The organism is Fictibacillus enclensis, from assembly GCF_001457035.1.
In the GTDB taxonomy this organism is placed as follows: Bacteria; Bacillota; Bacilli; order Bacillales; family Fictibacillaceae; genus Fictibacillus_C; species Fictibacillus_C enclensis.
In genome coordinates, this window is record NZ_KQ758617.1 from 680,512 (window position 1) to 737,421 (window position 56,910).

General features: G+C 45.0%; 60 protein-coding genes and 1 other annotated feature (2 of these 61 cut by a window edge). Of the genes, 40 read left to right on the forward strand and 20 right to left on the reverse strand.

Annotated features, from left to right (window positions below; all coding sequences use genetic code 11):
* Nucleotides 1-694, forward strand: partial view of a CheR family methyltransferase gene (locus tag AS030_RS03620; protein ID WP_061968492.1) — the 3' portion only. It extends 161 nt beyond the left edge of the window; only the last 694 of its 855 coding nucleotides appear in the window; its start codon lies beyond the left edge, outside the window; the stop codon is at nt 692-694.
* A gap of 39 nt (nt 695-733) precedes the next feature.
* Here AS030_RS03620 and AS030_RS03625 read toward each other — a convergent pair whose 3' ends face one another.
* Nucleotides 734-1,894: a SpoIIE family protein phosphatase gene (locus AS030_RS03625; RefSeq protein ID WP_061968494.1), complete on the reverse strand. Its 1,161-nt coding sequence runs from the start codon at nt 1,892-1,894 to the stop codon at nt 734-736.
* A gap of 193 nt (nt 1,895-2,087) precedes the next feature.
* Here AS030_RS03625 and AS030_RS03630 point away from each other — a divergent pair, with 193 nt between their 5' ends.
* Nucleotides 2,088-2,543: an OsmC family protein gene (locus tag AS030_RS03630; RefSeq protein WP_061968496.1), complete on the forward strand. Its 456-nt coding sequence runs from the start codon at nt 2,088-2,090 to the stop codon at nt 2,541-2,543.
* Nucleotides 2,544-2,573: 30 nt separating this feature from the next.
* On the opposite strand, the gene AS030_RS03635 is transcribed toward AS030_RS03630, so the two are convergent.
* Complete coding sequence (locus AS030_RS03635; protein WP_061968499.1) at nt 2,574-3,110, reverse strand: GNAT family N-acetyltransferase; 537 nt, start codon at nt 3,108-3,110, stop codon at nt 2,574-2,576.
* A 166-nt stretch (nt 3,111-3,276) separates the two neighbouring features.
* Here AS030_RS03635 and AS030_RS03640 point away from each other — a divergent pair, with 166 nt between their 5' ends.
* The 10 genes from AS030_RS03640 to AS030_RS03685 all read left to right on the forward strand — a co-directional run bounded on the left by AS030_RS03640 (nt 3,277) and on the right by AS030_RS03685 (nt 17,996).
* The gene (locus tag AS030_RS03640; protein WP_061968501.1) at nt 3,277-3,804 is read left to right on the forward strand and encodes a DinB family protein; all 528 of its coding nucleotides are present in this window, start codon (nt 3,277-3,279) and stop codon (nt 3,802-3,804) included.
* A gap of 88 nt (nt 3,805-3,892) precedes the next feature.
* Nucleotides 3,893-6,064: a type IA DNA topoisomerase gene (locus AS030_RS03645; protein WP_061968503.1), complete on the forward strand. Its 2,172-nt coding sequence runs from the start codon at nt 3,893-3,895 to the stop codon at nt 6,062-6,064.
* A 63-nt stretch (nt 6,065-6,127) separates the two neighbouring features.
* Nucleotides 6,128-6,805, forward strand: coding sequence for a ribose-5-phosphate isomerase RpiA (gene rpiA, locus AS030_RS03650; RefSeq protein WP_061968505.1), 678 nt, complete (start codon nt 6,128-6,130; stop codon nt 6,803-6,805).
* 60 nt (nt 6,806-6,865) lie between these two features.
* Nucleotides 6,866-7,090: a binding site (T-box leader), on the forward strand.
* Nucleotides 7,091-7,416: 326 nt separating this feature from the next.
* Nucleotides 7,417-9,336, forward strand: coding sequence for a threonine--tRNA ligase (gene thrS / locus AS030_RS03655; RefSeq protein WP_061968508.1), 1,920 nt, complete (start codon nt 7,417-7,419; stop codon nt 9,334-9,336).
* Between the two features lie 314 nt (nt 9,337-9,650).
* Complete coding sequence (locus AS030_RS03660; protein WP_061968510.1) at nt 9,651-11,003, forward strand: aspartate aminotransferase family protein; 1,353 nt, start codon at nt 9,651-9,653, stop codon at nt 11,001-11,003.
* 7 nt (nt 11,004-11,010) lie between these two features.
* Nucleotides 11,011-12,522: a pyridoxal phosphate-dependent decarboxylase family protein gene (locus AS030_RS03665; protein WP_141687015.1), complete on the forward strand. Its 1,512-nt coding sequence runs from the start codon at nt 11,011-11,013 to the stop codon at nt 12,520-12,522.
* Nucleotides 12,516-14,279, forward strand: a complete 1,764-nt coding sequence (locus AS030_RS03670; RefSeq protein WP_061968516.1) for an IucA/IucC family protein — start codon at nt 12,516-12,518, stop codon at nt 14,277-14,279. The genes AS030_RS03665 and AS030_RS03670 overlap by 7 nt, the downstream gene beginning before the upstream one ends.
* Nucleotides 14,269-14,862: a GNAT family N-acetyltransferase gene (locus tag AS030_RS03675; protein ID WP_061968520.1), complete on the forward strand. Its 594-nt coding sequence runs from the start codon at nt 14,269-14,271 to the stop codon at nt 14,860-14,862. Before AS030_RS03670 ends, AS030_RS03675 begins: the two co-directional genes overlap by 11 nt.
* A complete protein-coding gene (locus tag AS030_RS03680; protein ID WP_061968522.1) occupies nt 14,831-16,207 on the forward strand; it encodes a lysine N(6)-hydroxylase/L-ornithine N(5)-oxygenase family protein in 1,377 nt (458 codons plus the stop codon). The genes AS030_RS03675 and AS030_RS03680 overlap by 32 nt, the downstream gene beginning before the upstream one ends.
* Nucleotides 16,194-17,996 (forward strand): IucA/IucC family protein, encoded by a 1,803-nt coding sequence (locus tag AS030_RS03685; protein ID WP_061968525.1) that lies wholly within the window; start codon nt 16,194-16,196, stop codon nt 17,994-17,996. The genes AS030_RS03680 and AS030_RS03685 overlap by 14 nt, the downstream gene beginning before the upstream one ends.
* A 45-nt stretch (nt 17,997-18,041) precedes the next feature.
* On the opposite strand, the gene AS030_RS24195 is transcribed toward AS030_RS03685, so the two are convergent.
* Nucleotides 18,042-18,176 (reverse strand): AGE family epimerase/isomerase, encoded by a 135-nt coding sequence (locus AS030_RS24195; protein ID WP_141687016.1) that lies wholly within the window; start codon nt 18,174-18,176, stop codon nt 18,042-18,044.
* 224 nt (nt 18,177-18,400) lie between these two features.
* Between AS030_RS24195 and AS030_RS03690 the strand changes: the two genes are divergently transcribed.
* From AS030_RS03690 to AS030_RS03710, 5 genes are read left to right on the forward strand one after another with little or no spacing between them, the layout of a single operon-like run.
* Nucleotides 18,401-19,159 (forward strand): hypothetical protein, encoded by a 759-nt coding sequence (locus AS030_RS03690; protein WP_061968528.1) that lies wholly within the window; start codon nt 18,401-18,403, stop codon nt 19,157-19,159.
* A gap of 3 nt (nt 19,160-19,162) precedes the next feature.
* On the forward strand, nt 19,163-19,549 hold the full coding sequence (locus AS030_RS03695) for a GntR family transcriptional regulator (protein ID WP_061968530.1): 387 nt from the start codon (nt 19,163-19,165) through the stop codon (nt 19,547-19,549).
* Nucleotides 19,542-20,249, forward strand: a complete 708-nt coding sequence (locus AS030_RS03700; RefSeq protein WP_061971505.1) for an ABC transporter ATP-binding protein — start codon at nt 19,542-19,544, stop codon at nt 20,247-20,249. Before AS030_RS03695 ends, AS030_RS03700 begins: the two co-directional genes overlap by 8 nt.
* Nucleotides 20,246-21,172, forward strand: a complete 927-nt coding sequence (locus tag AS030_RS03705; RefSeq protein WP_061968533.1) for an ABC transporter ATP-binding protein — start codon at nt 20,246-20,248, stop codon at nt 21,170-21,172. The genes AS030_RS03700 and AS030_RS03705 overlap by 4 nt, the downstream gene beginning before the upstream one ends.
* A gap of 28 nt (nt 21,173-21,200) precedes the next feature.
* Nucleotides 21,201-22,106: an ABC transporter permease gene (locus tag AS030_RS03710; RefSeq protein ID WP_061971507.1), complete on the forward strand. Its 906-nt coding sequence runs from the start codon at nt 21,201-21,203 to the stop codon at nt 22,104-22,106.
* A gap of 44 nt (nt 22,107-22,150) precedes the next feature.
* On the opposite strand, the gene AS030_RS23425 is transcribed toward AS030_RS03710, so the two are convergent.
* The 3 genes from AS030_RS23425 to AS030_RS03720 are packed head-to-tail and all read right to left on the reverse strand — an operon-like array spanning nt 22,151 to nt 23,686.
* Nucleotides 22,151-22,306: a hypothetical protein gene (locus AS030_RS23425; protein ID WP_156412552.1), complete on the reverse strand. Its 156-nt coding sequence runs from the start codon at nt 22,304-22,306 to the stop codon at nt 22,151-22,153.
* 52 nt (nt 22,307-22,358) lie between these two features.
* Complete coding sequence (locus tag AS030_RS03715) at nt 22,359-23,390, reverse strand: glycosyltransferase family 2 protein (RefSeq protein ID WP_061968535.1); 1,032 nt, start codon at nt 23,388-23,390, stop codon at nt 22,359-22,361.
* Nucleotides 23,391-23,422: 32 nt separating this feature from the next.
* Entirely contained in the window at nt 23,423-23,686 is a 264-nt protein-coding gene (locus tag AS030_RS03720; RefSeq protein ID WP_061968537.1) for a hypothetical protein, read from the reverse strand.
* Between the two features lie 153 nt (nt 23,687-23,839).
* On the opposite strand from AS030_RS03720, the gene AS030_RS03725 reads away from it, so the two are divergent.
* Together AS030_RS03725 and AS030_RS03730 are read left to right on the forward strand one after the other, a co-directional pair.
* Nucleotides 23,840-24,466 carry a LysE family transporter gene (locus tag AS030_RS03725; RefSeq protein ID WP_061968539.1) on the forward strand — a complete coding sequence of 209 codons (627 nt, stop codon included), beginning with the start codon at nt 23,840-23,842 and terminating at the stop codon, nt 24,464-24,466.
* A gap of 100 nt (nt 24,467-24,566) precedes the next feature.
* Nucleotides 24,567-24,860 carry a DUF5658 family protein gene (locus AS030_RS03730; protein WP_061968541.1) on the forward strand — a complete coding sequence of 98 codons (294 nt, stop codon included), beginning with the start codon at nt 24,567-24,569 and terminating at the stop codon, nt 24,858-24,860.
* A gap of 94 nt (nt 24,861-24,954) precedes the next feature.
* On the opposite strand, the gene AS030_RS03735 is transcribed toward AS030_RS03730, so the two are convergent.
* The gene (locus AS030_RS03735) at nt 24,955-26,223 is read right to left on the reverse strand and encodes a DHH family phosphoesterase (RefSeq protein WP_061968544.1); all 1,269 of its coding nucleotides are present in this window, start codon (nt 26,221-26,223) and stop codon (nt 24,955-24,957) included.
* Nucleotides 26,224-26,361: 138 nt separating this feature from the next.
* On the opposite strand from AS030_RS03735, the gene AS030_RS03740 reads away from it, so the two are divergent.
* From AS030_RS03740 to AS030_RS23430, 3 genes are all read left to right on the forward strand, one after another.
* Complete coding sequence (locus tag AS030_RS03740; RefSeq protein ID WP_061968546.1) at nt 26,362-27,201, forward strand: DUF4037 domain-containing protein; 840 nt, start codon at nt 26,362-26,364, stop codon at nt 27,199-27,201.
* A 239-nt stretch (nt 27,202-27,440) separates the two neighbouring features.
* Nucleotides 27,441-28,415: a S8 family peptidase gene (locus AS030_RS03745; RefSeq protein WP_061968548.1), complete on the forward strand. Its 975-nt coding sequence runs from the start codon at nt 27,441-27,443 to the stop codon at nt 28,413-28,415.
* Nucleotides 28,416-28,448: 33 nt separating this feature from the next.
* On the forward strand, nt 28,449-28,586 hold the full coding sequence (locus AS030_RS23430; protein WP_156412553.1) for a hypothetical protein: 138 nt from the start codon (nt 28,449-28,451) through the stop codon (nt 28,584-28,586).
* A gap of 45 nt (nt 28,587-28,631) precedes the next feature.
* Here AS030_RS23430 and AS030_RS03750 read toward each other — a convergent pair whose 3' ends face one another.
* The gene (locus AS030_RS03750) at nt 28,632-29,846 is read right to left on the reverse strand and encodes an Ig-like domain-containing protein (RefSeq protein ID WP_061968550.1); all 1,215 of its coding nucleotides are present in this window, start codon (nt 29,844-29,846) and stop codon (nt 28,632-28,634) included.
* A 214-nt stretch (nt 29,847-30,060) separates the two neighbouring features.
* Between AS030_RS03750 and AS030_RS03755 the strand changes: the two genes are divergently transcribed.
* The 7 genes from AS030_RS03755 to AS030_RS03785 all read left to right on the forward strand — a co-directional run bounded on the left by AS030_RS03755 (nt 30,061) and on the right by AS030_RS03785 (nt 37,733).
* A complete protein-coding gene (locus AS030_RS03755) occupies nt 30,061-30,618 on the forward strand; it encodes a cysteine hydrolase family protein (RefSeq protein WP_061968553.1) in 558 nt (185 codons plus the stop codon).
* A gap of 154 nt (nt 30,619-30,772) precedes the next feature.
* On the forward strand, nt 30,773-31,465 hold the full coding sequence (locus AS030_RS03760; RefSeq protein ID WP_061968555.1) for a response regulator transcription factor: 693 nt from the start codon (nt 30,773-30,775) through the stop codon (nt 31,463-31,465).
* Entirely contained in the window at nt 31,443-33,677 is a 2,235-nt protein-coding gene (locus AS030_RS03765) for a sensor histidine kinase (RefSeq protein WP_061968558.1), read from the forward strand. The genes AS030_RS03760 and AS030_RS03765 overlap by 23 nt, the downstream gene beginning before the upstream one ends.
* Before the next feature lie 125 nt (nt 33,678-33,802).
* On the forward strand, nt 33,803-34,744 hold the full coding sequence (locus AS030_RS03770; protein ID WP_061968560.1) for a magnesium transporter CorA family protein: 942 nt from the start codon (nt 33,803-33,805) through the stop codon (nt 34,742-34,744).
* 224 nt (nt 34,745-34,968) lie between these two features.
* Nucleotides 34,969-35,934 (forward strand): type I pantothenate kinase, encoded by a 966-nt coding sequence (coaA, locus tag AS030_RS03775; RefSeq protein ID WP_074440454.1) that lies wholly within the window; start codon nt 34,969-34,971, stop codon nt 35,932-35,934.
* Nucleotides 35,935-36,191: 257 nt separating this feature from the next.
* Entirely contained in the window at nt 36,192-36,833 is a 642-nt protein-coding gene (locus AS030_RS03780; RefSeq protein WP_240482200.1) for a methanogen output domain 1-containing protein, read from the forward strand.
* 114 nt (nt 36,834-36,947) lie between these two features.
* On the forward strand, nt 36,948-37,733 hold the full coding sequence (locus tag AS030_RS03785) for an alpha/beta fold hydrolase (RefSeq protein WP_061968566.1): 786 nt from the start codon (nt 36,948-36,950) through the stop codon (nt 37,731-37,733).
* Between the two features lie 43 nt (nt 37,734-37,776).
* Here the strand turns inward: AS030_RS03785 and cspD are convergent, their stop codons facing one another.
* Entirely contained in the window at nt 37,777-37,974 is a 198-nt protein-coding gene (cspD, locus tag AS030_RS03790; RefSeq protein ID WP_053354963.1) for a cold-shock protein CspD, read from the reverse strand.
* A 223-nt stretch (nt 37,975-38,197) separates the two neighbouring features.
* Here cspD and AS030_RS23915 point away from each other — a divergent pair, with 223 nt between their 5' ends.
* On the forward strand, nt 38,198-38,566 hold the full coding sequence (locus AS030_RS23915; protein ID WP_061968568.1) for a LapA family protein: 369 nt from the start codon (nt 38,198-38,200) through the stop codon (nt 38,564-38,566).
* Nucleotides 38,567-38,618: 52 nt separating this feature from the next.
* Here AS030_RS23915 and AS030_RS03800 read toward each other — a convergent pair whose 3' ends face one another.
* The 3 genes from AS030_RS03800 to AS030_RS03810 form a co-directional block, all read right to left on the reverse strand.
* Nucleotides 38,619-39,596: an aldo/keto reductase gene (locus AS030_RS03800; RefSeq protein WP_061968571.1), complete on the reverse strand. Its 978-nt coding sequence runs from the start codon at nt 39,594-39,596 to the stop codon at nt 38,619-38,621.
* A gap of 378 nt (nt 39,597-39,974) precedes the next feature.
* Nucleotides 39,975-40,328, reverse strand: a complete 354-nt coding sequence (locus AS030_RS03805) for a DUF2512 family protein (RefSeq protein ID WP_061968574.1) — start codon at nt 40,326-40,328, stop codon at nt 39,975-39,977.
* A gap of 60 nt (nt 40,329-40,388) precedes the next feature.
* Nucleotides 40,389-40,598, reverse strand: a complete 210-nt coding sequence (locus AS030_RS03810) for a hypothetical protein (RefSeq protein WP_061968577.1) — start codon at nt 40,596-40,598, stop codon at nt 40,389-40,391.
* A gap of 156 nt (nt 40,599-40,754) precedes the next feature.
* Between AS030_RS03810 and AS030_RS03815 the strand changes: the two genes are divergently transcribed.
* Nucleotides 40,755-40,997, forward strand: coding sequence for a hypothetical protein (locus AS030_RS03815; RefSeq protein ID WP_061968580.1), 243 nt, complete (start codon nt 40,755-40,757; stop codon nt 40,995-40,997).
* 47 nt (nt 40,998-41,044) lie between these two features.
* Here the strand turns inward: AS030_RS03815 and ade are convergent, their stop codons facing one another.
* From ade to AS030_RS03855, 8 genes are all read right to left on the reverse strand, one after another.
* Entirely contained in the window at nt 41,045-42,784 is a 1,740-nt protein-coding gene (gene ade, locus AS030_RS03820; RefSeq protein WP_061968583.1) for an adenine deaminase, read from the reverse strand.
* Between the two features lie 67 nt (nt 42,785-42,851).
* Entirely contained in the window at nt 42,852-44,201 is a 1,350-nt protein-coding gene (locus tag AS030_RS03825; RefSeq protein WP_061968585.1) for an NCS2 family permease, read from the reverse strand.
* Between the two features lie 184 nt (nt 44,202-44,385).
* Nucleotides 44,386-44,703 (reverse strand): XdhC family protein, encoded by a 318-nt coding sequence (locus AS030_RS03830; RefSeq protein WP_240482201.1) that lies wholly within the window; start codon nt 44,701-44,703, stop codon nt 44,386-44,388.
* A complete protein-coding gene (locus tag AS030_RS03835) occupies nt 44,685-45,509 on the reverse strand; it encodes an XdhC family protein (RefSeq protein WP_061968588.1) in 825 nt (274 codons plus the stop codon). Before AS030_RS03835 ends, AS030_RS03830 begins: the two co-directional genes overlap by 19 nt.
* A complete protein-coding gene (locus AS030_RS03840) occupies nt 45,506-47,800 on the reverse strand; it encodes a xanthine dehydrogenase family protein molybdopterin-binding subunit (protein WP_061968590.1) in 2,295 nt (764 codons plus the stop codon). Before AS030_RS03840 ends, AS030_RS03835 begins: the two co-directional genes overlap by 4 nt.
* Nucleotides 47,781-48,674, reverse strand: a complete 894-nt coding sequence (locus AS030_RS03845) for an FAD binding domain-containing protein (RefSeq protein WP_061968593.1) — start codon at nt 48,672-48,674, stop codon at nt 47,781-47,783. Before AS030_RS03845 ends, AS030_RS03840 begins: the two co-directional genes overlap by 20 nt.
* On the reverse strand, nt 48,674-49,273 hold the full coding sequence (locus AS030_RS03850; protein ID WP_061968597.1) for a nucleotidyltransferase family protein: 600 nt from the start codon (nt 49,271-49,273) through the stop codon (nt 48,674-48,676). Before AS030_RS03850 ends, AS030_RS03845 begins: the two co-directional genes overlap by 1 nt.
* 3 nt (nt 49,274-49,276) lie before the next feature.
* Entirely contained in the window at nt 49,277-49,759 is a 483-nt protein-coding gene (locus AS030_RS03855; protein ID WP_061968599.1) for a (2Fe-2S)-binding protein, read from the reverse strand.
* Nucleotides 49,760-49,935: 176 nt separating this feature from the next.
* On the opposite strand from AS030_RS03855, the gene AS030_RS03860 reads away from it, so the two are divergent.
* The 9 genes from AS030_RS03860 to AS030_RS03900 all read left to right on the forward strand — a co-directional run.
* A complete protein-coding gene (locus tag AS030_RS03860) occupies nt 49,936-51,258 on the forward strand; it encodes a nucleobase:cation symporter-2 family protein (RefSeq protein ID WP_061968602.1) in 1,323 nt (440 codons plus the stop codon).
* 92 nt (nt 51,259-51,350) lie between these two features.
* Nucleotides 51,351-52,823, forward strand: coding sequence for an allantoinase AllB (gene allB / locus AS030_RS03865; RefSeq protein WP_061968605.1), 1,473 nt, complete (start codon nt 51,351-51,353; stop codon nt 52,821-52,823).
* A 14-nt stretch (nt 52,824-52,837) separates the two neighbouring features.
* On the forward strand, nt 52,838-53,428 hold the full coding sequence (locus AS030_RS03870) for a cysteine hydrolase family protein (protein WP_061968606.1): 591 nt from the start codon (nt 52,838-52,840) through the stop codon (nt 53,426-53,428).
* A gap of 6 nt (nt 53,429-53,434) precedes the next feature.
* On the forward strand, nt 53,435-54,004 hold the full coding sequence (locus AS030_RS03875; RefSeq protein ID WP_061968608.1) for a UbiX family flavin prenyltransferase: 570 nt from the start codon (nt 53,435-53,437) through the stop codon (nt 54,002-54,004).
* Nucleotides 54,001-55,341 (forward strand): UbiD family decarboxylase, encoded by a 1,341-nt coding sequence (locus tag AS030_RS03880; RefSeq protein ID WP_061968610.1) that lies wholly within the window; start codon nt 54,001-54,003, stop codon nt 55,339-55,341. The genes AS030_RS03875 and AS030_RS03880 overlap by 4 nt, the downstream gene beginning before the upstream one ends.
* 18 nt (nt 55,342-55,359) lie before the next feature.
* Entirely contained in the window at nt 55,360-55,623 is a 264-nt protein-coding gene (locus AS030_RS03885; RefSeq protein WP_276203838.1) for a BMC domain-containing protein, read from the forward strand.
* A gap of 15 nt (nt 55,624-55,638) precedes the next feature.
* On the forward strand, nt 55,639-56,505 hold the full coding sequence (locus tag AS030_RS03890) for a hypothetical protein (protein ID WP_061968613.1): 867 nt from the start codon (nt 55,639-55,641) through the stop codon (nt 56,503-56,505).
* A gap of 12 nt (nt 56,506-56,517) precedes the next feature.
* Nucleotides 56,518-56,835, forward strand: coding sequence for a BMC domain-containing protein (locus tag AS030_RS03895; RefSeq protein ID WP_082635690.1), 318 nt, complete (start codon nt 56,518-56,520; stop codon nt 56,833-56,835).
* A gap of 66 nt (nt 56,836-56,901) precedes the next feature.
* Nucleotides 56,902-56,910: the beginning of a BMC domain-containing protein gene (locus tag AS030_RS03900; RefSeq protein ID WP_061968615.1), read on the forward strand. The gene runs 270 nt beyond the window's last position; only the first 9 of its 279 coding nucleotides appear in the window; it begins with the start codon at nt 56,902-56,904; its stop codon lies beyond the right edge, outside the window.

Here is a 56,910-nt window from a genome sequence, read left to right on the forward strand (position 1 = left end):
ACTGGAACGTATTGGCACTATTACGGCCCTTCAGGAAAAAATGATTCATGAAAAAGGATTTTTGGAAAAGATCCTCAATGATTTTTCTATTAATGTAACCGAAATGTTTCGTGACCCTACATTCTTTCGTTCATTTCGCCAAAAGGTGGTTCCTGAGCTGAGGAAGCTGGAGAGCATACGCATTTGGCATGCAGGATGTGCAACCGGTGAGGAAGTCTATTCCATGGCGATCCTGCTCGAAGAAGAAGGGCTTGCGGATAAAACAACAATTTATGCCACTGATATGAATGAAAATGTACTGCAAAAAGCAAAACAGGGAACCTTTTCTTTGGTGAAAATGCAGACCTACACGAAAAATTACATGCAAGCTGGCGGAACAGAGGCGTTTTCGGAATACTACACAGCTGATGACCACTTTGCTTATTTCCGTCCTTCTCTTTTGAAGAACATCAGTTTTGCGCAGCACAACCTGGTAACGGACTCCTCATTCAATGAATTTCATGTGATCATTTGCCGGAACGTGTTGATTTATTTTACAAGCGAACTTCAAAACCAGGTTCAAAATTTATTTTATGAAAGCTTATGCCCTGGCGGTTTCCTTGGTCTGGGTGACAAGGAATCACTTCGTTTTTCAGAAAAGACGCCACATTACATGGAGTTCGACTGCACAGAAAAAATATATCTAAAACGATAAAAGACGGGCCGATGGCCCGTCTTTTTCTGTTTCTATTTTTTATAAAATGGAAGTCACTTTGCTTGCCTGCGCCTGAATCATCAGAATGCACATATCGTCTTGCTGATTACCAAGTTCTTCTTCCGGGATCACCATGTGGATCGGAGACGTAATCGTTTGATTCCACTTTTGTGAAGCGATGTACTGCAGCTTTTCGAGCAGCAGGTTTTCATCTTTATTCGCTTCTACCACTCCGTCTGTAAAAAGAAGGAGCTGGATGTCGTTCTCAAATTGAATGGTAGATTTTGTCACCTGCATCTGGTCAAAAAAACCAACAGCACAGCTGCCTCTTTCTAGCATGCAAAGTTCGGAATCATCGACTAACACATAGCCTGGAGGGTGGCCGGCATTGACATATTCCACTGTCTTGCTTTCTGTGTCGATCACCAGATAAATGGAAGTAAAATAATAATTGTAAAAGTTTTTTTGATTATAAAGAAGCGCCATATACCGGTTCAGCTCTTTGATCACGAGTTCAGGATCTTCAAGCATCTTGATCGCATCCCTCATGACAGAAGAGATGTACATGCAGACGAGAGAAGAGGACAAGCCATGGCCCATCATATCCAACAGAATCACGCCGTATCGATGGTCATTGAAACGGTGCCAGTAGTACATATCACCAGCCAGCTTAAAAGAAGGCAGATGGGATACATTGATTTGAATATTTTCCTGAAGAAGAGGGGGATTCAAGAGGCTCCGCTGCACTTGCATCGCCAAGTCCAGTTCATCCCTGATTTTTTTCTCCTGCTCCATGTGCCAGTCTTTTTCATACTTTAAGCGGAGGGCGACACGAATACGGGCGAGAAGCTCAACCTTATTAATCGGTTTTGTTATGTAATCCATACCCCCAACATCCAACGCCTCAGCCAGTTTATTGGCGTCCTCCAAAGCAGTAATAAAGATGATGGGGATATCTTTTAACCGCTCAGCTTCCTGGATGCGCCGGCAAGCCTCGATCCCGTCAGTTTCCGGCATCATGATATCGAGAAGAATCAAATCAACGTCGGGCTTTGGAGCCTGGGGTTTGTCAATTTGAAGATAATCAAACAGCTGGCCGGCCGATGAGAGAGACACCGTATTTTCATAGCCGGCACCTTTCAATATTTTATCAATCACAAATAGATTCACAGAATTATCATCTACCATAAGAATGGTCATGGACGGTTTTCTCCTTCAAATTAATCTTATCTATTCAACAAAATGCAATAAACATCCCGTCATATTCTATTATTATACTAAAAATGTGAAAGAAGGGTATCATTTACCCTTTTAGCATGCAAAAACCATGAGATATCGATGATCACCTGATAAAATGATATTATCGGTATGCATGTAAGGAGGAGGAACTATAGTGGCACAGCATTCGTTTCACTTAAAAGCAAACTGGCCCGGTCTCCGCGATGATGTAGGCGAGATCGAGGCCGGAAATTTAAAAACAAAGATATCCATCCCGCCGGAAATGGAGGGTCCCGGTGTAGGAACCAATCCGGATGAAATGCTCCTTGGAGCTGCGGCAACCTGTTATATTATTACGCTCGCTGCCATGATGGAGCGCAGCCAGCTTGAAAAAGAAAGTTTGACCATGGAATCAGAAGGAATTGTTGAGGTGACCAAAGGAGTTATTACCTATAAAAAAATTATTCACCGCCCTCTTATTGTGTTAAAGGAAGATGCCTCACAAAAGGACAAGGGGCTGGCGCAACGTCTTGCCGAAAAAGCAGAAACATCCTGCATGATCACGAGGGCCATCCAGGGTAACGTGGAAGTCAGCCTGGAAGCAAAGGTAATCACAGGGCAAAATCAATAAACCAGCACAATTGTGCTGGTTTTAATTTGTTTACATACCAGCCCATTCGTGTTTCAGGATACTGTAAAGAAGTGAATCCCGCCAGCCGTTCTTCATTTTTAAATCTTCTCGCATCGTCCCCTCTTTTGTCATTCCGAGCTTTTCCAAAACGCGGATGGAGCCGGAGTTTTCGGGGTGGCATGTTGCGTAGATCCGGTGAAGGTCAAGAACGGTATATCCTAAATGAAGAAGAAGGGCACCTGCTTCTGTGGCGTACCCGCTGCTCCAAAAATCAGGGTGGATGATATAGCCGATTTCCCCGATCTTATTTCCGAAATCTCGTATGTTCAGCTCTGCTACACCGATTAATTTTTCCTTTTCCTCTTCAATGACCGCGAATGCGAACCGTGACCTTGGGCTCTTTTTGGTATCCCTGATCGCCTGGCTTACAAACTTTAATGTATCTTCTTCTGAATTAGGCCCCCAAGGCTGATAGCGGCAGGAGATGTCGAGGCCTGCATAGGAATGGATAGATCTCCAGTCTGTCTGCCTTAATTCACGCAAGCGAATTCTTTGTTGAATGGCCATGATTGGTGGTCCTCCAATATAAGAAATGGTTTACTTAATAGAATAGTTCTTCACAGAAAGATGGTTTCCTGTTTCATTGAAGTATATGACCCAGTAGAGCAGGAAGATCTTTACTCTTATCGAATCCATTATGGGTATCTATTAAACGAAAAAGGGTGATGGAAAAATGGAAAATTATTCTTTGAAAATCATGGATTATCATCACTGGGCCAACCAGAAATGGTTTGAACACTTAAAAAAGCTTCCTGAAGGCATACTGACTCAAAAAATCACCAGTGTATTTCCAAGTCTGATGGATACACTTGTTCATATGCTAAAAACGGATTTTATCTGGCTATTGACCATTTCAGGCAAGGAATATGAAGAAACCATAGGAATGTTAAATGAATTCAATGAAAAATTGAAGGGCATCTCCCTGACCGAACTGGAAAAACAGTTTGACGCGATTACCGGAAAATATGTAACCTTTCTGAACGGAATTGAAGATCCGCAACAGACCATTACCATTGCTCATCCGAAATTTGGTGAGGCCAAGGCACCGCTGCAGGACCTAATTGGCCATGTGGTTAATCATGGCACCTATCACCGCGGCAATCTGACGGCCATGCTCAGACAGATGGGTGAGGCAGGGGCTCCAACCGATTATATTTTTTATTTGTATGAAGAACAGGCATTATTCGCTCCGAAACATTGAAGCATTTGAACATTTCTATTCTTTAGGCTAGAGTGCTATAATAAAAAGGAGTACAGACGTTCGAAGTTCTCGTTTCTAGGAGTGAAACATGAAGTTAATTATTGCTGAAAAACCATCACAGGCCCAGGCACTTGCAGGGCCTTTTTCTAAAGTGAAAAAACAAAAAGGCTTTTATGAGATTCCTCCTCAGGATCCCTTTCCTGACGGAGCTTATTTAACCTGGTGTGTGGGGCATCTTCTGGAACTGGTACCGCCCAAGGAGTATAAACCTGAGTGGGAAAAGTGGAAGCTTGACACATTGCCGATGATGCCCGAGCGGTTCCGCTACAAAGTATCTCCCTCCAAATGGGATCAGTTTCAAATCATTAAAAAGCTCGCATTTGATCCAAAAGTAACCGGTATTATTGGAGCGACGGATGCAGGGCGGGAAGGGGAGCTCATTTACAAGTCGCTTCTGATGAACATGAATTGCAAAAAGCCGGTGATGCGTCTTTGGATATCCTCCTTGACCAAGAAAGCGGTCCTTGAAGGATTCCGTCATTTGAAAAGCGGGCAGGAAACGCTGCCTGTCTTTTTTGAGGCGTATTCCAGGGCATGTGCTGACTGGCTCGTGGGATTAAACACAACAAGAGCCTACACGCTGCTCATGCAGAAAAAAGGAATAAGAGAAACCTTTCCAACCGGTAGAGTCATGACTCCTACTGTTGCTTTGGTAGTGAAACGTGAAGCCGAAATTGAAAACTTTAAACCAGAGCCTTTCTTTGAAGTCATTGGGGAATTTGATGTGAACGGAAATCAGTACAGTGGAAAATGGCAGGAAAAGGAAAACATCCGTCTCAAGACAAAAGAGGAGGCGGAGGTGATCGCCGAACGAACCAAAGATCAGCGATGTGCGGTTGCCGATGTTAGAAAGGACCGAAAAGAATATCATCCGCCCATGCTGTATAACCTTTCTGCTCTGCAGGCAAAAGCCAATCAAATCTACAAATACTCGCCTGAAAAAACGCTGAATATTACAAGTGAGCTGTACTTAAAAAAGATAGTCAGTTATCCGCGGTCAGACAGCCCGTATATTACGGAGGAAGAAGCAAAAACGTTGCCAGGTATTTTACAAAAGCTTGCCCAACAAGAAAACTATAATCATTTGCTGCCCGCCCCCAAACGTTCGCTGATGGGAAACCCGCGCTTTGTGAATGCCGCAAAGGTTTCTGACCACTATGCCATTATTCCCACGGAAAATGTGGCAAGCCCTGAAAAACTAAGCAGGGATGAGCGGAATATCTATGACCTTATTGTGAGAAGCGTAATCGCTGCCCATTATGATAAAGCCGTTATGGATATCACTACAATCGTAACGAAAGTCAATAACCACGATGAATTTGTATCCAAGGGAAAAGTGATTATACAGGAGGGCTGGCGCAAGGTCCTGTTTGAAAAGAACACTAAAAAAGCAGACAACAAAGACGATGAAGAAAACACTGTATTACCTGATGTTCAATCAGGGGAAACGGGTACAGTGGAACAGGTAAGCATTCGGGAAGGAAAGACGCAGGCCCCGAAACGGTATACCCTGGGAAGCCTGGTCACATTAATGAAAACAGCAGGAAAAACGATTGAAGATGAAGAGCTGAGCAAGGTGCTGAATCAGGTCCAGGGGCTGGGAACGGAAGCCACGAGAAGCAGTATCATCAAAAAAATTGAAGAACTGGACTATATCCGTGTTCAGAAAAATCAAGTGTATGCGACAGAAAAAGCGAAAGCATTAATCACGGCGATCGGTGATGATTCCATTTTAACCTCGGCGGAGACAACAGCTCTCTGGGAGCAGCGCCTGCACGAAATTGGTAAAGGCAGAGCGGACGCAAAGCAGTTTATCGATATGACCAAGAGAATGACAGAGAAAGTGATTCAGGATGCTATTGCAGCGTCTGGAAGCTGGAAAGTGGAACCCTTGCCCGTATCCAAGACGGCGAAAGCGGAAAATGAGCGTCTCGGAACGTGTCCGTTTTGCGGAAAAGATATCATCCATATTGCCATTAAACGCAATGACTTTTACGGCTGCAGCGGCTATAAGGAAGGATGTAAATTCACAATTTCGGGCAGAATTGCCAAAAAGAAGCTGTCACCCGCACAGGTGAAGAGGCTTCTGGAAAAGGGTGAAACGACTAAGCTCAAGGGGTTCAAAAGCAAGCAGGGCAAACCATTTGCTGCTGCTCTTGCCCTGAACAAAGAAACCGGAAAAATTGAGTTTAAAATGTAAGTCGAAGCGTGTATCCTAGAGTCAGAAGGGCAGACGAAACCAAACCCCAAAGGAGACAGGGCCATGAATCAAAAACAACTGGCAGGCGAAAAAGCAGCCGATTACATCGAAGACGGGATGACGGTCGGACTTGGCACAGGCTCCACCGTGTTTTATACCATACAAAAGGTTGGAGAGGCCGTGAAAAACGGTCTTCGGATAAAAGGTGTATCAACGTCAGCTTCTACGACCAAGCTGGCTCAATCTCTTGGTATTCCGCTGGTTTCCATTGATGACGTGGATAAGATCGACCTGACCATTGATGGTGCGGATGAAGTGGATCCCAAGCTTAATGGCATTAAAGGAGGAGGCGGGGCACTTTTGTTTGAAAAAGTGGTCGCTAATGCCTCGGCAAAAGTGATTTGGGTGGTGGACCCCGCCAAGAAAGTACAAACATTGGGAAAATTTCCTCTTCCTGTAGAAGTGATTCCGTTTGGAGCACAGCGATTATTTCGATATTTTGAAAAACAGGGTCTTTCGCCAGTGATCCGGGACAAAGAAAATGCTCCTTATGTGACAGACAGCGGCCATTATATTATTGATCTTCATTTGGAGGAGATTCGTGAACCCGAGCAGCTGGCAACATGGCTAGACAGCCTTACGGGTGTAGTAGAGCACGGCCTGTTTTTGAATGGTGCCGATCTCATCGTGGTCGGTGAGGCTGAAGGTCCCGAAATTATCGAAAAAAATAGGAACTCTTAAAAAATTTCTTGTATCCCTTTGGAATATGCTGTATATTGTATTTTAATAAAACTGATCGGTTAAAAAGCATTGAAAGGAACATGAGCCATTCTGTACGGTTGCACAGAGAGGAAGGGTGCTGAGAACTTCCCAACGCTGCGGAACGGCTTACCATCCTTGAGCTGTATGGGTGAACACAGTAGCTCATACCGCAGACGCTGCGTTAAAGCTAAGGAGCCATCAAATAGCCATGCTGTTTGATGGGAATCTGGGTGGAACCACGGGTAAAACGCACTCGTCCCTTTTGTTTGGGATGAGTGCGTTTTTTCTTTTTCTCATCTCCTAAATTAAAAATAGTGTTGAACAGGACAATATCCATTGCCAACCGGTCATACAGAGAAGGAAGGAGAGCTGAGAACTTCCTGACAAAGGGGCACGGATTACCGCCTGGGAGCTGAATGGGTGAACTGGATTGATTAGCTTATTCCGCAGATGCTGCGTTAAAGCAAATGGAGCCGCCATTGATCGTAATGGCGGGAACCAGGGTGGAACCACGGGTAAAAGCACGCTCGTCCCTAGATGAGGGATGGGTGTGCTTTTTGTTATTTAAAAACAGAATGGAGAGATGAAAAATGAAAGCAAACGAAATCAGCCTTCAGTTCCCCGACGGTTCCCGGCACAGCTATCCGCAAGGTGTATCTGTTCATGAAATTACGGCTTCCATCAGCCCAGAATTAAGCAAAAAAGCAGTTGCCGGCAAGGTAAATGGACGGCTTTCAGATCTCAGCACACCTCTTGAAAAAGATGCAAACATCGAAATTATTAGTCTGCAATCCCCTGAAGGCGAAGAGGTTTTAAGGCATAGCGCAGCCCACGTTCTTGCACAGGCGGTTCAACGGATTTACGGAGAGGTGAAGTTTGGGGTCGGGCCTGCCATTGAAAATGGGTTTTATTATGATTTTGATCTGCCAGTTTCCATCTCCAATGAAGATCTTTCCGCCATAGAAGCCGAAATGAAGAAAATCATTGCCGAAAATTTACGGATTGAGCGGTTAACGGCAACAAGAGAGGAAGCCGCCTGCTACTGGCAGGATAAGGACGATGAGCTCAAGCTTGAATTGCTGCGTGATATTCCTGATGGAGAGCTGATCACTTTTTATAAACAAGGCGAATTCCGGGATTTGTGCCGGGGGCCTCATCTACCTTCAACAGGGCGGATTAAGGCATTCAAATTAACTTCGGTTTCTGGTGCCTACTGGAGGGGAGATTCCAATAATCGGATGCTGCAGCGGATTTATGGTGTGGCGTTTTCTTCTAAAAAGAAGCTGGATGAGCATCTGCAGTTCTTGGAGGAATCTGCCAAACGAAATCACCGGAAGCTTGGTAAAGAACTGGAGTTGTTTATGTTTTCCGATGAAGCTCCAGGAATGCCGTTTTTCTTGCCGAAAGGACAGGTGATTCGAAAGGAACTCGAAGGGTTTTTACGGAAATTCCAGGATATGGGCGGGTTTGAAGAAGTCAGGACTCCGCTGATGATGAATCAGAGGCTGTGGGAGAAGTCGGGCCACTGGGGGCATTACAAGGATAATATGTATTTCACAAATGTGGATGACGCAAGTTTTGCATTAAAACCAATGAATTGTCCCGGACATATGCTCATTTACAAAAATAAGCGGCGCTCCTACCGAGACCTGCCGCTCAGGCTGGCAGAGTTTGGACAGGTGCACCGCCATGAATACAGCGGTGCGTTGAATGGGCTCTTGAGAGTCAGGACGTTTTGCCAGGATGACGCTCATATTTTTGTAACACCTGAGCAAATAGAAGAGGAACTAACATCTGTTTTACGAGTTGTCAATGAGGTCTACAGCACATTTGGCTTTTCTTTCGATGTCGAGCTTTCCACACGGCCGGAGGATTTTATGGGAGATGAAACGCTCTGGAATCAAGCTGAAAGCGCTCTGGCAACTGTATTGCAAAAGGCAGGTTTCTCTTACCGGATCAATGAAGGAGACGGAGCATTTTACGGCCCAAAAATTGATTTTCATATCCGAGATGCCATAAAGAGAAGCCATCAATGTGCAACAGTCCAACTTGATTTTCAAATGCCGGAAAAGTTCGACCTTCATTATATGGATGAGCATAATGAAAAGCGGCGTCCGGTAGTCATTCACCGTGCCGTTCTTGGCTCCATTGACCGCTTTTTGGGCATACTGATCGAACATTATGCCGGGGCTTTCCCGGTTTGGCTTTCTCCGGTGCAGGTTAAAATTATCCCGGTGTCGCTTGATGCGCATTCGGAAAATGCAAAGGAACTCCTGCAACAATTAAGAGGTGCGGGAATCAGAGCAGAAGCAGATCTCAGAGAGGAGAAACTGGGGTATAAAATCCGTGAGGCGCAAATCCTGAAAACTCCGTATACACTCGTAATCGGTGATGAAGAACTCAAAAACAAAGGAGTCAGCGTAAGAAGGTACAGCGAAAGGACATCTGTGTTTATGAAACCGGAGGCTTTTCTAAAAAAACTCAAGGTAGAAATTGAGAATAAAAAATGATGGAAAAGAGAGAATTTCTCATGCAAATGAGAAGTCTCTCTTTTTTTATTCACAGCTATTAGTACAAAAGCACTATTATTTATCCTTCGACAAGTGAAGAAAAGTGTTTCAGAACGGTTGCCCTCAAAAAGGGCTGAATCCATGGCATGTAAGGATTTTAGGCATACTCGGCAACAAGATAGCCGTATTCTTGGCAGATGAAAGTTAAGTGATAATGGTTCTCAAGTATGATTGACGATGAGAATGATTTTCATTTAGAGTAGAGGCTGTAAATGTTAATGAAAATCATTATCAATTAAAGGAGTTTGATATAGATGGTTACTCAACAATTAACAAAGAATGAGTTTCTTCTAAAACAGCAGGCGGGCAGAGAATCCAATGCCCGGTCGTATCCGCGCAGAATTCCTATTGCGATCGAAGAAGCAGAGGGCATTTTTGTAAAAGACGTGAACGGAAAAACCTATTATGACTGTTTGGCCGGCGCGGGAACTCTGGCGCTCGGACATAACCACCCTGTGGTAATCGAGGCTATACAACAAGTGATCAAGGACAAGCGCCCTCTGCATACGCTTGACCTTACCACTCCGGTCAAGGAAGAGTTTGTCACCGAGCTGTTTGACAGCCTTCCGAAGGAATTTGCCCAAAAAGCCAAGATCCAATTTTGCGGGCCGACGGGTGGAGATGCCATTGAGGCAGCCATTAAATTAACAAAAACGGCAACAGGACGGCAGAGCATTCTATCCTTCCAGGGCGGGTATCACGGGTCCACTCATGGCACGATGGCACTCAGTGGCAACCTTGGGCCAAAGGAGAAAATAAGAGGCCTTATGCCGGATGTTCACTTTTTGCCATATCCATACACCTACCGGGATCCGTTCGGTATTGGTGGAGATGAGTCACATCGCATCAGCTCGCAATACATCGAGAATCTGCTCGATGATCCGGAAAGCGGAATCCTTGCACCAGCAGCCATGATCCTTGAAGTGGTTCAGGGGGAGGGCGGCAGTATTCCAGCACCAATTGAATGGCTTCAGGAGATGAGAAGAATCACCAAAGAACGGGGCATACCTCTCATCATTGATGAAGTGCAGACAGGAATCGGAAGAACAGGGGAATTCTTTGCCTTTGAACACGCCGGAATTGTACCGGATGTACTCGTTCTGTCAAAAGCCATCGGAGGGAGTTTGCCACTATCCGTTGTGGTTTATGATAAGGCACTCGACCAATGGTCACCGGGAGCTCACATTGGTACGTTCAGAGGGAATCAAATGGCGATGGCAGCAGGCACAGCCACCCTTAACTTCATCAAAAAGCAGAACTTGTCCGGGCATGCGAAAAGGATGGGAGAGCTTCTTAGTGAAAGGCTTGAGCAAATTCAGTTATCTTATCGGCAAATCGGCGATGTGAGAGGGAGAGGATTGATGATTGGCGCGGAAATCGTCAACCCGGAAGGAAAGAAAGGGAAAAACGGAAGTCTTCCTGCTGCTCCATCGCTCGCCAGTGCGATCCAGCGTGAATGCTTTCATCGCGGGCTGATCCTTGAAGTCGGCGGACGCCATGGCAGTGTGGTTCGTTTTCTGCCGCCGCTTATTATTACAGAAGAGCAAGTCCTGGATGTAGCCTGGATTTTTGAACAGGCCATACAGGCAGCTGTAAATGGAGAGTAATTCACAGATGACTACAGTTGTTAATCTAAAAACGAAATTTGATGACTTGTTTATCAAGGAGGGGATGAGCGGCCATGATGCCTACCTTCAGGCGATCGATCAGACAAAGAAGGTAGTTGCGGATGTGTTGGTTCAAGCGAGAGGGCCCTTTTCCGGAGAAACGCCACAGATGATTCAACGTGCGGTTAAAGAAATGAAACTGGCTACAGAAAAAGGCCAGCCGCTTGAAGTGGTATTGGAGGATGTGGCGACATTGCTTCTTCACAGCATCCAGGTGAATCATAAAGCATGCATCGGGCATCTTCACTGTCCTCCGCTCGTTCCTGCCCTTGCGGCTGAAATGGTGATCAGTGCGGCCAACCAATCTCTGGATTCATGGGATCAAAGCTCAAGCGCCACCTATCTTGAACAAGAGTTGATTGACTGGCTTTGCAACCGCCTTGGATTGGGAGAAAACGCGGATGGAACGTTTACGAGCGGAGGAACACAATCGAACTATATGGGCCTTCTGCTCGCAAGGGATGCATTTTGCGAAAAGCAATGGAACTGGAATGTACAGAAGAAGGGCTTGCCCCCTGAAGCTCGCCGGTTACGAATTCTATGCTCGGAAGCCGCTCATTTTACGGTGGAAAAATCCGCTTCACAGCTGGGCCTTGGTGAAGACGCAGTGATACTGGTGAGCACCGACCGCCATCAACGAATGTCTCTCACAGATCTGAAAGAGAAACTTCGAATCTTGAAAGCTGAAAATCTGCTGCCTTATGCACTGGTCGGGACGTGCGGGACTACCGATTTTGGAAGTATAGATCCACTTCTTCACATGGCAAAAGCAGCGAAGGAAAACGGCTTATGGTTTCATGTGGATGCAGCCTACGGAGGAGCTCTCATGCTAAGCCATAATGATCATCACCGGCTTCGGGGAATAGAACAAGCCGATTCGATCACCGCCGATTTTCATAAACTCTTTTTTCAGCCGATCAGCTGCGGTGCTTTTTTGTTAAAGGAACGGAAGCAATTTAAACATATCAGCTACCATGCCGATTATTTGAATCCTGAACAGGACGACGAGGAAGGATTGCTCCACCTTGTCAATAAGTCGGTCCAGACGACCAGAAGATTTGATGCCTTAAAACTGTTTATGTCCCTCCGGGCGGTGGGATTGGATCGTTTTGGAGAGATGATCGACCATACCATTGAATTAGCAAGGAAAACAGCACAGCTTATGAAGGAAAGCAGATTCTTTACGGTTATAAATGCCGAACCTGAAATTAACGCGGTTGTTTTTCGCTATGAACCTTCGTTTCTTAAAAACAACTTTGATGCATTAAACAAACAGATTCATAGCGAGCTTCTTCAAGGCGGAAAAGCCTTGTTGGCGAAAACCATGCATGAGGGAGAGCTGTATCTTAAATTTACATTGCTTAATCCACGAGTAACCATGGAAGACATGAAGAAATTGATCGCCGACATTGCTGAATTGGGCGAAACCATACATAGAAGGGAAGGGAAATCATCGTGAACAGCAAGCAGCTTGCAGAGCAGGCGACCATACAAAGCTTTCTGAACTGTTACTTGCGTGAGACGGGAGATTCGAATGAAAAGAAAGCGGGCATGATCTGGATCAGCACGTTGGAGAACCAAAACATTGAGGTCTTGATTCCAGTAAAGTATTGGTCTCCGACAGGAAGGCACCTGTTTTCGTTTCCCATCATGTATCAAAGCAAAGGAGGAGGGAAACCTGTTCCGGCTGATTACCTCAGTCTGGTTTCACTGCTCGCTAAAGAGCTCTTGCTGAGGCAAGGCAGAGAAGATGCGGGAGACGAGCTTGTTCTTCGCGTCATACTGAGCTGCAAGAATATGAAGGAGACGATTCAACAGAGATTTGCTGATGCTGGGAAGTTAACAGAAGAGGAGTTTATGTTTATTGAAGCGGAACAATCCCTTCTTCTGGGCCATCTGCTTCATCCTACACCCAAAAGCAAACAAGGGATGCTTCCCGGGGAGGAAATGATCTACTCACCAGAATTTAAGGGAGAATTTCCGCTGTATTACTTTAAGATCCATCGTTCTCTCGTTCTTCAAGATTCCACGTTGAGCCATTCTGCGGTGGAACTTGTAAGGCGCATGCTTCTGGATGATCCTGCCGTGCCCCACGAATTTGTAGTGGAGCATTGTATGGATGAGGACTTCCATCTCGTGCCGTCCCATCCGCTTCAGGCAAGAGAGTTAGTTGTTCAGCCAGCTGTCCGGAAACTGATTGAGCAAGGCAAGATTGTTGATGTCGGCTGTACGGGAAGTCCGTTTACACCCACATCCTCACTGAGGACGGTGTACCGCAGGAATTTCAAGTACATGTTTAAGTTCTCAGTGCCTGTCAAGATTACCAATTCACTAAGAGCCAATAAACCGAAAGAGCTTGAACGGGGAGTCGAAATATCACGCCTGCTGCATACGGAACTGGGTACTGAGCTTGAAAATCGTTATCCCGGTTTTCTGATCGTTGAAGATCCAGCCTATCTTTCTGTTCGGGCAGGAGAAGAGGAATCAGGGTTTGAAGTCGTCATTCGGGAAAATCCTTTTTATCAAAATGAACGGAATGCCAGCCTGATCGCGGGGTTGTGCCAGGATCATCCATACGGCAGGAAAAACCGGTTGTTCTCGATCATACAATCGATCGCACAAAAAGAAAACCGAACGACAGAAGAAGTCAGTACCGATTGGTTTGAAACCTACTTAGCTCTTTCTCTGGAACCGATGCTGTGGCTGTATAAGCAATACGGGTTAGCGTTGGAGGCCCATCAGCAAAATTCCATCGTCCAGCTTTCGGATAACGGGTATCCAGCTGCGTTTTATTACAGAGACAACCAGGGTTACTATTATGCGGAATCCAAGGCACACAAACTGAAGCAGCTTCTTCCCGGTTTAAACCGCAAAAGTGAAACGATCTGCTCTGACGCCACGGCAGAGGAGAGATTTCGATACTATCTCATTTTTAATCATCTATTTGGATTGATCAACGGATTCGGAACGGCAGGACTTGCAGATGAAACAGCCTTACTTGATATTCTGCGAAAATCTCTCGCCCGCCACAAAGAAAACGGAGCGGGCCAGCTGGTGCAAAGCCTGCTGAATGAACCGGTCCTGCCGTGCAAAGCCAACCTGTTGACAAGACTTCATGACAAGGATGAGCTTGTCGGAACACTGGAGGAGCAATCGGTATATGTAAATGTAATCAATCCAATTGCGCAAAAGGCGGGGGTCACATATGGTGTATGAATTTGAAACATTCGACGATGCGCTCAAAAACCGGATCTCCTTCCGGCGCGTGAAATTTGAAAAAGACGCCGAGCTTCTTCATAAGTGGATGAACGAAGAGCACGTAATTCCTTTCTGGAAGCTCGACGGACCAAGAGAAATCTACTATAAGCATTTGGAAAAAGCCCTTTCACATTCGCACCAAACTCTCTATATCGGATGTATAAACGACAAGCCGATGAGCTACTGGGAAGCGTACTGGGTAAAAGGAGATGTGGTGGAAAACGCGTATCCATCCGCCCCTTTTGATCAGGGCATTCATCTATTGATCGGAGAGAAGGAGGATTTGGGCAAAGGGTATTCGTTGCCTCTGCTGAAGGCGATGGTAAGGCATCAGTTTCAGGAGCCGGACACAGAAAAAGTGATTGCGGAACCGGATATTCGGAATAAGAAAATGATACATGTTTTTGAAAAATGCGGTTTTCGCGCAATCCAACCGATCGAGCTGCCGGATAAAACGGCGCTGTTAATGTTTTGCACAAAAGACGAATTTCACAGGAGGTGGAGCTACCTTGACAAGGAAAGAGCAAAGGCACATCTATGATGCTGTTGGAATTGGAATCGGCCCGTTTAATTTAGGAATGGCAGCATTGGCTGAAGGAACCGGGCTTGATTGCCTGTTTTTTGAACAAAAAAGTGAATTTAACTGGCATGAGGGAATGCTGATCGAAGGGACTACCCTTCAGGTGCCGTTTCTGGCAGATCTGGTCAGTATGGCCGATCCGGCGAATCCATTCAGCTTTCTTTCTTATCTCCACGAGCAGGGTCGTTTATATCACTTTTATTTTCTGGAAAAGTTTCATATTCCGAGAAATGAGTACAATCATTACTGCCAGTGGGCAGCCCGTAAGCTATCGTCCTGCCGATTTGGCATGAAGGTGGAGGAAGTACTGCCATTTGGATCGGAGGACGGCTTTCTCTATAAAGTCTATGTACGGGACGAAAAGACGGATCAAGTAAGATCGGTACTCGCACGCAACCTGGTCATGGGAATCGGGACGAAGCCTTATCTGCCGCCACATGCGGAATGGTTCTCAGGCAAATCAGTCTTCCATTCATCACAGTATTTAAAAAGAAAAGACGAAATGCTTGGCGCCAGTTCCATCACAGTGGTGGGATCCGGACAGAGCGCGGCCGAAATTTTTCTTGATATTGCCCGCAGCATAGACGATGGGGCGTGTCAGCTTAACTGGCTGACACGTTCAAAAGGATTCTTTCCCATGGAATATTCGAAGCTGGGACTTGAATATTTTTCACCGGACTACATTGATTTTTTCTATGCTCTTCCTCAGGAGAAACGGGATGCGCTTCTGGCTCAGCAGGATCTGCTGTATAAAGGCATCAGCGCAGAAACCATTGGTGAAATCTATGATCTGCTTTACGAAAAATCAGCAGCTGGAAAAGAAACCTCTTTCCATCTCCAGCCCATGGTGGAGGTCACGGGAATCGATCAATCGGATTCCACTCACGTGCTTCACTGCCGGCAATGGATGACGGAAGAAGTCTTCCAAAAGCAATCAGACGTGGTCATTATGGCTACCGGCTATAAACCGGCAATCCCATCCTTTCTTAGTGGACTGGAAGATTATATTGAATTTGACGATCAGGGAAGATTCCAGATTGAACGGGAGTACTGTCTGAAAACCCACCTGCATACAAAGAACGAGATTTTTATTCAAAACGGAGAAATGCACACACACGGAGTGGGAGCACCTGATCTTGGACTTGGTGCTTACCGCAATGCAGTGATATTGAATGCCATTGCGAAAAAGCCGTTGTATCCGGTTGAAAAGAAAAATATATTTCAACAGTTTATGGGTGAAACGACGCAAAAAGCCGGACCAAAAGATCCAACCAGCAGAGGAGGACACACGCATGTTTTTTGTTGAAGAGCTAAAGCAAAATCTGAATCGCGAGAAATGGGTTGATGCCAACCAAAGGCTGCTCGCCAAGATGATCGCCGAATATATGTATGAGGATATGATTTACCCTGAACAGGTCGAAGGAAACACCTATCTATTAAAGATCGGCGAGTGGATTCCATACCGGTTTCAAGCAGAGCCTCGTTTGTTCAACAGCTATTCCGTAGACTGCAAAACTATCGAAAAATACAGCAATAACAACTGGGAGCCGGCAGACAGTGCCGTGCAGTTTATCCTAGATATTCAGCAATCCATCGGGATGTCAGCAGAAACAGCAGGACACTTGATCAAAGAATTGAACGCGACACTGCTTGCTGATGTGAATCTTATGGTCAATCATACAAAAAGTGCGGACGAGCTGGCTGAACTGGGCTATGAAGAGCTGGAAGGGGAAATGACAGGGCATCCATGGATTACTTACAATAAGGGCAGAATCGGCTTCGGATATGATGATTACTTGATGTATGCGCCGGAAAACCAGCAGAAGGTACAGTTATCCTGGATCGCTGTTAAAAAGGAGAAAGCTTCCTACCAATCGGTTGCAGGCGCAAATTATGATTCTCTGTTGAAGTCTGAACTTGATCAAGAGACACTCCATTCCTTTCATGAGCGTCTAGCGGCAGAGGGCTGTGACCACAGTCAATATTTCTATATGCCCGTACATGAATGGCAATGGAAAAACGTGATCATCCAGAATTTTGCACATGAACTGGCTGCAAAGATCATCGTTCCTTTGGGAGATGGCCCGGACCAATACCTTCCGCAGCAATCCATCCGTACGTTTGTTAACACGTCACAAAAAATGAAGCAACATGTGAAGCTTCCGATGAGCATTTTGAACACGCTCGTATATCGTGGATTACCCGCTGAACGAACGGTGATTGCCCCCAAGATTACTGAGTTTATCAAAGGCATAGCTGATCAAGACCGATTTTTAAAGGAAGAGTGCCGGGTAATTCTTCCCGGGGAGAATGCCAGCATCAATGTGGATCAATATCATTTTTCAGAGTTAAAGGGAGCCCCTTATCAATATCTTGAAATGCTTGGTGTGATATGGAGGGAAAGCATTCATATGTATACAGAGGAAGGTGAGCGTCCGATTACGCTTGCGGCGCTGGCGCACGCTGATGCTTCAGGCAAGCCATATGTGCAAAGCCTGATGGAGAAATCAGGATTATCTCCGGAGGAATGGATCAGGCAAATGTTTCATGTGGTTATGCCGCCGCTGCTTCATTACTTGTATCAGTATGGCACCGTTTTTTCTCCGCATGGCCAGAATACGATCCTTGTACTGAAGAAATACAAGCCTCACCGTCTTGCGATTAAAGATTTTGTCGATGATGTGAACATCAGCGACCAGCCATTTGCAGAGTTGGAGTCTCTTGCGCAGGAGCTGAAAGCGGTATTGCGCAGCGAGCCGCCGGAAGGGCTGACTCAATTTATTTTCACAGGGTTGTTTATCTGCCATCTTCGTTATTTGGCGGATCTGCTTGTAAAGAACGACCTTCTAAAGGAAACATCGTTCTGGCGGCTTCTTGCTGAAGAAATTTATGCCTATCAGGATAGATTTCCACACCTGCAAGAACGGTTTGCACTGTTTGATTTCTTTCAGCCCGAACTCACAAAACTCTGCCTGAACCGGAACCGTATGGTGGATTACGGGTATGGAGATGGAGAGGACAGGCCGCATGCCTCAGAATTCGGAAAAGTCAGCAATGCATTACACCTGTTTGCCAGGGAGGAAGTTTCCTCATAACATCAAAAAAGCCGGTGATCTCGATTGGATCGCCGGTTTTTTCTATTAAAGCGTTTTAATGATTTCATAAAAGGCGGATACAGGATGGTAATCTGTTTTGGGGGCCGTTGATTTCGTATCACTGTATTTCTGGTTCTCCCTGTTGAGCAGCTTGTACCAGCTGCCATGCTTATGATCCATAAAGTTCTACGTTTCCCTACCATTCTTTAAATTCCGTTATCCCAGCCTTTTTCCGTGTATGTGTCCGTCACCAACATTCCCACCCGCTCTTTCGTTTCATGAGTCGCTTTTCCCTGAAAATGCAAAAAACAAACAAGAATGGGTTTGACATCTTTTGTTGTACTGGTGTATTATATCACTAGTACACTAGTTCATTGGAACAATTTTGAATGGAGGTCTGCTGAATGAATCCATGGTGGGGTCAATTAGCGAAAGAATATCGTTTGGGAAGAGGAGGAGTCATCGGGGCTCTGATTGCTCTTTTCTTGTATCTTGGAATCGGGGTGTATGTTTCCTGGAGAATGGGCAATCCGGAAACCTTTCTTGCATTTTGTGCGTTTGCCCTGATGATGCATGTCCTTTATATGGCAGGTTATATGTGTGTAAGTTTAATTCGTGAACAACGGACGCTTCATCTTTGGCTGCAGACTCCGCTGCCGGCATATAAACTTTTGCTTGCGAAACTATTAAACGGATGGGGAGCACTTGCTTCTTCGCTTTTCATTATAAGTGCAATTACACTAATTTCAGGAACCATGGTTGTTAACCTATTTGAACTGAACCCGGAACTCACTTGGCCGGATGTCATTAGCACAGGCCTTTTCATCGACATTCACATCTTGCTGATTGCGCTCTATATCGGCATCGGATTAACGTTTCTATGGGCGATCTACCTTGTGGTATCCAAATCCCTCGGAAAGGTGAGCGGAAATGTCATCGGTATCGTTCTTTTCTTCTTCCTTCCATGGCTGATGTCCAAATGGGAGGGTACAGGATTATTTCATGCATTGTTCATCTGGGGAAAGCTCGATCTCAATTTCAGTGAAGCCGCTTATGTAGCCTTCAGGCATGTATATATCGGTTATTATTTCTATCATTTTCTTCTGGCACTTTTACTCCTATTCATAGCGAGCTGGTTGATTGAACGTAAAGTTGAGGTGTAGCAAATGGCTGAAGATTTTAATGCGTCAAAACCTATATATTTACAGTTGGCCGACCGGATCAACCGGCAGATCCTCAGAAAGGAACTGGAAACCGGGCAAAAACTACCTTCTGTACGGGAGATGGCGATTCAATCGGGTGTAAACCCCAATACCGTCCAGCGGACGTACAGTGAATTGGAAAGGATGGGCAGTGTGGAATCCAAAAGAGGGCAGGGGACGTTTGTGACAGAAGATCAATCCGTGCTTAATCAGCTTCGGCAACGTTTAAAGAAAGAGCAAATCTCTTCATTTTTCGAGGATATGAAGGAGATGGGTTTTACAGCGGATGAGATGATTTCAGGTTTGGAGGAGTACATTTCCGATGAAGAACGGGGTGAAACGAATGATTGAATTTAACCATGTGACGAAAAAGTATAGAAGTCAGGCAGCATTGAATGACTTTTCACTTTCTCTGCCTGCCGGAAAGATCATTGGCCTTGTTGGAGAAAACGGAAGCGGAAAATCAACCGCTCTAAAACTCATTTCCGGGCTGATCTCCCCAACCAAAGGCAGTGTAACGGTAGATGGGGAAGTGGCGACGCGGAGGATCAGCAGCAAAGTTTCATATTTGTCGGAACTGGATGCCTATTATACCTTCTACACCGTTACGGAAACCGTCAGCTATTATGCGTCTCTTTACAGCGATTTTAACAAAAGCAAAGCAGAAGAAATTCTTGACTACATGAAGCTCGACCGCAGTAAAAAAGTGAAAGATTTATCAAAAGGCAACCGTGGCCGTTTAAAAATTGCGGTGACGCTGGCACGCGAGGTTCCGGTTATTTTAATGGATGAACCTCTGTCCGGACTGGATCCCATGGTACGGGATTCAATTGTAAAAGGCTTGCTTTCCTTTATGGATTTTGAAAAGCAGACCTTGATCATTACGACACATGAAATCAAAGAAATCGAACCCATTCTCGACACGGTTGTCCTCATTAAAGACGGGGTTCTATTAAAAATGGAAGATGTAGAAGAATTGAGAATCGAACAACATGTTTCGATCGTTGAATGGATGAAGCAGGTATATCAGGATGGAGGGATAGACAAATGAACAAAAAACCATTGGTAGAGCTTAAGGGTGTAAAAAAGAGAATCGGTAAAAAAGACATTATCCATGGTCTGACGTTTGATATATATGGCGGAGAAGTGTTTGGGTTCCTGGGGCCAAACGGTGCAGGAAAAACAACGACAATACGGATGATGGTAGGATTAATGTCGTTAAGCGGCGGACAGATCCTAATCAAGGGGAAAAACATTGAAAGTCAGTACAAACAAGCTGTTTCAGAAGTGGGAGCAATTGTTGAAAATCCGGAAATGTACAAATTTTTGACAGGCTATCAGAACCTCATTCACTACAGCCGCATGGTTAAAGGAGTGAGTAAGGGGAGAATAGCAGAAGTGATTGAACTCGTTGGCTTGACCAACAGAATTCATGAAAAAGTAAAAACCTACTCCCTTGGAATGAGGCAGAGACTCGGGCTTGCCCAGGCTCTGCTGCATTCTCCCTCGGTCCTTATTCTGGATGAACCAACAAACGGTCTGGACCCGGCTGGTATTCGGGAAATCCGGTATTATCTTCGGCAGCTGGCAGAAAAAGAAGGTATCGCTGTAATCGTGTCGAGCCATTTGCTCTCTGAAATGGAGCTGATGTGTGACCGGATCGCAATTATTCAGAACGGAAAGCTGATTGGTGTACAAAGTACAAAAGAGTTTGTAGAGAGCGGGACAGAAAGAAAGGTTCGTTTTCTCGTGGATGAGATAGCGGCCGCCCGTCATGCTGTCAGTCATCATGTCAAATCTGAACGGATTACACTTGGCAATGGGTTCATCGAAGCTGAAATGGAACGGGAGCTGATTCCGGAAGTAACCGCAACTCTCGTTGTGGAAGGCGTAAAAGTGTACGGAATCTCAACTGAAACAAGAACACTTGAAGATAAATTCCTGGAAGTGACGGGAGGAAAAGAAATTGTCTAATTTTATTGGCTTAATCCGAAATGAAAATATGAAAATATACAGCCGCATCGGGAATCTCATCATGATCGTTCTTCTGATTGGTTTCATTGGACTTACCGGGATCCTGACCAAGACAGACAAAACAAAGCCTGTGAGTGATAATTGGAAACAGGAGCTGAAAGAACAGAATGCTTCCATGCAAAAAGAGATTAAAAAAGAGCCGGTGATGAAAAGCCACTATGAGCGGAATATCGCAATTAACGAATATCGTGTCACCCAAAATATAAAGCCCATGGATACAAAAAGCCAATGGTCGTTTATCGGAGAGAGCCCTGATGCCATCCAGTTTATCCTGATTTTTACGATCATTGTGGCGGGTGGCATGGTCGCCAGTGAATTTTCATGGGGAACCATTAAGCTTCTCTTAATCCGGCCGGTCAGCAGATCCACCATCCTTGCATCCAAATATGTTTCAACGTTGCTTTATGCTCTTCTTCTCATTGTGATTACGTTTGTGTTTTCCTGGCTGTGGGGAGGTATCCTTTTTGGTTTTGAGCTAAGCCCTGGGACTCATTTAAGCTATGCGGACGGAAAAGTGATTGAGGAAAACATGATATGGCACATGTGGAAAGAATATGGATTTGCGAGCATTCTGTTGTTAATGATGGCAACCTTTGCTTTCATGATGTCCACCATCTTCCGCAATAGCTCGCTGGCCATTGGATTCTCCATCTTTTTATCGATGTCAGGCACCGTCGCGGTCCAGCTGTTGTCCAAGTACGAATGGGTGAAATATATCCTGTTTGCCAACGTGGATTTAAAGCAATATTTTGATGGAACACCTCTGACAAAGGGAATGACCCTGAATTTTTCCTTGGCAGTGCTCGCAGTCTATTTTGTACTGTTTGTAGCGCTTTCCTGGTTAGTATTCAAAAAAAGAGATGTTGCTGCATAATCAAAGAAAAGGGAAGCTGGCACAATTGGCCAGCTTCCTTTTTTTCATTCTTTATTTTCCTCGTCTTTTACGGCATCTTCTATCTTACGGGCATTGCCCTTGGCATTGATCATTTCAAGAACCTCATTAAGTCCTGATTCCTCACTGCGATTTTCTGTTTCCGGTTGGTTTATCATGTTTTCTTCTTTTTTATCTCCCATTAAATAAACTCCTTTTTTTCGTAATACCCTCTACCTTCAAAGCCTACACCGATTAAGAGAGCTTTCTGCTTGATCTCAGTCTGGTCCGCAGCGGAGTTTCTGATGTTCTTTTCTGATGAAGTGCTGTGCGGTGGAGGCCGCTTTCAATACAATAACGTGGTCTTTTCTTCACTTCTTTAAATACTTTTCCCACGTATTCACCAATGAGCCCAATCGCCATCAGCTGCAGTCCGCCGATCAGCCAGAGGGAGAGGACAATAGATGTCCATCCGGGAACCGTATATCCGTTCATTTTTTGAAAAAGGGCGAAGAGTCCCGCAGCCGCACTGATGAAAAAAAACAAGAAGCCGCAAGCGGTAAGAAAGCGGATCGGTTTGATGCTGAAAGATGTTATTCCATCAAATGCAAAAGCAAGCATTTTACCAAGGGGGTACTTTGATTCTCCTGCGGCCCTTTCTTTTCGGTCGTAATAGACTTGGGCAGAGGGAAAGCCAATAAGAGGAACAATGCCCCTCATAAAAAAATTCCTTTCATCGTAGCGTTCAAGTTCCTTGAGAGCCCGCTTACTGAGGAGACGGTAATCCGCATGGTTGTAGATAAGTTCAACGCCCAATTTACTCATCAGCTTATAGAAAACTTGTGCTGTCTGTCGTTTGAACATCGTATCACTTTTGCGCTGACTCCGGATTCCGTAAACGACATCATAACCATCCCGGTATTTCAGGATAAATTCGCGGATGACATTAACATCATCCTGCAGGTCGGCATCAATGGAAATAATGCAGTCTGAAAAATTTTTGGCCTGATCCATTCCCGCGAGCAGAGCGTTTTGATGGCCTGCATTCTTTGCCAGCTTGACCCCGCTGACATGCCGGTTGGTTTTATGCATGGCGGTGATGAGCTCCCATGTTTTATCCTGGCTGCCATCATCCACGAAAAGAATGGCGCTCTCCATGGAAACCAGCGATTCTGATATCATCCCCTGAACGACGGCTGTCAGTTCCCGTGCGGTAATCATAAGCACTTCTTCTTCGTTGTAGCATGGAACGACGATGGCAAGGACCGGGGGTTTATTTTTCTGCATGTGTCATTTCTTCCTTCCTCCACGCGGCGGGATTATTCATAACGGGTTGCTTCAATGGCGTTTGTTGTTTCCTGAAGATGGCGAAGGTGTTCATGGGCATGAAACAGCTTTTGGGCCTGTGTCTCTGATAATCCATCGGTTTGGCGCATTTGCTGTACCCTTTCATGGGCTTGTTCGAGAAGTTGTTTGGCCTGCTGGAATTCTGAGGGGTTGTTGCTTCCTTGTGCATCTTCGATGGCTTTTCTCGCATTTTCCACACTTTCTAAAGCTTGGGTGTACAGGTGTTGATCGTCCATTTACACTTGGCTCCTTTTCTTCTTTATCATTAACATGCGTTTTGGAGAAATTTGTTATTCGTTCTTTCCCAATTTCCTTTTCAAAAAAGGTCGTACAACCTTCTTGGCTTGAATAGACTTGTATTAATTCAAAAAAACAGGCGGAGGGCTGAAGTGGGAATATTGATAAAATATATGCTCTTGGGACTATCATTGGCTGCACCAATCGGGCCGATTAACGCTGCTCAAATGGATAAAGGGATTCGCAGCGGGTTTTGGCATGCTTGGATGGTAGGACTGGGTGCTACCACCGCAGATGCCATTTATATGGCATTGGTTTATATGGGGCTGGTTCATTTTTTGGAAGCGCCGATGATAAAGGCCTTTCTATGGTTGTTTGGGTGTTTTGTTCTGATTTATACCGGGATTGAGAGTTTCAGGAGTTCGGCAGTAATGGTACTTTCCAAAAAACAAGAACAGGAAAAAATGAGAAAATGCTTTTTTTCCGGCTTCTTTATGTCATTAACCAATCCGCTTACCATTTTGTTTTGGCTTGGAATATACGGATCGGTCCTTGCGGAAACCGCTGCCGTTTCTCAAACAGAGCAGCTTATTCTGCACAGCTCAGCAATTTTTGGCGGCATTTTATTATGGGACTTTACGATGGCGCTGGTTGCCAGCGGTTTTCGCCGGTTCCTTGCCGATACACTTCTTAGCATGATCTCCCGTCTTTCGGGTATATCATTAATTGGCTTTGGCATTTATTTTGGATATCAGGCATTTAAGTTTCTATGGAAGTAATGCGTTACCCATAAACCATTTGTGATAGTAAGAAGCATCTGAGAAAATGAAAGAAATGCTGATGTGATGCTTTGGGGCAGTGGGAGGAGTGGCGCAGCCGATGAAATTGTACAAGTGGATCTGCTATTTGCTTGCCGTGTTTAATGTTGCGGATGCGTTTTTAACGTTCAGGCTGCTCGAACGGGGAGGAAGAGAGTTAAACCCGATTATGAGGCTTCTCTATCATTTTCATCCTTTGGCGTTTTTGGGAGTAAAGCTTCTATTCTCGATGCTCGTTATTCTTTTGTCGTTTCTGCCGCTTCGCGGCAAGTACAGCATCTTTGTGTATCTTGCTTTCGGTGTCTATCTGCTTTTGATGGGATGGCACATTTATATACTGGCTTTTCTTTCATAGCAATAAAACAGCGCACCAGCTATGAACTGCACCCCCAATTTTAGAGTGTGTCTAAAATTGGGGGTGCAGTTCACTATTGCCGGTGCGCTTAGATTTATGCTTTGTTGAGATGAGATCGGAAACGATCCAGCATTTCACTGTAGTTTGCCGATGTCTCTTCAAATGGTACATGAAGCCGGTTGCTTAAATATTCGACCGCTTTGTCATCATTTAAAAGCCATGAACTGTATTGACGTTTCACGTAGTTTTCTGCCGATTGAAAATCAGAAAAAGTTTCCGAAGCAGGCTGATGATGATGAATAAGTTTCCATTGTTGATCGCTGTCCCTGAAAACGATCGTTGACTCTTTTTTATGGTTAATGAAAATGGTTCCTTTTTCATTTTCTTTAACATTTTGTTCGTTGTCATGTGCATCGGGCCGACGTGGCGGAATTTCAAAAGCGGGGAGAACAAACCTTTGAAACCCTTCAGGTGTAAGTGTGCATCCTGAAGCTTTTGGATGTCCGCCTCCTCCAAATTGCGCTGCATATTTGGATACATCCACATGATCATAAATGGTACGGAATCCTGCTCTTTTGCCCCCGATGTTCAGGATCACGATTAGATCCAGATGGGGATTTTCACGGTTCAATTCATTACCCAGCTCCGAGTGATGGCTTTCTGCATGAACGATGCCGATTCGGTAAGGCTCGCTCCCGGTTTCGTATACCGAATCCCATGTTTCAGCCATTTGCCGCTGCTTTTTCTTGATATACGCTTTTCTGCTGTCCTCCTCAAGCTGAAGAATGGTTTCTTCGGTTTGTGAAAAACGGAAGTGCTCTTCTGTTTTTAAACGTTCGATCATATCCTTTTCGAATTGTCCTTGAGGAAGAAGGAAAAACAAGTCGTTCAGACGCTTGGCATCCTCATTTTCATTCTCAAACCATTCCCAGGTATCATATTGTCTGACGAGTTCAACAAATTCCTTTAGCGCCCCTCCGTCTTTGAGAAGTCCCTTTTCAATAAAATGCTCATAAAGAAGGGAAGTGGCAGAGGTAAGCTTTCCGTCCTCCTTTTTTGCTTCAACAAAGCCCCATTCATAGCCGTTAAAGTGGTCGGCCGTAACATGGTGGTCGATCAGCTGAATTTCCCGTCCGTCTTCAAATTCCTCTTCCAGCTGGCGGGCCACCTCGTCATTCACTGCGATATCCGTTATGTAAACAGGAGTATTCTTGTGTTGTTCCAATTGTATATAATTGGCCACACGACGATTGATGTTTTCGTGTGAACAGTAGAAGGTCTCTACATTTTCCTCTCCGATTGCAAGCATTGCCACGATGCCGCAGGATTTTCCATCCAGGTCATTATGTGAAAAAAGTTTCAATTCACTAACGCCTCCTTTCTATTTCCCTATTCAATAGTATAGGCACGGGGCCTTTCTTTCAACCCAAGAAGGAATTTTCAGAAGATACCCGAATACAAAGTAGAGCAACTTCTATTATGGCTTGAAAGGAAAGAGAACATGCAATCATTAACAAATCGTGCCGATAAAATGGCAGAGATCTACCAAAAAAATGAAAACATCGCAGGTGTTTTACTTGCCGGCTCGGTTTCACGTGGCTGGGATGACAGCCATTCTGATATTGAGCTCCATATTTTGTGGAAGAAACCGCCCAGAGACAGAGATCGTCTTCAGCCCATTGAAAAGGTAAACGGCGAGATCATTGATTTTCATCCATACGAAGAAGAAGAGTGGGCGGAAACTTATATTGTCGATGGCGTAAAATTTGAAATCAGCAGCTTCCTTGTAAGTACCATTCAGGAAGTTCTTCAACAGGTCGTTCAGCAGGCAAATACAAACTATGATTTTCAATGTCTGGCTGCTTCACTTAAAGACGGAAAGATCCTGTTTGAGGAAGAACGAACGCTGTCTGCGTTAAAAGAAGAAGTGATGGCTTACCCGGCGGCACTGGCTGAAAATATGATCATCGAAAACCTTGAGTTGGGAAGCCGGTGGAATAACCGCAAAGCCCTGCTGGCTCGTAAAGATTGGCTCATGTATTATGATTTGATGACAGCGGTTCAAAAACGAATGCTCGGCATTTTATTTGGTTTGAATGGCATGTATGTTCATCATCCTGCATTCAAATGGCTGAAGCAGAGCACAGATGAAATGAAAATCGTGCCCGATCAATTATATGAAAGGTTCACATCGGTTCTTACAGACAGCCCGGAGGAAAGCATTTCTACTCTTGAAGGAGTTGTTGGGGAAGTGTATGCACTTGTCGAAACGCACTACCCTCATCTGCCTGTAACAGAGGGTAGAAAACAGGCTGCATTTACAAGACCGGTGCATCCTTGATGTTACTGTAACTAATTACCTAGTTGAACAGAATTGTACGCGCTAATTTTCTTATCTGTCATTATTTAGCATGCATCCAATTTCTCATTTTTCTGAAATTTATTGTTTTTATCTACTTAGGGTGCTACAATCAATGCAAACACCTATTCCCCTTTCTTTGAAACTATCATTTGGGAAAAAGGCGGTTTAAAAAAATCTTTACCTGTTTTACCATCATCTTTTTAAAGGAGGAAGGACGAATGAGTGAAGTTCATTTAATTCCTTTTAAGTTAGAAGAAGTTGTACAGACAGCTGGTGAAGAAATTCCGTACGGTATTCAAATGATCAATGCTCCTGCTGCATGGGAGCAGGGATACAAGGGGAAGGATGTGGTCGTCGCGGTTCTTGATACAGGCTGCGATGTAAACCATCCGGACTTGAAAGACCGAATTATTGGAGGAAGAAATTTTACGAGTGATGATCCTGAGGACTACTTGGATGGCCACTATCATGGAACACATGTAGCAGGTACGATTGCCGCTACTTTGAACAATAAGCTAGGGGTTGCAGGCATAGCGCCGGAAGCCAAGCTTTTGATTCTCAGAGTCCTTGGAAAGGACGGAAGCGGTAGCTACCAGGGAATTATTGATGCCATCAACTATGCCGTGGAATGGCGGGGCGACAATGGCGAAAGAGTTCGGGTCATTTCCATGTCACTTGGCGGACCGGACGATATCCCCGAAATGCATGAAGCCATTAAAAACGCCACTCAAAACAATGTTATGGTCGTCTGCGCAGCAGGCAACGAAGGCGATGACAATGAAAGAACTGATGAGCAAGCCTATCCAGGGTATTATAAAGAAGTGGTCCAGGTCGGTGCTGTAGATGAACAAAAGCACTTGGCCGAGTTTTCAAATACGAATGATGAAATCGATCTTGTAGCTCCGGGAGTCAATATCCTTTCCACCTATCCTGGTGAAAAGTACGCCAAGCTCTCAGGTACATCCATGGCTACACCTCACGTTTCCGGTGCCGTGGCTGTCCTTATCCTGAAAGAGGAAGCTGAATTCGGCCGGGAGTTAACCGATCCTGAAATTTATGCCCAGCTTTGTAAGAACACCCAAACGATTGGCCTGACGAAAAAAGGAGAAGGCAACGGGTTGCTTTACTTAAAGATGGGTGAAAGAACTGATTCCGGCAACAAAACAGAAGAAACAACTACCGTTCAAAAGTAAAGCGGCTCCCAATTTTAAGAGGGGATGTTGACCATGGCGGTTTATCATGTACTGTCCTTAATGATTGGCTTTGCCACGCTGACACTAAAACTGGTGGAGGAGCGAAACCGCAGACACAGAAAAACATCACTTCCTTCCAAGAAGGAACAACCGAAACGAAAAAAAGCCTGACTTTTAAATAAAGCTGATTCTCACAAGAGAATCAGCTTTATTGTCTTATTTTGCTGTTACTTTAACTGTGGCAGCCGGGCTTACCGCATTCTTTGAATCTTTATAAGTCACCTTTAATACGGTCCCTGCTTTTTGTAGGGGAATCTTCATGGTAAACGATCCGGTCGAATTCGCTTTAACGGCACCCAGGCTCGTACTTCCTCTTTTAACGGTGATTGTGCTCAATTTTATCGCCTTTCCTGAAATCTGTCGGCTCTTGCCGTTCACAGGCATAACCGTTGGCTTAGAAAGCATTTTGGTGATATAGGGGGAGGCTATGTACCATGTGCCCTTTTGTCCGGGAACGGAAACGGGATACCAGACAAATGGGTTGGAACTGCCATTAGAACGGTCGAAGGTATATGGTCCGGCAATTGCGAGCTGGCTTCCTTTTTTTATCCACTTGAATGAACTATCAGTAGAAGGTGCTTTGCGGATCCTTACCTGGGTAAGAGAAGAATTCTCCCAGCTGGCAAATACTTTATCGTTCTTTTTGAGTCCGTATCTTGTCTCATGAAGCAGGCTGGACAGTGTATACGTTTTCTTCAAAAAATTAATATTGGCTGTGCTTTTAGGGTTATATTTAAAATCTTTAACAGAAAAAGAGGGCTTGCGAATGTTTGTATCCCCTATGAAACTCTCACTTTTCAGGTATGTCCAGACTTTTTCCTGGTACGCATTGGTGTTCACTTTCCCGGTGCTCTGATAGAGCGGGCTGTTGACGGGCTTGGTTCCATTGTATGCCATGATCGCAAAATACCACGTTTCAAGCACGGCTTTATCCTTTGGCAGGATGGAAGGAAGATCGGACCTGTTATACATATCGTTCAACAAATCCGCACCTGCTTTCAAATTATAAGGAATATCGTACTTTAGTTTTTCGATATCATACCGCTTTTGGTTTGTAATTTGCATTACGCCAATTCCGTGGTCGGATGAAATGGCCGGTTTTCCTTTTTTATCAAATTGTTTCCATGAGGTGTTTTCCTGGGTGGCAACTGCTTTCATAATTTCGGGCGGAATACCTGCTTCTATGGCTGTCTGTGTCAGAAGGCAGTTCATATGCTGTGTGGATGGGTTTGTACCTTTTTTTAAGGTGCCCAACGAGCTGCATTTCGACTGAACATTGGAGCTCGATGCTGCCAGGGCGTGATCCTGAAAAAGTGGCAGTCCGAGAGCCAGGCAGCCCGCCAAACCGGCTTTTATAAACAAAGATGTCATAGTCAATCCTCCAAATCTCGTAATCTTCTAAATAATACCATATATCACAAGGTGAATGGTGTAAAATAATAGAATATTTTGGAATGAAGGTAAATGCGTATCCTCTAAAGAATAGATAGAGCAGAGTATGTCAAAGGAGGCGGTTTTTATGAAAAAAAAGATAGTCATGGGGAATGGGAAGGGTACCGAGAGAAAATAAACAGGAGATGATGGTTTGAAGCAAGCCTTGCTAATTATTGATGCACAACAGGAATTAATGGACGGAAACACAGAGAATGAGGAAGTCTATCAAAAAAAGGAAGTCATTCACACTATAAATAAGGTCATTCTTAAAGCCGGGCGTTTAAAGGTACCTGTATTGGTCGTGCGTGACCTGGACGTAGCCGGGGGGAGTGGTGATGGGTTTCTTGTTCACAGCGAGATTCAATTGCCGGCAGATACGCCTTTCTTTGACAAAAGCGCCACCAGCGCTTTTTATGGAACCGGATTGCTGGAGCATTTACAAAAACAAGAGATTGAGCATCTTGTGATTGCGGGATGCAAAACCGAGCATTGTATTGATACCGCTGTTCGCATGGCAACTGTGCTGGGGTTTGATGTCACCTTGATCAAGGAAGGACATTCCACCACATCCTCAAAGAGCTTGCGTGCCGAAAAGATTATTCAGCATCATAATGAAATTCTTCATGGACATTACAATGTGGACCATTTTTCCATGGTAAGAAGTGCCGATGAAGACGTATTCGAACCGCTTCATTACAAGTACCGATAATAGCAAACGAAAAAAGAAGACCTCATCGGGGTCTTCTTTTTTATATTAAGAAAGTCTTAAGAATTATGCTGACTGATTGTTAAGATTTACAGGTTAAGATACAGGTAATCCACAAAAAAGGGCATGGTATAATTTTGAAGGGAGCGTGAGAAAAATGAGCGAATTTACAGTATTGGTTGTAGATGATGAAAAAGAGATCAGAGATGCCATTGAAATCTATTTGAAAAACGAAAAGATGAATGTCCTCCAGGCATCAGACGGCATAGAAGCCATTGAACTCTTGAATGAAGAAGTCGTTCATTTAATCATACTGGATATTATGATGCCGCGCCTTGATGGCATAGCGGCAACGTTTAGGATCAGGGAACAGAAGAACATTCCGATCATTATGCTTAGTGCAAAAAGTGAGGATACGGACAAAATCCTTGGACTTCAAATTGGAGCCGATGATTATTTGACAAAGCCTTTCAATCCCGTTGAACTGATTGCCCGGGTGAAATCCCAGCTGAGGAGGTATATGACGCTGGGCACATATGAGGGAAAGAATTCGATCATAAACCTGAGCGGCCTTACTCTTGACAAGGATGCGAGAGAAGTGGCCATTCACGGGGAGGCTGTTAAGCTGACTCCAATCGAATACAGGATTGTAGAGCTTTTGATGTCCTATCCTGGGCGTGTATTTTCGATTCATGACATTTATGAACGAGTATGGCAGGAGCCTTGCTATAACGCAGAAAATACAGTGGCCGTTCATATCCGGAAAATCAGAGAGAAAATAGAGATTGATCCAAAAAATCCAAGATATTTAAAGGTGGTATGGGGTGTTGGGTACAAAATGGAAAAGTAAGCTGAGTTGGGGTGCATGGCTGCTCTTGTTTACCATCGGGTTGAGCGGTACATTAACCTTCTTGTCTCACTGGGATGCCTATCTGGGAAAGAGTTACTTTGATACGGATGAATTCCAAAGTGAGTACAATACGTTTCTGGGATATCTCCATATTTCCGAAGTCAGCAATTTGACAGGGGATGAGATGAAAGAAAAAATTACGGTTTCAGATGAAGAAATGGAGGAATACCGCTTCAGATACGGTGAGTTATCTGATCAAATCAATAGCATCCAGGAACAGTACAGACCGCAGCTGGATGAGGCGAAAGCGGATCATAATCAAAAACTTGAAAGTTATTATCAAAAGCAAAGAGACAAAAAGATTGAAGACATTCAGAAGAATTTTGAAAGTGACAAATATGTAAAAGAGAAAGTAAAAAAAGAAAAAGAGAAGCAAATCGATCATTTTATTGAAAATAAAGAAGAGGTAAAGAGGCAGTTGAAGCAATGGGATTCTTCGTTTGATTACTATTTGCAAAATAATGAGAGCGCTGAAGTATTTACCAATCTCTCCTCTTCAAATAAGCAGGATGCCTATCAAAAGTTAAACAATAGCAACATGCAGTTTGTTCAGGAATACAAAAGTGCAAGGGATCTGTCCATCTCAGATTACATGCCGCCATCGGACGATACTGGAGAGGGTCCAAATTATGATAATACTGTTACTGATGTTTTATCAGATGAAAAACCGGTGCTGATCGGAAAAATTGGTGTGCCGAAATCCTTGCCAAAGACCAGCATGATCTACGAGCAGTATCATATGTTCCAGATCAATCAGCTCTTTTTTTACCTCTACAGTACTGTGGGTGTGTTTGGTTTAGCTATAAGTATCTGGCTTGCAAGAAAATACCGTTTGCTGGCTGCTATTGGTGAACTGCCAATTAAAAACGTTTACCGAAAAGCGCCGATTGATCTAAAAGTAGCATCCTTACTTTTATTTGTTTTTGTTCTCATGGTATCCGTCGGTAACATTTTTACTTTTACTTTATACGGCGACTATTCAGTTATGATCAAAAATACGCTTTTTGATATTTTATTTACAAGCATTGTTGCAGGGCTAATCTTGATTCAAGTGGTTTGCCTCCGTGAAGAGATAAAAGAAAACGGCCTGACTAGAGCAGACTTGAAGCATTCTCTTATTTACCGGTTATGGATGGATGTGCTGAAGGCTTTTCATTCATTAGGATTTGCTTTTCAAATTCTAGTTTTGCTTGGTATTGTATTTGCCTCCGGCTTTGGTGTGGGCTTCATTATGTACAACGACCAGCTTATCGGACTCTATCTAATACTCTTTGTGGTGGTTACGGTACCGGCATTGTTACTGTTGCTTCGGAAGATTTCTTACTTAAACCGGATTGTTATTTATTCTTCCGATTTGGCTGCCGGGAAGATGGAGCCGGATTTGAAGGCCAAAGGAAATTCTCCGCTCGCCGCGCTGGCAAGGAACATTAACACACTGAAGCATGGTGTAAAGGCATTGCAGAAGTCCGAAGCAAAAAGTGAACGGCTGAAAACAGAGTTGATCACCAATGTAAGCCACGATTTACGAACACCGCTCACCTCGATCATTTCTTACACGGAGTTGTTAAAAACACCGAATCTCGATCAGGACAGCCAAAAGGCGTACGTTGAAATTATTGATAGGAAATCAAAACGGCTCAAAGTCTTGATTGATGATTTGTTTGAAGCATCAAAAATGGCGAGCGGAAATATTGAACTTGTCCGAACAAAAGCAGATATCGTTCAAATGCTGCAGCAGGCACTTGCTGAAAATGATGAAGCCATAGAGAAATCCAATTTGCAGTTCAGACTGTCATTTTCTGAGCAGCCAATCCATGCAAATGTCGATGGACAAAAAATGTGGCGTGTATTTGATAATCTGATCGGAAATGCGTTGAAATATTCCCTAGATCGTACGAGAGTATATATCGAAATTGAACAAAAACAGGATGAAGTGATCATCTCGTTTAAAAACATTACAAAATATGAGTTGGGGGGCAACACGGAGGAGCTGTTTGAACGGTTCAAAAGAGGGGACACCTCACGACATACGGAAGGATCAGGCCTTGGCCTGGCGATTGCCAAATCGATCGTTGATCTTCATGAAGGCCAGATGGACGTGGAAGTGGACGGAGATTTATTTAAAGTGATAATCCGGCTGGATGCGGTATAAAATGAAAGATAGCTAAAGAAGCGGACGATGCCGCTTCTTTTTGATATCCGGAAAAATCTTTTGTTTACATTTCTATAAGGTTCTGTTTTATTATAGGAATAGACTGAATGTAAGAGGTATAACTTATGCTAAATGTTTATTACACTGACACCGCAAACCAACTAACAGAAGTGGAAGACATTCAAAAAGGATGCTGGATCAATCTTATTGCACCGACCAATGAAGAAATTAACTGGGTGGTTGAGAAAATAGGAATCGATCCGGACTTCCTGAGAGATGCCCTGGATGAAGAAGAACGTTCCAGGGTAGAAAAAGAAGCAAATACCGTAAGTGTTATCGTGGACCTGCCGATTTTGGATTCAGACGAGAACGGAGTACAGTATGATACCTTTCCGCTTGCCATGATATCCACCGATTCTCATTTTATAACGGTTTGTCTGAGAGAAAACCCGATTCTGGAGCTGTTTGCCAAGCGAAAAGTAAAAAACTTTTACACGTATAAAAAAACGCGTTTTGTGTTTCAGCTGCTTCAGATGATTGCTACTTATTATTTGCGTTACCTGCGGCAAATCAACCGGAAGACAGAGCAAATCGAATATGAATTACGGCAGACACTGAAAAATGAGGATCTCTTTGAACTGCTCAGGCTTGAGAAATCTCTCGTGTATTTTGCCACTTCCCTTAAATCAAATGATGCTGTACTTGAAAAATTGCTGAAGGTCAGCTACTTGAAAATGTATGAAGAAGACAAGGATCTGCTTGAAGACGTTATTATCGAAAACAAGCAGGCGATTGAAATGAGCCTTATATACAGAAATATATTAAAAAGCCTTATGGATGCTTTCTCTTCGGTAATATCGAATAACCTGAACGTAGAAATGCGCTTTTTAACGTCCATTACGATTATCCTTGCTTTGCCTACCATGGTAGCGAGCTTTTATGGAATGAACATTCCGTTGCCGTTTCAGAAATATCCGCATGCGTTTTTTGTAAGCCTGTGTGTTGCTTTTACCATATCGGGATTGGTTGCCTTTATCTTTTGGAAAAAGCGCTTCTTTCGGAAATAGAAAATCATTCTGCGGAAGGGAACTTTTCACAATAAAGTTCCCTTTTTGTTCGCTTGATAGCGAAAACGCTTTCCTATGGAAGGGTAATGGCTTTACAATCAGGTTATCTTATCTTTAAAATTATGTTAACATTGTAAAGCGATATGATACTTAAATTGAAGTGTATCCTATGAACGATGATATAGAATATTAAGCATAGTGATCCAAAAAAGGAGATGCCAGCAATGAGCCAGACCATGTTAGAGAATGAGTCGCTGTCTCCCTACCTTTCTTTTACCAGGGAAGAATGGGCGGGCTTGTATTCGGCCGATATACAACCGTTAACAGAATGGGAAGTGTCGGAACTTCAGGGAATCAACGAAAATGTATCCCTCAATGAGGTCTCGTCCATTTATTTGCCATTGTGCCGGTTGCTTAACCTATATGTCACCTCTTCACAGCAGCTTCATCTGCAATCGAATGCATTTTTGCGCAAGCAAATGAAGAAGCCACCGTTCATCATCGGGATTGCCGGAAGTGTAGCGGTTGGCAAAAGCACAACGTCCCGGATCATTCAGGCGCTTCTGTCCAGATGGCCCAACACGCCAAAGGTTGAACTTGTTACAACCGACGGCTTTCTTTATCCAAATGCTGTTTTGGAGCAAAAAGGGCTGATGGGGAAGAAAGGATTTCCAGAAAGCTACGATTTAAAAGGACTGATCCAGTTTTTGTCCCAATTGAAATCAGGAAAGCCGGTCGTGGAAGCTCCCATCTATTCTCACTTGGAATATGATATTTTGCATGACCAGGTACAAACCATTTCTGAACCCGATATTGTTATTGTAGAAGGTATTAATGTACTGCAGGTTCCGAAACAAAAAAGAAGCAAAAAACAAAATACACAAATCTTCGTTTCAGATTTCTTTGATTTCTCCCTTTATGTGGACGCGGACGAAGAGGAAATCAAGCAATGGTATGTGGATCGATTTAAAATCTTGAGAAACACCGCTTTTCAAAGCCCGGTATCCTATTTCCACCGTTATGCCGATCTGAATGATGAGGAAGCGATTGAATTTGCACTTAATATTTGGAATACCATTAACGGATTGAATTTGCGTGAAAACATCCTTCCGACCAAGTATCGGGCGCATCTAATTCTGGAAAAAGGAAAAAATCATTCCGTATCCGGGGTTAAAATGAGAAAAATGTAGTCAAAAAAGACGGCAAACGCCGTCTTTTTTGATGAACTCTTCGGAACGAGACATAGCGTGGAAAGAAACAGGGTATACAGTAGGAGTCGACCGAATATTGAGCCTATATTACAAAATTTGTATCTATTTTCTCATTTTTATGATAGGTGATATAGAGTATGGTAATAGTACAATACTTACTTAAAAGTAACTTATTATCTTTTGGCGACTAAGCAGCAACTACTTTTTGAATGAATACCCGTATGGGAGCTGATGTTGTGAAAGATTCCGAATTGAATAAACATGTCTTTTTGGCCAAACTGATTACACAGTATGCAAGAGTTCATCGGAAAGCAGTGGGTCCTGTTGCCGAAGAATATATCCGTCAGATTGGTATACGAACGGGAGAGTGGATAGAGGGCTATTACAAGGGTTACAGCAGCCCGTGGACTATTGAGCAATATGTGGATATTCTGATCGATTTGAAAAATAAAATAGGCGGTCAGTTTGAACTTTTATCCATAGATGGTGACCGAATCGTGATGAAGGCGATTCAATGTCCCTTTGGAGATGACGTAACTCATGCGCCCCACCTTTGCATGATGACGTCCAGCGTATTCGGCGGGATTGCTGCAAGACATTTCGGTTACGGCAAAGTTTCACTCAGGAAACAAATGGCTCTTGGACACGAAAATTGTGAAATTGCGATTTATTTATCGCCAGATGATTCGGAAGAGGGGATTGAGTATAAAGATTTGGCCATTTCCCCCGCTCAGGCAGATCCTTTCCTCTGGGAAGAAGAAACCATCACCATGCTGAACGAAGAGCTAAAACGGACGGATGAATTAATGATCAAATTACTTGACGAGTTGGAAGAATTAAGGGGAAAAGTAAAAGAGGATGGAAAAATGAAGAGATAGAGAATTCAGAATGTATGTGTGTGGTGTCAAACAGCACGCTTTTTTTATACACCAGAACGTTTGAAAGAAAGTATGAAAGGTTAAGGAGAATTATAGGAAAAGGAGTGGAGTAATGTGAAACTCAAAACAGCTAACCTAGACAAAAGGAAACTCGCTTATATTGATGAAGGAAAAGGAGAAGCCATCGTGTTGCTTCACGGTTTTTGCGGAAGCCATGAATATTGGGAGGAAGTGGTCCCCAAGCTTGCTAAAGAATACCGTGTAATTGCACCTGATTTGCGTGGGCATGGAAAATCATCGGTCAGTGATTCTGCATGTGCCGTGGAGGATTTTTCTGAGGATATCAAGGATTTGCTCGGGCATTTAGGATTGGATAAAGTCACCATGCTGGGACATTCACTGGGAGGTTATATTACTTTAGCGTTTGCTGATCATCAAAGCAACCGGCTGAAAGGGTATGGACTGATTCATTCCACTGCCTTTCCAGACGATGAAGCCGGCCGGTTGAAGAGAGACCGTACCATTGAGCAAATACAGGAAAACGGAATTAACTCAGTGATTGATCAATTGATACCCAACCTGTTTGCACCCGATACTACGCTGACTGATAAAATAGAGAAGGCGAAACAAATCGGATATGATACTCCGCCTGAAGGAGCCATTACTGCGTCCATTGCCATGAAAAACAGGCCCAATCGCAATGACGTCCTCCAGAACTCAAATATTCCGGTTCTTTTGGTGGCTGGTGAAAGTGATCAAGTGATTCCACCAGAGAAAACATTTTCAGTTTCCAAGGAGAATATTACCCAAGTGACCTTACCAAGGACCGGGCACATGGGAATGTATGAAGCCACAGATGCTCTGATCGAAGAAATCACCGAATTTATGAAAAAAATATAATAAAAAAAGGCTCCTGATAATTCAGGAGCCTTTCATGTATTCCTTACTTTTGAACGTTAGCAGCTTGAGGTCCGCGAGCACCTTCAGTGATTTCAAACGTTACATCTTGACCTTCTTCAAGTGATTTGAAACCGTCGCCTTGAATAGCAGAAAAGTGTACGAATACATCGTCTTGGCCTTCAACTTCGATGAAGCCGAAACCTTTTTCTGCGTTGAACCATTTAACTTTACCTTGTAGCATAGATGTTCCTCCTGTGTGGATAAAACCCACGATTTATTACTATTCCTGCTCAAATATCATTCAAGACGCAAACCACTGCGAAGAAGTCATGTACCGAACAAAAATAACTGTTACTACTGTAACATTCTTTAACCGAATACGCAAGGGTGTTAAGTTTTTAATCATATTTTTATTTAAAAGTTTAAAAATAGGGAATAAGAGAGCTAAGAAGGAGGAGGATAGAATGAAGGCACAAGGATACTTAATCTTTGGATTGCTGTTTGCCTTATTGATTGCGGTTTTTGCTGTTGTTAATGGCAATGATGTTAGTTTTAATTATATTTTTGGGACAGTCAAATGGCCGTTGGTTCTCATCATTCTCGGTTCAGCAGCTATTGGTGGATTGGCTGTGGGGTTTTTTGGCATTCTGAAAGTGGTTCAGCTGAGAAACCGGGTAAGGCGGCTTGAATCTCAGTTGAAAAAGCAAGAATCCCTGCAAAGGGAAACCATTGTTGATGATCATCAGAAGGAATTGATGAATGAAACGATCGATGAACCTCAGCGCAGGTACCGCGCTGCCGAGGAACCAAAAAGAAGCCGGTCTCAGATCTAATTCTGAGCCGGCTATTTTTGAGCATTCCTTTAACTCTTTAGGAAAAATGGTTTTAAGGCAGCTTTACACCTCTGGAAGACACATAGAGTTCATACCACTCTTCCCGGGTCATGATTTCAGAGATACGGACGGCATCGGCTGAATCCTTGATTCGCTGAACATTGGTCGTACCGAGAACGGGCTGAATCTTTGCGGGATGGCGCATTAGCCAGCCAAGAACGATGGCTTCAAGCGTGGTTTCTTTTTCAGCCGCCATTTTGGCTACCAAATCCTTGGTTTGTGCTTCTGCTTCTGTTAATTCTATGGAACTGTTGCCGGAAAAAATGCCTTTAGCCAGCGGGGACCATGCTTGAACTTGAATATCCTTTCTCATGCTATGCTCCATCAGACCACTTGTGAAATGAACGGACAAACCAGCTTCCTGATTGACGTGAACCCCTTCATCGGCAAAATCCACTTTGTTTAAACTCATTTCAAGCTGGTTAACTATCAGCTTTTCATCCATAAAGGCTTCCAACAGTTCTATCTGAGACTGGTTCATATTGGATACGCCGAAATGGCGCACTTTACCTGAGGATTTCAACTTTTCAAAAGCTTCCGCCACTTCTTCAGGTTCCATTAGCGGATCCGGGCGGTGAAGCAGGAGAATATCTAAATAGTCGACAGTAAGCCTTTTCAAAATCTCGTCCACAGAAGTAAGGATATGTCTTCTTGAAAAGTCATACCGCCCTGGGCCAATATCATCCGCAAATCGAATTCCGCATTTGCTCTGGATTACCATTTGTTCACGCAGACTCGGATTTCCCTGGAGTACGCGCCCAAAGGCCTCTTCTGCTTTGCCCATCGTATAAATATTTGCATGATCAAACATGGTGATACCGGTTGAGAGTGCCGCATCCACAGCCTTTTCTGTTTTTAATACTTCATCATCCGAAAGGGGGCTTCGGTCCCAGCTTCCGCCAAACCCCATACAGCCCAGTGCCAGTCGGCTGGATGTAATTCCTCGCTTTTCCAAAGGCATTTTGCGCATTATGTAACCTCTTTTCACTTGGATAATAACTATCAAGAACATTGTAGTCAGGCTTGGCCAAAAACTGCAACTATTACGATTAGGCAGAACAAAAGCCTGCTGTTGGCTACAGCAGGCTTTTTTCTAATTATGCGTTATGCTGATCAGAATCTCCCCAGCATTCCACGTTTTTTAAACCAGGAATACTGTTTTCGGTAAACACTGGATCTTTTCCTTGCTTCTTTTGTTCTTTGTGGAAATGGTGTTAGCCTGTACGGAATTGAAGGCAAGACCGAATGTGATGGAAATAAGAATAGAGAAAATGATTCGAAACCTAACATATATAGCTGTTCTATACGAAAAAAACTACATCTCCCGATGACGGAGATGCAGTCTGATTTAGCTGTAAGAGTGTCTCATATGGTCGGATACGATCTGCTTGTGGATCAGGAGTTCCACCAGAGAGTAAGCAAGAGCAATCAGAAACGCGCCCCAAAGTGATACATAAGCACCAGCCATAAACGAGCTGATCACATAAACCAGCAGATACGAAAGAACAAAATCTGCGATAAATGTTAACCAAAAGGGTAAACGGGGCAAAAATATATATTCCATAAGTACAGCAAGCGGAGCCAAAATTATTGTGATGATCAGAAAGGGAAGCGGCTTGTTGAAACTCACTCCTTCAAACCAAAAAGTGCACAGAAGAAGAATCAGCGGAATACTGATTATCTTCAGCAATAAACTTTGCATAATGACAATCCTCCTTTGTCCACCTTTATTTTTGACGTATTGTTTAAAATTATGCTGATACTACAGATTATTGTTTTGCTGGCTGATTTCTCCTTCGTCCAAATAAAGGTTTACCCGTTCCAGGTTTTTATGTTCGTTAACTGAATCCCCCGCTATATAATCTTCTGATCCAAGTGGATGATCGGCGGATCTTCCAGCAGCAATTGTCATTTCTTCTTCTTTGGGAGCATTGGAAAGCATGTTTTCAGTAACGGTCGGTTTCTTTTTCATAATGGCCTCCTTACAGCAGCTGTTTCAGCTATTTTCATTTAGCGTACTCTGTATCATCAGTCTCTATTCCGCTGAAAAAGGATTGGACAAAACTAACATAAAATAAAAAGATACGGGGTATAACTTAATTATCTTGAATGAAGGAGGTCATTGCCCGTGGAGTACTCTTTGTATAAGAAAGATGGAGCCTTTCCCTGCGATGTAACGATTGATGTGGATAATAACATTTATACTGTCCGGGACAGCGATACAACAGGCCAGATCTTCCAAAGTGCACCAGAAGTCGCCTCCTGGATTAAACAAAATTGGGCACCGGATCAGTTCGAGAAACCTGATGATTATTATGATTTAGTCAATACACTCGAGTCATCACTGCAGGAAGATGAACTGGGAATATAAAAAGGAAGCCAGACGATGGTCTGGCTTCCGCTTTTTATGGTGGAGCCTCATTCGGTTACAGAAATAAAATTAAAGGATTGAACGTTGAATAATCCTCCATCGGTCAGTTTCAGTTCAGGGATGACAGGAAGAGCTAAAAAAGAAAGGGTAAGAAATGGATTATAATCCTGTGAGAAGCCAATGCGGCGCAATGCTAAATTTAGCTGCTTCAGCTGTTTATAAACTTCGATATGGCTTTGGTTACTCATTAAACCGGACAATGGAAGTGACAGGGAAGCAAGAATGTCTCCATGCTCGACCACAGCCAGCCCGCCTTTCATAGAATCCACGGCTTTTATCGCTGCAAGCAAGTCTTGATCGTTTGTCCCGGCTGCGACAATATTGTGAGAGTCATGAGCAACGGTGGATACAATCGCTCCTGAAGTGAGACCGAGCCCTTTTACAATTCCACGGCCTATGCGGCCAGTGGCATGATGGCGTTCTGCAACAATAAGCTTTAATTGGTCTTTATTCACATCCGGAATGAATACGCCGTTTGAGGAACTCACGTGTTCCTGCACATGCTTCGTTACAATACGGTTGGGGATGATTTGAATAATATTCGCTTTCTTCTTACCAGAGATGTGAATCGCCAAATCCTCGTTGCCAACCGGTTTCAACAGTACGCTGTTGGTGATGGTTAAGGGTGGGGATATGGCCTTTGGAGAAGGCTGAATCATTTTCCCTTCGGAAGCCACTTTTACTCCCTTCTTATAGACATCCTTAATCTGAAAACTGGTAAGATCGGTCAACAAAATAAAGTCGGCATCAAATCCCGGGGCAATTGCTCCTTTTTCCTTCAATCCAAAACATTCAGCGGCATTGAGAGTAGCCATTTGAATGGCAAGCAAAGGACTGAAGCCTTTTTCAACCGTGAGTCTGACATTATGGTCAATACTGCCATGGTCCATCAGATCATCAAGATGTTTATCATCAGTGACAAAAAGACATCGCCGGGCGTTTTTTTCTGTTACTGCATCAAGCAATGCTGTTAAATCTCTTGCTGCTGATCCTTCACGCAGCATGACATACAGCCCTCGGGACAGTCTGTCACGGACTTCCTGGGGAGTCACGCATTCATGGTCTGTACGAATGCATGCCGTTCCGTACACATTGATTCCATCGGCAGGAATCCCTGACGCGTGGCCATCGACATGTTTATTATGTAGCAACGCATCTTCAATTTTCCTTGTCATTTCCTTTTCACCGGAAAAGACGGCAGGATAGTTCATAACCTCGCCAAGACCGATGACACGCTCATGCTTGTAATAGGGATAAAGATCTGAAGCGATTAATTCTGAACCTGCATGTTCAAATGGGGTGGCAGGTACACAGGAAGGTAGCCCGATAAACACATCAAGAACGATGTTTTCTGATGCTCTTAACATGTAATCGATCCCATCTTTTCCGCTCACATTTGCAATTTCATGGGGATCGGCCACAACGGTAGTCACCCCATGCGGGACAACGATATCGGAAAACTCCTCTGGCGGAACCATGGCTGATTCAATATGAACATGCCCATCAATCAGGCCTGGACAAAGATATGCACCCTCTGCATCTAGTTCTGTTTTGCCTTCATATGTTCCAATTCCAACAATTTTACCCTGGGTTACCGCTACATCCGCCTCAATGACTTCAAGATTGAATACATCGATAATTTTGCCATTTTTAATGACCAGGTCGGCAGGAACCCTTTTAGAAGAGGCGGCAATCAATTGTGAAAGAGGGTATTTTTTATTTTTCATGGTTTTGGCTCCTTCCGAACGGTATTGGACCGGGCAGCAATCCTTGCACCCGGCCCAGGATGAGAAATTAATGGCTTCCCCAGATAAAGTTGATAATAAATGCGAGACTGATCACATACATCATCCAGTGCATGTCTTTATGCTTCCCAACCGCAAGTTTTAAAACCGTATAGGAAATAAATCCGAAAGCAAGTCCTTGGGCAATGCTGAAAGTCAGCGGCATGAGGATAATGGTCAAAAAAGCAGGGATGACATCCGTAAAATCGTCAAAAGAAATGGATTTAATTTCGCTGAGCATCAAGGCACCAACCAAAATTAAAATGGGTGCAGTTGCTACGGATGGAACAAACGCGATAAGGGGAGTGAAAAGAAGACTCAGGAAAAACAGGATGCCTGTTGTTAAAGCTGTCAGTCCCGTACGGCCGCCCTCTGAAATGCCTGTCGCATTTTCGACATAGGCGTTCATAACTGTACCACCCATGGCTGCGCTTGCCATGGTGCCGATTGCGTCGGCTTGCAGGGCTCGGTCCAGGTTTTCAATTTCCCCATTTTCATCAGCAAGTCCGGCTTTATTGGATAGGCCAATGAGGGTTGCCAGATTATCAAATAATTCAACGATCGTAAACGAAAATAGAATTGACAGGATGCCATATGCAAAAGCGCCTTTCAGGTCCATGGCAAGGAACGTTTCTGAGAGGCTTGGGAGGGACAGGGAAGCAATGTCTTTCACACTGTGCGGGTAGTCAATAAAGCCTGTCACCATGGCCGCTATGGAAGTCACAAGGATGCTGATCAATAACGCGCCTTTCCATTTCTTTGACAGTAAAAACGAGGCAAAAAGCAATCCGAACAGCGCAAGCAGCGGTCCGGCTTCTGTTATTTTGCCCAGGCTGACAAAGGTATCTTTGTTGGCAACCACAATCCCGGCATTTTTTAAACCAATAAAGGCGATAAATAAGCCGATTCCGACAGAAATGGAAGATTTCAGGAGCGGAGGGACACCGTCAACAATCCGTTGGCGGACACCGGTGATTGTCAAAATAAAGAATACCATCCCTGAGATAAACACCGCTCCGAGAGCAGTTTGCCAGCTTAAACCGGCGCCAAGCACCACTGTATACGTAAAAAAAGCGTTCAATCCCATACCAGGTGCCACGGCAACAGGGAAGTTGGCCCAAAGTGCCATTAACAGTGTACAGAACACACTGCCATAAATCGTTGCTGCCAAAGCAGCTTCCTTCGGGATACCTGCGTCCGCAAGAATGGAAGGATTGACGAAGATAATGTAGCTCATTGTGAGGAAGGTGGTGATGCCTGCAAGAATCTCCGTCCTGATAGTTGTTTTTCGTTCTTCCAGCTTAAAAAAGCGGTTCAAAGAAAATTCTCTTCCGGCTCTTTCTTTTCCTGCTCCTGACATAAAAATACACCCCTTTTCTTTTAGTAGAATCCATTAACCCTAAAATAATTAACCGGCTTGAAGGGGAGGAATTCCTGTGATGACGAAAGCTCTTTCAATGCAGTGGGGGTGAGACAGGTTAATTTGTACATCCTATGTAAAAAAAACAGGAATATTCTCCTGTTCTTTAAGTGCAGCAGAGGTCCTACTGAAGCGGTTCAATAAAAACGTACATGATTCCTCCGCAAATTCCGCCGTCTTCATAAAGAAGACCGCTTGTCAGATCGACGTTATGTGTAACCGGTTTTCCTGTTTTAATCACTTCAAGTGCTTTTTTGATGACCTCACCTTCACCGCAGCCTCCACCAATGGTTCCGATGAGGGCTCCTGTTGAAGTGATGATCATTTTTGACCCCGTTTTACGTGGAGTCGATCCTTTGGTAGAGACAATAGTGGCGAGCGCGGCCCGTTTCTTGATTTGCAAAAACGTGTGAATCACGTTGATCATTTCGTGTTCCCGCAACGTGTTGTCCCCTTTCTGAACCCCTTTTTGGCCAACTCACGGATATGGGAACTGAGCGGTTCTCCGCTCTTTTTGTTTCTCACGGCAAGGATTTCAGCGAAAATGCTGACTGCAATCTCTGCTGGTGTCTCTGCTCCGATATCCAATCCAACAGGGGTGTGGATGTGGGTAAATGTTTCTTCGGGAAAATCATTGCGGAGTTGTTCAAAAACACCTGCAATTCTGCGTCTGCTTCCGATCATACCGATATAAGCTGGGCGATCCTTTCTGGACAATAACTGTTGCAGGATCAGCACATCGAACTGATGCCCTCGCGTTAACAGCAGAATGTAAGTGGAATTTTGCAGGGGAACATTTTGAAAGTAGGAATGAAAAGATTGGCAGCACAGTTCGTCTGCACAAGAAAAGCGTTCCTTATTCACAAAGGAAGGGCGGTCATCAACCACAGTCACCGAGAAGCCCAGCATGTTTCCCATTTGTGCGACCGGTTCCCCGACATGGCCCGCTCCTGCAATGATAAGATGCGGAGAAGGAGGGAAGGCTTCATGAAAGATGGTGTACCGTTTATTTTGCCATTGAAAATCAAGGGAAGACGTGTTCTGCTTTGAAAAAGAAGGGGCGCAAAATGCAGCGGTGGCACGTATCAAATCATCGGACACCCCTTTTTCTCCATAAGCGGTTTCTGATAAAAGAAGGATCCGTTTGCCGATCAGTTCAGGACTTGCTTCTGTGAATGTCACAAGCGAAACCGTTGTCCGGTTTAAGATGGCTTCTGAAAGTTTATGGTACAGGACTTCTTTTTTCATTGGCGCACATCCCGGGATTTCAGCGCCTGATAAATTCGTTCGGGTGTGGCTGGAAGATGCATGATTCGTACTCCTGCTGCGTCATAAATCGCATTCATGATGGCGGCGATAATGGGGATCATCACAACCTCTCCAATACCCTTTGCCCCAAAAGGCCCGGTCTCTTCCGTGCTTTCAACCGGGAAGGTTTCGATAACGGGAGTCTCCCTGATGGTGGGTATGATGTAGTTTGTAAAATTAGCCGTTTGGTGATAACCGCCTTCCATTAATACATCCTCATACAGCGTGTAGCCGATCCCCATGACAGCACCGCCTTCCGCCTGCCCCTCAAGACCCTGAGGATTCAGCACTTTTCCGGCATCGGGTATGGAAACGACACGAAGAACTTCTGTTTCACCGGTAAGTGTATCGACTTCAACTAAAGCAAGATGAGTTAAATATCCGTATAAATGATGAGGAGCGCCTCCTGATCCGGGAAGTTCTTCTTTTTCTTTTGGAAGCATGAAATGGCCCTCTACCTTTGTTGAAAGCCGGTTTTCTTGTAGGTAGGCATAGAGTTCTTCATAGGTTGAAGCTTGTTCCCCATTCTCTGTTATTGCGTAATATTCATTTTCACCAATCAGTATATTTTCCGGCTCCACCTTATGCAGGGCAGAAGCTGCTTCAGTCAGGAGACGGAACATATGGGGAACAGCAGCTGCGATCGCTTTGCCTCCTGTATATGTGGAACGGGAGGCGGTAACAGTTCCGCTGTCGAGCGTTTTTGCTGTATCACCCTGGATGACTGTTATTTTATCAATATCACAGTTTAAAAGCTCTGCTGCCACCTGGGCATATACTGTGCTGTTGCCTCCTCCAATATCCTCACAACCGACCCCAATCTTAAACGTCCCATCCGGCATCAGTTCAATGGTGGCTGCCCCATAGTCTGGCAGACCGATTCCCATGCCGACCGCATGAAAAGAGGTGGCTACTCCGATTCCCCGTTTTTTCCACGGTTCGCTGCTGTTTTTTTTATGAGTTTCCCTGTTTTTCCAAAGCTCGCAGTTTTCAGCGGTCTCCAGTGTTTTTAATGTACCTACGCTGGTTTTTAATTCGTGCCCGATGCTTGAGCGGTCTCCTTTTTCATAAGCGTTTTTCTTTCGAAGCTCAATGGGGTCCATGCCGAGTTTTTCGGCGATCATATCCATGTGGGTTTCTATGGCTGCACACACCTGATTAACGCCGAAGCCTCTGAATGCTCCGGAGATACCGTTATTGGTATAGACGCAAAATCCTTCCAGGTCAACATTCGGAATCTTGTAGGGGCCGCAGCAATGTTCGATCGCCAGCGCGATGACCGCACCTCCAAGCGAGGCGTAGGCTCCCGTATCGGCAACTGCGCGCACCTGATTGGCAAGCAGGGTGCCATCCTTTTTTGCTGCTGTTTTCATTTGTACCTTGAACGGATGCCGTTTGATGCCGGCAATCACGGATTCTTCACGGGATAAATGTATTTTAACCGGTCGGCCGCCGGTATGAAGGGCAAGAAGGGCCAGGTAGATTTGAACCGTGATTTCATCCTTACCTCCGAATGCTCCTCCTATCGGATGCGAAATCACCCGGATTCTCGCGGGATTCATCGCGAGCGCGCGGGCAATTTGCAGGCGATCTCTGTACGCATACTGCCCGGGGCAGCGAATAGTCAGCATTCCGTCCGGCTCCACGACTCCCCATCCGCCTTCTGTTTCAATAAAGGCATGCATCTGGCGTGGAGAATAAAAGGTGTTCTCCAAAATCACATCCGCTTCTTCAAAGGCCGCTTCCGTGTTGCCGTTTTTAATGATGACATGACTATGAATATTGCCGTTTTCGTGCAGGGAGGGAGCATCGGAAGACATGGCAAATTCCGCATCAGTCACTGGGTTAAGCCGTTCATAATTCACTTCAATGAGCGAGAGAGCTTGTTCGGCGATTTCCTTTGTTTCTGCCGCAACCAAAGCAACCGCATCACCCGTACAGCGAACCACATCACGGGCGAGAACAGGCTGATCCGGCACAACAATGCCAAATCCGTTAAAGCCCGGAATGTCTTTATGGGTTAAGACACAGACAACACCCGGTAATGATTCCGCCTTTGACGTATCGATGGATTCGATTCTTGCATAAGGATACTTGGAACGAAGGATTTTCCCCCAGACCATCTGTTCAAAATGGTAATCTGTCATATATTTTAGCGTGCCTGTTACTTTTTCTGGTGCATCCATCCGGGGGACTCGTCTGCCAATATATTTAAAGTGGTTTTCTTTCATTGTCTGCCCACCTTTTCATTAAACGGTACAATCCTCTTTCTAAAAGGGCACTCGCCATATCTCTGCGATAGGACGCCGAGGCACGGATATCGGAGATCGGCATGACTTCCTTCCACGCGACGCTGCTTATATTCGATATCATGTCATTTGATAGTTCTCCGAGAGAGAGCATAGCTTCACACTTTTTCGCTCTCAGGACGGTAGGACCCACGGAACCGAAAGCGATTCGGCCGCCTAAACACTCCTTTGTTCCTTCCTTCATGGACAGGCTGATCGCCACATTCACGATGGAGATGGATTGGGCTTTGCGCGGACCGAGTTTTTGAAAAATACCGATGTCATGTTTACCACGGATTTTAAAGGAGATTTTCGTGATGATTTCATTAGGGAAGGCCACTGTTTTACCTGGCCCGATAAAAAAATCTTCTGCGCTGACTTGCCGTTTTCCGGTTATTGAGGTGAGCTCAATGCTGGCTCCTAACGCAAAAAGAGCGGGTATTGTATCGCCAGCAGGGGAAGCGGTGCCAATATTTCCGCCGATTGTGCCCATATTTTGCATCTGGGCTGCCCCGACTTCCCGGCTGGCTTGTACGAGGACATCGGCATGGTCCTGCAACAGGGGAGACGAGATGATTTCTGAATGGGTGGCCAACGGCCCGATATGGATTTCATCTTTTTCGATAGCGATAAATTTTAATTCATCGATGTTGTTCAAATTCAGCCAGCAGTCATGCTGCCATTTTCCTTCCTTCATGCGAACAACCGCATCGGTTCCCCCGGCCAGCAGCCTAAAGCTGGCTTTATCATTTTCAAGAAGGTAAAGGCATTCCAGGAGAGAGTGGGGTGAAAGCATATCTATCTCTGAAACATACATTACAGATCCTCCCTATAAGCAGCTTCATAATCGTCCGGCGTGTTCAAGTTTAAAAGAATGCGAGGGTCAACGGTTTTCAGCAGTTTAACCCTTTTATGGTGCTTTTTAATGATGCTCCGCAATCCTTCCGTCTCTTCTGTAATCAGTAGCAGCTCGGAATAAAGAAGGCTTGGCAGAAGAGTCGGATGCCCCCGTTTCCCGTTATGGACAGGGATGATAATAGATTCTGGATCGGATTTATGAAGCTTGTCCATTTGGCAGAGAACCTCAGACAAAAGAGGCTGATCAACCGCAGCAATAAGGACACCGGTCGAATTCTTATCCATGCCATGCCATCCGATTCTGATGGATGAGCATTTTCCAGAAGAATAGTCGTTATTCTTTACTATTTTCACAGAGCTGCCATTCAATTCCCTGCTTATTTCAGCGGCTCCAAAGCCGAGTACGGCCACCACATCCTTAATCCCTGCGTGTTGAATGGTTTTAACCTGATAAGCGATAAGAGATAGCCCCTGCCATCGAAGAAGAGCTTTGTTTTGGTTCATACGGGAAGACCTGCCTGCCGCAAGCAGAATACAGGATAGGCTGGAAGCGGTCATGCTCTAAAGTTCCCTGAACGTCAGTTGTTTTTCAGCTGCTGTTTGAACGGCCTTCAGTATTTTTGTATAGCCTGTACAACGGCAAAGGTTGCCGCCTAGTGCCTGCTTGATTTCGTCCAGGCCGGGCAGGTGGCCGATGCTGTTCAAATAAGATCTTGCAGATACAATCAGACCTGGCGTACAGTAGCCGCATTGGGTAGCCCCCTCATCCATAAACGCTTGCTGGACGGGATCCATATTTTCCGGTGTGCCAATGCCTTCCACTGTAATGATGTTTTCCCCATGAACCTGTCCGGCGAGCACGAGGCAGGAACAAACTGGCAGGCCGTTTAGCGACACGGTACAAGAACCGCATTCTCCCTTGCCGCAGCATTCCTTACTGCCGGTTAAACCCGCATCTTCCCGGAGAACCTCCAGAAGTGTTTTCGAAGGACTGCATGTAACCGAAATCTCTGTTCCATTTACGAAAAAATCAATGGTCTTCATTGTCCGACCTCCCAATATAATTTTAGGACAAATCAACATGCTCTTTTGGGCTAGCACTAAATGAAGTTTGTACAAATATAGTAGGTTTTTTCAAAAACATTCCTATTTTCATAGCTTTTAAGGGAGGTGATGTTGAGAAATTCACAAGAATAACAAACATCTGGGAGGGAAGCAGAATGGCTCAATTGAAAACGTGGAAAGTAGGAGTACTTGGTCTGCAGCATGTTCTTGCCATGTATGCCGGAGCAGTCATTGTACCGCTCATCGTTGGACCGGCCATTGGGATGAATGCCCAGCAGCTGGCCTATCTGATCTCTATTGACCTGTTTACCTGCGGAATTGCCACCCTGCTGCAGGTTATTGGCGGTAGGCATTTTGGTATCAGGTTACCGGTCATTCTCGGCTGTACATTCACAGCTGTGGCGCCCATGATTGCCATTGGAAAACTTGAAGGAATTACGGCGATTTATGGCGCGATTATCGCCTCGGGACTGGTCGTCATGGTGCTTTCACAGTTTGTCGGCAAAATCCTTAAATTTTTTCCGCCGGTTGTAACAGGTTCAGTTGTACTCATTATCGGGGTGTCGCTGATCCCGGTTGCCATGAACAATGCGGCAGGGGGACTTGGATCGAAAGGATTTGGCAGTCTGGAAAATTTGGCACTTGCAAGTTTTACATTCTTGCTGATCATTTTAATTAACCGGTTTTCCAGAGGCTATGTCCGGGCGATCTCTGTATTGTTATCTCTGATCGCGGGAACCGTTCTTGCTTCCTTTATGGGGATTGTGGATGTCACCCCTGTTAAAGATGCGTCCTGGTTTCATATGGTACAGCCGTTTTATTTCGGAATGCCTGAATTTCACGTTTCGGCCATACTCACCATGTCTATTGTCGCCATTGTGAGCATGATTGAGTCTACCGGTGTATTTCTCGCGTTAGGGGACATTTGCGACCGGAAGCTTGAATCCCGGGACATTAAGAAAGGCTTGAGGGCAGAAGGATTTGCTATTGTGATTGGCGGAATTTTTAATTCCTTTCCCTATACATCCTTCTCACAGAACGTTGGGCTTGTGGCATTGACAAAAGTAAGAACAAGAAATGTGGTCATTGCCGCTGGCGGCTTTTTAATACTTCTGGGCCTGCTTCCCAAGATTGCGGCTCTCACCACCATTATTCCAACGGCAGTCCTTGGCGGGGCGATGGTACCGATGTTTGGAATGGTCATTGCTTCAGGTGTGAAAATGCTGTCACAAGCCGATTTTTCAAGCAATGAAAATCTTCTGATTGTCGCTTGTTCGGTAGGAATCGGGTTAGGAACTGCCGTCGTTCCCATGGTGTTCAGCGAGCTTCCGGACGGTGTAAGGCTCCTTGTGGAAAATGGGATCGTCATTGGAAGTTTAACGGCAATTTTGCTGAATCTAGTATTTAATTTCAAGTCTATGAATATACATGAGCAGGAAAGGATGAAGCAGCTGAAAGCCGATGGGGACGCAATATAACAGCTTATGGTTCGGGGACGGCGATCTGGCCCCCTGCCAGTACCGTTCCTTATCACTGTTTTGTTCTAAAAAAGTCTAAAGGAGAGTCGGAAATGGATCTGATTTTAAAAAATGCAATGATCCCACAAGGAGACCGGACGGTAATCACCAACATTCTCGTGCATGAGGGCAGGATTACCGGCTTTTGCAATGATATTCAAACCTTAAATGCGGACAAGGTACTGGACATGGAGGGCAAACTGGTGGTTCCAGGCTGTATTGATCCGCATACTCATTTTATGGATCCAGGGTTCACCCACCGGGAAACGTTTGCGACAGGTTCACGGTCAGCGGCAGCGGGAGGATTAACGACCATTATTGATATGCCATGTTGTTCCAAGCCTTCTGTACGAGATGGGGAGAGCTTTCAGAAAAAAATCGCTCCAATCCGGGGACAGGCGTATATTGATTATTGCTTCTGGGGCGGCATGACGGGAGAGGATGCCCGCAATGGCTGGATCGATAACATCTATCCACAAATCGATGAAGGTGTTGTAGCGTTCAAGGTATACATGACGCCATCCGTGCCAACCTTTCCGAAAGTGTCCGATGGCGAAATGCTGGAGATTTTTCAAAAAGTCGCAAAAACAGGAATGCCAATCGGGGTTCATGCGGAGAACTATGATATTTGTACCTTCTATACAGAAAAGCTGAAGAATGAAGGAAGGGAAGATGGCCCGGCCTGGGCAGAAGCACGGATGGCGCTTGCGGAAAAAGTAGCCATTGAACTTATTATCAGCTATGCAGAAGCCACGGATGCGCGTGTTCATGTCGTTCATATGAGCACCAAAGAAGGCGTTAAACTGGTACGTGAAGCGAAAAAACGCGGTGTTAAGGTGACATCGGAAACGTGTCCTCATTACTTGATGCTGAATGCACAGGACTCCATGACCGAAAGAGGAACCTTTGCCAAAATCGCTCCTCCTCTGAGAGGCAAGGACGATAACCAGGCTCACTGGCAGGCATTGGCAGATGGAACTATTGACTTTGTAGGCACAGATCATGCGCCATATGAAATCGCAACTGAAAAGGCCGCAGCCGATTCTTCCATATGGAACAGCTTCCCTGGCATTCCGGGTGTGGAGACCATGGTTCCGATCCTGGTCAGCGAGGGACTGAACAAAGGACGGCTGTCGCTATCCCGTTTTGTTGAAGTAACAAGCAAGAATGCCGCGGTTCATTATGGCATCTATCCGAAAAAAGGAGCCATGGAAATCGGCAGTGATGCCGATTTTACGGTTATTGATCTTGATCATGAGTGGGTCATTGATGAAAAACAGACAGAGTCGATGGCCAAATACAATCCATTGCACGGAATCAAGCTCAAAGGGCGCCCGGTGCGGACGATCTTAAGAGGAACCGTTGTCTATGACTATGAAAAAGGCGGAATTACAGGTACAGCCGGATACGGAGAATACGTGAAACGACAGAGCATCCAGCGCCTTGAGCGAATGCTGAAGTATGAAAACTATGAAACGGCAAATCAACCATCAGCCGCACGGCAGCAGCTGGAAAAAAGCAAATAAGAAAGGAGATGCCTATGGAATTGAGGGGAAAGAAGCATGTGGTTGTGGTCATTGACATGCTGAATGACTTTATTGGGGAAAAAGCGGCACTTCGCTGTGAAAATGGAGAGAAAATCGTTCCAGCCATTAAAGAGCTCGTGGACTTTTGCCATGAAGAGAATATACAGGTTGTGTTCGTCCAGGAAGCTCACCGGCAAAATGACCGTGATTTCCGGGTCCGTCCTGTTCATGCGATAAAAGGAACATGGGGCTCGCAGTTCATTCCCGAACTTCAGCCGGATGAAAGCAAGGGAGATTATGTGGTTCAAAAAAGAAGACACAGTGCATTCAGCTATACCGATTTTGATTTGTTCTGCCGGGAAGAGGAAATAGATACCGTCGTGCTGACAGGGGTATGGACCAATGTGTGCGTGAGAAGCACCGGTTCTGACGCGCTTTATCATGGCTACAACGTGATTTGCCTGTCGGATTCCACAGCCTCCAAGGATGATTCAATGCATGAATCCGGACTTCGGGACATTGATTTATTCGGAGACATCATGACAACGAAAGAGTACATGGAAGCGGCAAGAAAAAAGTTCTCGAATAACAACCAGGTCGTATAATCTGCCATGGGCCAAAACAAACGGATCATTGTCGGTGTAACAGGAGCGAGCGGTGCTCTGTATGGCTACTCGCTCGTCCGGGCCCTGCATCAGCTGGGAATCGAAACGCACCTGATCGTTACCCAGATGGGAGAAAAGGTGCTGCAGTTTGAATGCGGGATCAGCATGGAAGCACTGAAGCCGTATGCTGAGATTCACAGCAATAAAAATTTATTTGCTTCCATTGCCAGTGGATCTTTTTTAACGGATGGAATGGTGGTTGTCCCTTGCTCGATGAACTCGCTCGGTTCACTTGCTAATGGTGTCGGTGACACATTGCTCAGCCGTGCTGCGAGCGTCGTGCTGAAGGAGAGACGGCAGCTGATCGTTGTCCCAAGGGAAGCTCCTTTTCATCTCATCCATCTTCAGAACATGACGAGGCTTGCGGAGGCAGGAGCCTGCATTATGCCCGCTTCACCAGGTTTTTATCATAAGCCGAAGGAGATTTGGGAGCTGGTGAACTTTATGTCCGGGAGAATTCTGGACATGTTGGGAATTGACCATGCGCTTCTGGAGCGATGGGGGGAGAAAGAATGAATCCAGCCACACTTCGTTCACTGCTGGACCAGTGGGATTCCGAACAAAAGCTTCTTCGTGTAAAAAGAGAGGTGGATCCGCTTTATGAACTGGGAGCCGTCCTTAAATCAAAACAGGGAAAGCAGCCGTTTTATTTTGAAAACGTAAAAGGCTATCACTCTCCCATGGTCGGAGGCCTCGGAGGAGACCGCCAGCTTGTAGCGGACAGTATCGGTGTTCCTGTCAATCAGCTTATTCCAAAAATCATCCAGTCGATTGTAACTCCCATCCCAACCCACTTGGTGGCCTCCGGGCCAGTGCATGACAATGTCATTCTCGGCTCGTTCGATTTGGATACTCTTTTCCCCATCCCTACGTTTCATGAAGAGGATTCAGGTTCTTATTATGTTTCAGGAATTCTTGTGGTCAAGGACCCTTCAGGCCTAAGACGCTACACGTCCATCAGAAGGATGCAGTTTCTCGGAGAGAACAAGACCAGTGTTCTTATTACTTCCCCCGAATTGCTTCATCAATTTTATGATTATGAAAAGCGGAATGAACCGATGGAAGTTGCCGTTATGTTTGGTGTTGTTCCGGCCGTGGTTCTCAGCTCACAAATCAGCACGCACCTGTACCATACCGACAAGCTGGATGTAGCGGGAGCATTGATCGGCCAGGCGCTGGATGTGGTTCAGTGCCGGACGGTCGATCTGGAAGTTCTTGCTGAAGCCGAGATTGTGCTGGAAGGAAAGGTGCTGCCTCATGCAAGGGAGTTGGAAGGGCCGTTCGGTGAACTGGCCGGATATTATGGAACCCGCGCATTGCAGCCTGTAATTGAGTTTTCTGCGGTTACGTACCGTGATCAGGCCATTTGCCAGACGATTTTCCCATCAAGTTATGAAGAACGGCTGCCCATGGCGCTCGTACGTGAAGCCACGCTGTTGAGCACGGTCAGACAGACCGTGCCCAATGTAAAAAAAGTTCATATCACCATGGGTGGTGTGGCCAGGTTCCACGCGGTGATTCAAATTGAAAAGGTAACAGAAGGGGACGGGAAACAAGCTGCTCTTGCAGCTTTTGCCAGTGATAAGGATCTGAAGCATGTGATTGTCGTGGATGAAGATGTGGACATCTTTAACCCGGAAGATGTGGAGTGGGCGCTGGCGGTAAGGGTGCAGGCCGACCAGGATATTTTCATTGTTCCGGGTGCAAAGGGCTCGCCTCTTGAAGCCTCTCACAACCTTAGAGGGGTCACGGCGAAGATGGGTGTGGATGCAACTGTTCCTTTGGACAAAAAAGAGGTGTTTAAGCGGACCTCTGTTCCGTTTGGTCCGATTGATTTAAAAGATTATTTGTAAACAAGGAGGAACGCAGGATTGAATGCGATCGGCATGATTGAAACACGGGGGCTGACGGCTGCTGTTGAAGCGTTGGATGCGATGGCTAAAGCGGCAAATGTTCAGTTGACCTCATTTAAAAAGGTAGGTTCAGGATTGGTTACAGTCATTATAGAGGGAGATGTGGCTGCCGTTTCGTCCGCCATTGAAGTGGGCAGGCAGGCTCACATTCAAACAGGGGGAGAGCTCATCTCATCGAATGTAATTCCACGGCCACATTCCGAACTGGCAAAGATTCTGTAGGGGAGGTGGGAGCTCGTGTCAGAATTTATGCGTGCGATTGTTCAAGAAGTGCTTCGCCCGGCTGAACGGCCGCCAAAAAAGGAAAAAGAGCCTCCTGCAGTTCATCAGAAGCTGCACCGGCCAAACTATCAGAATGCCATGCGGGAAAAACGGTTGAACGAGTTGAAGGGAAATAATGAGAAAATCACATCTCCAGATGATGAGCTCGTTTCCCGGTTGAATATCCTGACACTTGCCCAGGGAGCTGAGAGAGGAATAACTGTACCTGCAAATCATGGGACCGAAAACACCGCCGCCGGACAACCGTGCGGCCGGCTGATCGGATCAGCCCCATCGGGTCTGGCCGCCTGGCTCTATACCAATCTTCCGCATGAAAGGCTGGAATGGTTTCATCGCCCAATTCCCGCCCAGGGAGTTGCCGTTTTCTCCGCTCCTGTATCATCTCCCGGACAGCTTGTCATCCTTCAGGAGGAATTAAGCCGTACGGAGGATATGAAATATTTCATTCAATGGGACAAAAACGGGAAGACGGCCTTTCTTTTGGAACTCTTTCATAACGATTGCAGGTTACTTGAAACTACCGCAGAAAACATGTGGCAATCTCTAAACCGTCAAACGAAAAAAAAGAATAAACTTTTTTACTTGGAGCAGCCGGGATCATGGCTGTTGAACCAGCTGGAACTCACGGGAATAAGAGGGGCTGTTGCCATTATGGAAGGTCTTGGCCGGTATGAATCCTATTCTCTTCTTTTGCCGGTGCTGCAAGAGCTCGCATCAACCAATATCAGATACAGGATTGAGGAGAAATATCTGGTTCTTTATGGTGCTCATGAACAGCTTGCCAGCTATTTGCCCGGTTTTTTCGGAGAAATCCAACAGTAAGGAGTGAGAAATGTGCATGCATTGGGCATGATTGAAACCGTCGGATATTGTGCCGCTGTATCCGCAGCAGATGCCGCTGTAAAAGCCGCTGATGTGAAGATTGCGGCGATCGAAAAAGTAATTGGCGTTCAGGGGGCATTAGGTGTCACCCTTCACCTCAGCGGAGATGTAGCCGCCGTGGCCTCAGCGGTTGATGCAGGGAAAAAGGAGGCCGAACGGGTGGGGAAGGTCATCTCAGCCCACGTTATTCCAAGCACTCACAGCAATGTGGCAGAAAAACTCCTGTCCCGGTTTAAGCTGAATGCAGATAAACAAACGGAGAGGGGTTAAATGTCTGAAGGTAATGAACAAAAAGCATCAACGGTGCCAATCCAAGAAAACAGGAGGAATAATAGAATGGGCGAA

Bases quoted from the DNA above. Each gene is read 5' to 3' on its own strand.
- AS030_RS03625 (WP_061968494.1), bottom strand. From the start codon at position 1,894: ATGACCATTCTTATGGTAGATGATAATTCTGTGAATCTATTTGTGATT.
- AS030_RS03635 (WP_061968499.1), bottom strand. From the start codon at position 3,110: ATGGCCATTCAACAAAGAATTCGCTTGCGTGAATTAAGGCAGACAGAC.
- AS030_RS03640 (WP_061968501.1), top strand. From the start codon at position 3,277: ATGGAAAATTATTCTTTGAAAATCATGGATTATCATCACTGGGCCAAC.
- AS030_RS03645 (WP_061968503.1), top strand. From the start codon at position 3,893: ATGAAGTTAATTATTGCTGAAAAACCATCACAGGCCCAGGCACTTGCA.
- rpiA (WP_061968505.1), top strand. From the start codon at position 6,128: ATGAATCAAAAACAACTGGCAGGCGAAAAAGCAGCCGATTACATCGAA.
- thrS (WP_061968508.1), top strand. From the start codon at position 7,417: ATGAAAGCAAACGAAATCAGCCTTCAGTTCCCCGACGGTTCCCGGCAC.
- AS030_RS03660 (WP_061968510.1), top strand. From the start codon at position 9,651: ATGGTTACTCAACAATTAACAAAGAATGAGTTTCTTCTAAAACAGCAG.
- AS030_RS03665 (WP_141687015.1), top strand. From the start codon at position 11,011: ATGACTACAGTTGTTAATCTAAAAACGAAATTTGATGACTTGTTTATC.
- AS030_RS03675 (WP_061968520.1), top strand. From the start codon at position 14,269: ATGGTGTATGAATTTGAAACATTCGACGATGCGCTCAAAAACCGGATC.
- AS030_RS03685 (WP_061968525.1), top strand. From the start codon at position 16,194: ATGTTTTTTGTTGAAGAGCTAAAGCAAAATCTGAATCGCGAGAAATGG.
- AS030_RS24195 (WP_141687016.1), bottom strand. From the start codon at position 18,176: ATGGATCATAAGCATGGCAGCTGGTACAAGCTGCTCAACAGGGAGAAC.
- AS030_RS03690 (WP_061968528.1), top strand. From the start codon at position 18,401: ATGAATCCATGGTGGGGTCAATTAGCGAAAGAATATCGTTTGGGAAGA.
- AS030_RS03695 (WP_061968530.1), top strand. From the start codon at position 19,163: ATGGCTGAAGATTTTAATGCGTCAAAACCTATATATTTACAGTTGGCC.
- AS030_RS03700 (WP_061971505.1), top strand. From the start codon at position 19,542: ATGATTGAATTTAACCATGTGACGAAAAAGTATAGAAGTCAGGCAGCA.
- AS030_RS03705 (WP_061968533.1), top strand. From the start codon at position 20,246: ATGAACAAAAAACCATTGGTAGAGCTTAAGGGTGTAAAAAAGAGAATC.
- AS030_RS03710 (WP_061971507.1), top strand. From the start codon at position 21,201: ATGAAAATATACAGCCGCATCGGGAATCTCATCATGATCGTTCTTCTG.
- AS030_RS23425 (WP_156412552.1), bottom strand. From the start codon at position 22,306: ATGGGAGATAAAAAAGAAGAAAACATGATAAACCAACCGGAAACAGAA.
- AS030_RS03715 (WP_061968535.1), bottom strand. From the start codon at position 23,390: ATGCAGAAAAATAAACCCCCGGTCCTTGCCATCGTCGTTCCATGCTAC.
- AS030_RS03720 (WP_061968537.1), bottom strand. From the start codon at position 23,686: ATGGACGATCAACACCTGTACACCCAAGCTTTAGAAAGTGTGGAAAAT.
- AS030_RS03730 (WP_061968541.1), top strand. From the start codon at position 24,567: ATGAAATTGTACAAGTGGATCTGCTATTTGCTTGCCGTGTTTAATGTT.
- AS030_RS03740 (WP_061968546.1), top strand. From the start codon at position 26,362: ATGCAATCATTAACAAATCGTGCCGATAAAATGGCAGAGATCTACCAA.
- AS030_RS03745 (WP_061968548.1), top strand. From the start codon at position 27,441: ATGAGTGAAGTTCATTTAATTCCTTTTAAGTTAGAAGAAGTTGTACAG.
- AS030_RS23430 (WP_156412553.1), top strand. From the start codon at position 28,449: ATGGCGGTTTATCATGTACTGTCCTTAATGATTGGCTTTGCCACGCTG.
- AS030_RS03750 (WP_061968550.1), bottom strand. From the start codon at position 29,846: ATGACATCTTTGTTTATAAAAGCCGGTTTGGCGGGCTGCCTGGCTCTC.
- AS030_RS03760 (WP_061968555.1), top strand. From the start codon at position 30,773: ATGAGCGAATTTACAGTATTGGTTGTAGATGATGAAAAAGAGATCAGA.
- AS030_RS03770 (WP_061968560.1), top strand. From the start codon at position 33,803: ATGCTAAATGTTTATTACACTGACACCGCAAACCAACTAACAGAAGTG.
- coaA (WP_074440454.1), top strand. From the start codon at position 34,969: ATGAGCCAGACCATGTTAGAGAATGAGTCGCTGTCTCCCTACCTTTCT.
- cspD (WP_053354963.1), bottom strand. From the start codon at position 37,974: ATGCTACAAGGTAAAGTTAAATGGTTCAACGCAGAAAAAGGTTTCGGC.
- AS030_RS23915 (WP_061968568.1), top strand. From the start codon at position 38,198: ATGAAGGCACAAGGATACTTAATCTTTGGATTGCTGTTTGCCTTATTG.
- AS030_RS03800 (WP_061968571.1), bottom strand. From the start codon at position 39,596: ATGCGCAAAATGCCTTTGGAAAAGCGAGGAATTACATCCAGCCGACTG.
- AS030_RS03805 (WP_061968574.1), bottom strand. From the start codon at position 40,328: ATGCAAAGTTTATTGCTGAAGATAATCAGTATTCCGCTGATTCTTCTT.
- AS030_RS03810 (WP_061968577.1), bottom strand. From the start codon at position 40,598: ATGAAAAAGAAACCGACCGTTACTGAAAACATGCTTTCCAATGCTCCC.
- ade (WP_061968583.1), bottom strand. From the start codon at position 42,784: ATGAAAAATAAAAAATACCCTCTTTCACAATTGATTGCCGCCTCTTCT.
- AS030_RS03825 (WP_061968585.1), bottom strand. From the start codon at position 44,201: ATGTCAGGAGCAGGAAAAGAAAGAGCCGGAAGAGAATTTTCTTTGAAC.
- AS030_RS03835 (WP_061968588.1), bottom strand. From the start codon at position 45,509: ATGAAAAAAGAAGTCCTGTACCATAAACTTTCAGAAGCCATCTTAAAC.
- AS030_RS03840 (WP_061968590.1), bottom strand. From the start codon at position 47,800: ATGAAAGAAAACCACTTTAAATATATTGGCAGACGAGTCCCCCGGATG.
- AS030_RS03845 (WP_061968593.1), bottom strand. From the start codon at position 48,674: ATGTATGTTTCAGAGATAGATATGCTTTCACCCCACTCTCTCCTGGAA.
- AS030_RS03850 (WP_061968597.1), bottom strand. From the start codon at position 49,273: ATGACCGCTTCCAGCCTATCCTGTATTCTGCTTGCGGCAGGCAGGTCT.
- AS030_RS03855 (WP_061968599.1), bottom strand. From the start codon at position 49,759: ATGAAGACCATTGATTTTTTCGTAAATGGAACAGAGATTTCGGTTACA.
- AS030_RS03860 (WP_061968602.1), top strand. From the start codon at position 49,936: ATGGCTCAATTGAAAACGTGGAAAGTAGGAGTACTTGGTCTGCAGCAT.
- allB (WP_061968605.1), top strand. From the start codon at position 51,351: ATGGATCTGATTTTAAAAAATGCAATGATCCCACAAGGAGACCGGACG.
- AS030_RS03870 (WP_061968606.1), top strand. From the start codon at position 52,838: ATGGAATTGAGGGGAAAGAAGCATGTGGTTGTGGTCATTGACATGCTG.
- AS030_RS03875 (WP_061968608.1), top strand. From the start codon at position 53,435: ATGGGCCAAAACAAACGGATCATTGTCGGTGTAACAGGAGCGAGCGGT.
- AS030_RS03880 (WP_061968610.1), top strand. From the start codon at position 54,001: ATGAATCCAGCCACACTTCGTTCACTGCTGGACCAGTGGGATTCCGAA.